Here is a 57,671-nt window from a genome sequence, read left to right as displayed (position 1 = left end):
GCACCACGGGAGCTGGCGATTCTCCGGGGGAAGCTCGCTGAGCTTCTGGAGTCGGAGGAGCATTCCTGGGCTGAGACTGCGTATTGCCAAGTCACCCTCACAGACTCCTCGCGGCCTGCGCAGGCGATGGAACAGCTGCGTGCCCGGTTCCCGGAGACGCTCGTGCTGGGCTTTGACCCTGAAGACGCCGCGGGAAAGGTCAAAGCCAGCTACAGCAGCCGGCTTGCGGAGGCCGAGGACGATCTTGGTGTTTGCTGTGGCTTCCTCGACCATGTGCGCGGAAGGCCGGCTGATGAGACTGAACTTTCCGCCCTTCGTGAAGCCTTGGAAGCGGTCCGGTTGGAAGGGGCAGAGCTGTGAGAATCCACCGCCTTGAAATTGAGGCTTTCGGGCCGTTTGCCGGGGTTCAATCGATCGATTTCGATCAGTTGGGCGCCCAGGGCCTGTTCCTCTTGAACGGTGCCACCGGCGCGGGAAAGACGAGCGTGCTCGACGCCATCTGCTTTGCGTTGTACGGCTCGGTACCGGGCGCCCGCCAGGACGGAAAACGCTTGCGCAGCGACCACGCGGAACCGGCTGCGGAGCCGCGGGTCGCTTGCGAATTTTCGGCGCGCGGAAGACGCTTTGAGGTCACCCGCTCACCGGCGTGGGACAGGCCAAGTGCCCGTGGACGCAAGGGCTTCACCACCCAGCAGGCCAAGACCCTCCTGCGTGAACGGGTTGATGGCTCGTGGGAAGAAAAGACCTCCCGCAACGACGAAGCCGGCATGGAAATCGGAGATGTCCTGGGGATGGATCGGGAACAATTCACCAGGGTGGTCATGCTCCCGCAGGGAGACTTCGCGGCTTTCCTGCGTTCCAAGGCGTCCGACCGGCTGGATCTTCTGCAGAAGCTCTTCGGAACCCAGCGTTTTGAAGCGATCGAGCAGCAGTTGGCACTCCAAGCAAACGCCGCGCGCGCAGAAGTGCAGGACAACCAGAACGGACTTAAGCTGCTCGCGCAGCGGGCAGAGTCCGAGTTCGCGCAACTGGGCATTGACGAGGCCGTTGACCCGGACCTTGATGACGCAGGCTCCAACGATTCCACGCCCGAACTCCGGCTCGGGACCCTCGAGTCCCGGACCCGGGCCGAATCTCTCGAGCGGCAACAAACCGCCGGTTCTGCCGAAGCCGTCCGGCTTCAGCTTGCCGACAAGCTCAACGCCGCGCGGGAACGGGTCCGACGGCACGCGAAGCTCGACGCCGCCACTCGCCGGCGCGAAGTCCTCGCCACACGTGCGGCTGAAGTGCAGGAATTCCGCGAGCGGCTTGGACGCCACCGTAAAGCCGCCGTCCTCGGCGGACAACTCGACGCCGTCGACCGCTCTGCCAAGGCCTTAGACATCGCGGGCGCGAAGGCGGAGTCGGCGACGGCGAAGCTGCTTGCCGCCTCTCTTGACGCAAGCGAGCCGGGCACGTCGCTGGCGAGGATTCAAGAGACCATGGCTGTCGTTGAGGCCCGGATCGGGGACGAACAAAAGCTCAAGGACGTCACTGCCAGGCTTGATGCCCTCGACGTCGCTTCACGGCAGCGCGAGTCGGCCAATGCGGCGCGGTCCCTTGCGTTGGCCGGGCTTCGCTCGGATGCGGCTGTTTTGGAAGGCGAGCTGGGCCCGCTGGAAGCGGCCGCTTCTCAGCTACCCCTGCGGGAAAGCGAAGCGGCAGCAGCGCAGAACACCGTCAAGACAGTTGCCCGTTACACAAGCGCCCTGGATTCCCAGTCCGCGGCAGTGAAGCGCCACGCTTTTGCCCGCGCGCTTTCCCAGGACCTCCGGCAACTCTGGCTGGATCTCCGCGAATCCCGGCTGGCCAATGCCGCCGCCGAACTCGCCGCAAAGCTGAACGACGGCGATCCATGCCCGGTCTGCGGAAGCGCCGAACACCCGTCCCCGGCAGCCGCAGGGCTAACCGCACTGGCCCTTGCGGAGGAAGAGCAATCCGCCCACGAACGCTATGACGAAAGCGAGCATGAACTTCTCCAAGCGGCAGGCGAGCTGGCGGCCGCCGAGCAGGAAGTTGCCGTGCTCGCCGCCCAGGGCGGAGGCATCGATCCCAAGGAAGCCGCTTCGGCGGAGGCCTTGGCCAAAGACGCCCTGGCCCTGGCGCGTTCCGCCGTCGACAGGCTCAAACGTGGCAAGGCAGAGCTCGCCCGCATGACGGAGCGGATTGCCCGCTTGGAGGAAGAACAAGTCCAAGAGGACACCGCTGCGGCGCAGGCTGGGTCCACCATGGCCCTGCTGGGTGAGCAACGTGAGTCCCTGGAGACCTTGCTTTGCGGGCTGCGTGATGGCTTCGACACGCTGCACGAGCGGATCGATGCCCTGACCGCGCATCGCGAACTCCTGCAGTCCGCTGTCGCCGCGGGAGTGCAACTTGAACGTGCCCGGGAGGCTTTGGACGATGCGTCTGCGGCCTTGGAGACCGCCCTTGCAGCGAACGGATTCGACTCCGCGGATGCTGCGCGCCTCGAAATCCTCGACGAGCAGCACGCTGCAAGGCTCGACGAAGCCATCAGGTCCGCGGAGACCGAGAGCGCCCGGCTCGCGGAACTCTTCGAGTCCGAGGATCTCGTTCTCGCGGCCAAGGAAGCCCAGATCGGAGAGGTGCCACTGACCGCCGTCGAGCTCGCAGCCCTCGAACAAGACGCCGGACGGGCGGAAGAAACAGCCCGACGGCTGGATCTTGCTGCGGGACTCGCTGCCCGCACGGTGACCAGCCTGGCTGCGATCCGCTCGCAGTACGAGGAAGCTGCGGCCTCCGGGCGCGGCCCCCGGGATCGCGCCCGGGTACTCAACGAGCTCGCAGAAACCGCAAGAGGGGCGGGCGACAACGGCTACAAAATGAGCCTCAACAGCTATGTGCTGGCCGCCCGCCTCGAACAGGTCGCGGCGGCGGCGTCGGAGCGGCTGATCGCCATGAGCGATGGCCGTTACACCCTGCAGCACACAGACGCCAAGGCAGCCCGGGGCGCGAAATCAGGCCTGGGACTGGAAGTGGTGGATGAGTGGACAGGCCAGCGGCGGGACACCGCCACACTGTCCGGCGGGGAGTCGTTCATGGCTTCGCTCGCTTTGGCCCTGGGGCTCGCGGATGTAGTCCAGCAGGAGGCCGGCGGTGTGGACATCGAGACCTTGTTCGTCGATGAGGGATTCGGGAGCCTCGACGAGCAATCGCTCGAGCAGGTCATGGATGCACTGGAGGGGCTGCGCGACGGCGGCAGGGTAGTGGGGCTGGTCAGCCACGTTGCGGAGATGAAGCAGAGAATCAGCAGCCAGCTGCAGGTAATCAAGAACCGGAACGGTTCCACCGTTCGAATCGTCGACGCCGCGGCCGCCTAGGCACCTGTTTTGGGGCGCTTCGTCGTGTATGGGCCCGCTTGAGCAGGCGTAGCCGTCCGGTAGACTTGGAGGGTTACACCGGGTCGCGCGCATCGGGAGGAGGGACGATGCGCACCATTCAGCGAACCCGGAATCATGAACTCCTCCCCACAGAAGTCCGCGGCGAACACCGCACTTAAGCCTCACCCTGAATTTCCTTCTGCGCCGCAGTCGGCACTGCCCCCGTCGGCCGCGCCGCGCCGTTCGCGTCTGCCTGGCCGCTTCGCCCGCTTGCCCGAACTCGCAGGCCGGAACTTCCTGCCGCTGGGACTGTTCGCGAGGTTGCCACTCGCGATGCTGACCGTTGGCACCCTCACCCTTGTCACAGCTGTCAGCCATTCTTACGCCATCGGTGGCCTGGCCGCCGGAGCGGTCGGCATTGGCTCGGCCTTGGGCGCGCCGGTGCTTGGCTCCCTTGCCGACCGCTCAGGCCAGCGCCCTGTGCTCCTCCTGGCCGCGGTTGTCAACGCCGTGACCGTCATCGCCTTGCTCGTGGCCGCCTACCTGACGCCCGATTTCAACGCCCCCACGGACGCGATTGCCATTTTGGTGACGGCTTTCCTGGCTGGAGCGAGTTGCCCGCAGGTGGGGCCCATGGCCCGTGTCCGTTGGATGGCCCTGACCACGAGGAACCTGAACACCAACGGTCCTGGAAGTGTGGCGTCCAGCCGCGCAGACCTGGACACCGCGTTGTCCTATGAAGGAACCGCGGACGAGGTCACGTTCGTCCTGGGGCCGGCGCTGGTCGGTATTCTGGCGAGCCTCGTAGCCCCCTGGCTTCCGCTCGCATTGGCGGCCGTCCTGACGGCCACGCTCGTGCCGGCCTTCGCCGTCCATCCCTCTCAGTTGGCCGTGGTGCCTGCAAAGCGCAAGGCGCGCGCCGCCGTCGGGAGCGTCCCTGCACAGCGGCAGTCAAGTGTCCGATCCGTGGCCTGGCTGAAGGTCGCCGTTCCGGTGCTGGCCATGGTCTGCATGGGTACTTTCTTTGGTGCAACCCAGAATGCGTTGAGCGCCTTCTCCGCCCAGTTCGCCACGGCTGAAATTGCGGGGCTGATGTATTCCGTCATGGGCCTGAGCTCCGCCGTCGCGGCGTTGTCCGTTGCCTATTGGCCGCAGCGCTTCGGGCTGGCCATCCGCTGGGTGCTCGCCGCGGCCGCGATGACGGCGTTCTCCCTACTGTTGTTCCTTCCCGCCGGGATCTGGCCGATGGTCATCGTTCTGTTGGTGCTCGGAATTCCCGTGGGACCGGTCATGGTGACGGTCTTCAGCATCGGGGGAGTCGTGGCACCGGCCGCCCGCATGGCGACCGTCATGACCGCCTTGGCTAGCGGCATCGTGGCGGGTACGGCGCTGGGCGCCTACCTTGCCGGCCAGTTGGCCCAGACGCAGGGTCCGGGCACGGCATTTGTGGTGTCCACGTCCGCTTCCGGCGCGCTTTTGCTGCTCGGCATCGTTGCAGGACTGGTTCTCCGGCGCCGGCCAAGCACGCAACCATAACGACGCCCGCTCACTTATGGGCCACTTTTGGGAAACCCTCGCTCAGATCATCTGAGCGCGCGTTTCAGGTTTTGGCCCTATAAGTGAGCGAGCGTCGGAAACAGGACGAACGCGCGCACCAAAGGTGAAAAGCCCCACGAGTCCATCGGCGGGTCCTTACGCCAGCTGGGACTCTATCCGGGACGCGCTCGCTGCCAGTGCTTCGCCGACGGCGGCCTGGTCCTGTTCGCGGCGGATGTAGACGACGGCGATCGCGGCGGGCCGCCCGCCTGGCACCCGGATCGGGGCGGCCAAGGATGACAAGCCGGCGATGACTTCGTCGTGGCTCGCCGCATAGCCGAGCCGGCGCGCTTCTGCCGCTTCCGGACGATACGGCAGGCCCGGCGCGCGGGCGGCCCATTCTTCTTCGCTCATGGTGGACTGGATCGCGATTCCAGGCGCCCCGGTGTTCACGGGGTGGCGGGTGCCGGGATGCTGTGCCAGGGTCGCGGCTGAGTGTCGGGGCTCGACCGTGACCAGCGTGACGCAGTCCTGATGATCCCAGACCGCGACGAATGCCGTCATGTTCAGGGCGTTGGCAAGCTGGGTCAGTTCCGGTAGGGCGGCCGTCTGGAGGTCGCGGGAGACACCCCGGGCCAGCACCGCAAGGCCGGGACCTGGCTGAACTCGGCCGGCGTCGTCGCGCACCAGCAGGGAATGATCCTCCAGCGTGCGAAGGATCCGGTAGGCCACCGAGCGATGAACGCCCAGGGCGCCGGCGAGTTCTGCAATGGTCAATGGGCGCTCCGCTGCCGCCAGGATTTCCAGGGCCTGGATTCCGCGGGAGAGGGTCTGCGAAGGCGAGACCGTCGCCGTCGTGTCCTGCAGACTTTTTGCGGCGCTGGGAGACATCATGCGCTCCATCCTATGTTGGGGCCTAATGCGACCGGCCCGCCGTCTTGTGCTGTCACTCACAAGAGACTATGGTTCTGTATGAGAATTTGTTGTTCAAATATAGAACAAATTCACATATAGAACAATCGCTAGCCAGGAATCAACGATGATTGCCAAGTCCAGCCATAATGCGGAGCCCGGTCCCTTGAGCCGCACTTCGCGGCCGCGGGCACATCATTTCCGCGGCAGCCTGGGCCGCTTCGCCACAGGTGTCGCTATCGTGACGTTCGACGGCGCCACCAAGCGGCACGGTATCACCGTCAACTCTTTCACCGCCGTATCTATGGAACCGCCGCTGGTCCTGGTCAGCATCGCCCGCAACGCCAAAGCCCACGATGAGCTGGCCGGGCGCCCCTTCAGCGTCAATATTCTGGGTGCCGAACAGAAGCAACTCGCCCTGCATTTCGCGGGCCGACCCGGGCCCGAGCCCCTTTGGGTAGAAGGCGACACGGCGCCCCGGCTATCCAACGTCCTCGCTTATTTCGAATGCACGCCCTGGGCGGCTTACGACGGCGGAGACCACACCCTCTACGTGGGTGAAGTGGTGGACTTCAACTACCGCAGCGGCGACGCGCTCGCGTTCGCCAACAGCTCTTTCACCACTATCCCGGAAAGCCAATTGGGAATGGAGGATCTTCTGTAGTTGCCGGCGCCCGTCGACGCCGCATCCGTATGCCGTTTCAGCACAACCATCATTGGAGACAACCATGGGAATCCGGACCGGACAGCAGTACCTGGACAAGCTCAACTCGATGAACCCCCACGTCCTGATCGACGGCGAAATGGTCACCGGGAAGATCGCCGACCACCCGTCCTTCAGGAATGTGGCCCGCACGTACGCGAAGCTCTTCGACATGCAGCATGACCCGAAGTATGCGGACGCCCTCACCTACGAGTCCCCGACGACGGGTGACCGGGTGAACGCCTCGTTCCTGGTGCCGCGCACCAAGGAAGACCTCGAACATCGGCATGCGGCCATCCGCACTTGGGCGGAGTACTCCCTTGGGTTCCTGGGCCGGACGGGTGACTACATGAACGGCGCCCTTACGGCACTCGCGGCCGCAGAAAAATGGTTTGCCCAGGCCGATCCGATGTTCGGCGAAAACATCCGCAAATACTATGAGCATTGCCGCGAGAACGATCTCCTTGCGACGCACACGCTGATCCCGCCGCAAGTCAACCGTTCGGTGTCAGGTTCCGAACAGCTCGGCGGGCAACTCTCGGCCAGGGTCGTCGAGGAGCGGGAAGACGGCATCGTGGTCCACGGCGCACGTATGCTCGCCACCATCGCGCCGATCGCCGACGAGCTCCTCGTGTTCCCTTCGACGCTCCTACGCTCGACGCCGGAAGATGCTCCCTACTCCTACGCGTTCGCCCTCCCGAACGATGCGCCGGGCATGCGTTACCTGTGCCGGACCTCGCTCTACAACGGCGGAGGCACCCACGACGAGCCGCTCGCCAGCCGCTTCGAGGAGATGGACGCCGTCGTCGTTTTCGACCACGTATTCGTTCCGAACGATCGCATCTTCATGCTCGGCCATCCCGAGCTGTGCAATGCCTTCTACTCCGAGACCGGCGCCGGGGCCCTCATGACCCACCAGGTGGTCACGAGGACCATCGCGAAGAGCGAGTTCTTCCTCGGCCTGGCCTCGGAGATTGCGGCGTCGATCGGGATTGACGGATTCCAGCACATCCAGGAAGACCTCGCGGAGCTGATCGAGACCGTCGAAATCGGCAAGGCCCTCATGGTGGCCGCGGAGGCCCAGGCAGCTCCAAGCCCGGACGGCGTGTTGTTGCCGCACTGGCCCACCCTGAATGCGGCACGCAACTGGTACCCCAAGGTTGCCCAGCGGTTCCCCGCGATCATCCGGAAGTTCTCGGCGTCGGGCCTCATGGCCCTGCCGGGCGAAGCGGACATAGCCAGCGAGGCATTGCCGGACATCGAGCTGTACCTGCAGGCGAAGACCCTGACCGGCCCGGAGCGCGTGCGCCTCTTCAAGCTCGCTTTCGATGCCAGCATTTCCGCGTTCGCCGGGCGCCAGGCCCTCTATGAGTACTTCTTCTTCGGCGACCCCGTCCGCATGGCTGCCGCCCTCGTGAACAGCTACGACCGCGAGCCGGCCCGCGCCCGGGTGCGGGAGTTCCTCGAGCGGAAGGACTGAACGCGCCACGGCGCGTCCGACGACGACGGCGAGCTATCGCCGTCGTCGTTCGCACTCCGACGCTCGCTCAGCTATGACGCGAAATTCTCCGACGCTCGCTCAGCTATGACGGGAAATTCATCGACGCTCGCTCGCGTTTGGCGCGAATCGCAACCCAGCGGCTTGCGAACTACCCCGCCTGCTCCAAAAGCCGCACCGCGTCGTCGTCGGTCAATTGTTCGAAGTGCTCGTAGAACGCGCCCACGGCATGGAATTTGCCCGGCGTGTGCAGGCACATCATGAAATCGCACACCCGGCTGATGGACGCTTGGGCTTCGAGGGATGACACGGGGACGGCGGTTACCACAGTCGCCGCGCCTCCCGCGCGGACGGCCTCGACGGCGGCGCGCATCGTTGCGCCCGTGGCGAGTCCGTCGTCGACAAGGACAACAGTCTTGCCCGAGAGATCGAAGCTGATACCCGGGTAGGTCTTCACTCGCCGCAGGAGTTCTCCGCGCTCGCGTGCCTCCACAGCGTCGAGCGAAGCCTGGGTGATTCCATGCCGAAGCATGCGCTCGGCGAGGGGCCGGTTGAGGATGCGCACGATCCTGCCGTTGGACCAGGCGAGGGCGCCGAACGCAGTTTCATCGCGGCCCGGGATGCCGAGTTTACGTACCAGCATGGCGCCGTAGGGCTGGTGGAGCTCGACGGCGGCAGCGGCCGCCACGGGGACTCCACCGCGGGCGAGGCCCAGCAAGATGGTGTCCGGGCGATGCCGGAGCTGCGGAAGCCCTGCTGCCACGCGGCGTCCGGCGTCCGCACGGTCCTTGAAGCGCATGCCCATTCGTCTCACTTCCACGTCATCCAGCGCTGAATCAAGCCTACCTTTGTTGCCGGGACCGCTCTGCGCTGCCACGATGGGCCATGTGAACAAGCCGATCGGTTACTGGACCAAACGCCTGGACGCCGCTTTGGAGGCTCACCTGGACAGCACCTTGGCGAGGTTGAAACTCAGCCGGAGGCAGTGGCAGACGCTCAACGTCCTGGCCGAGACAACCATCAGCCCCGAGGATCTTGACGGAATACTCAACCCTTTTTGGGGCGGCGACACGCGACGTCGCGAAAACGAACTCGCCGCCCTGGTCGGCCGCGGCATGATCATCATGGTGGACGATCGCCTCAGCCTCAGCGAACTCGGCCACGCAAAACATACGGAAGCCCAAAAGCTCGTTGAAGAATCCCGGCGGGACCTCTCGATGGGGATCGGTATCGACGAATACGCCATGGCCGTCAGCGTGCTGGAGCGCATGACGCTCAACGCGGAGCGGCTGGCCGGTTAACGCAGCCGCTCCGCCACTATCAGCCGCTCCGCCACCGCCTAGACGCCGAGGAACGCCACCGCAGCGTCCTTGAAAACCCGGCTGGTCACGGCGTTGCTGTGGTTCCGCCCCGGTACGAGCAGTTGCTCAACCATGCCCCCGGCATGGGAAGCGATCGAAGCGAGCTCCGGCATGGTGACGGCGCGCTCGTCCTTGTCGCCGGCCACCAGGAGCATCGGCATGTGGGGCACGGCTTCGGCAGGATCGAAGGGTTCGCCCTTGATGGCCTCGATGAGCGACAAGAGCGCAAAAAGATCGTTGCTCGGCAAGAGCTGTGCCATTTTGAGCAACCCTGCCGTGGACTCGTCTTCAATGGGTGTGCCGTCCGCGAGGTAGCGCTGGGCTGCTCCGAGATCGAACGACGCCAGGGGGTCTTCCTTGTTCGGGCCGCCCAACACCAGCCGGTGCACGAGTTCGGGCTGGGTTGCCCCGAATTCCCAAGCGAGCCGGGAGCCCAAAGAGTAGCCGATGACGTCGAGCCCGCTGGTAGGGTCACCGGCGCGCACGGGGCGCGCACCGGCGTCGGCGACTATCTGGAGCAGGTCCGCGCGGATCCGGCTCGGGGAGTAGGAGTCCAGGTCCTCGGGCGAGCTGCTCTGGCCGTGCCCCGGAAGGTCCACGGTGATGACACGCCGGCCCGCGGACTTGAGGGTGGAAATCCAGCCTGTGTCGCCCCAATTGAGTTTGGTGGACGAGGAGAAACCGTGCAGCAGCAGGACAGGGCGCAATCCGGCGTCGGTCCCTTCGGCAGGCTCATGGACTTCCACGAACAGATGCGGATCTGTCCCTTCCACAGTGTGGATGTGCTCTTCCTTGTGCCTGCCGCTCATGGTGTCAGTCCTCATCAAGTACGGCGCTCAGGCGGACCCGGCGCTTCGGTGCGTCATCCTTGGGAACGGTGCCCACGATACCGGCAGTATTGTCCGGCACCTCGAACACCACCAGCGGTTCACCGACGTTGATGGTCTCGCCCGGCGCTCCGTGGATACGGATCACTTTACCCGCCTGCGGGCTCGGCAACTCGAGGGCGGATTTACTCGTTTCCAGCTCCACGAGCGGCTGGTTCCGTTCCACCTGGTCGCCGGGGGAGACGAGCCAGTCCAGGACGGTCGCTTCGATGAGGCCTTCGCCAAGATCGGGCAGGGGGAAGCTGATTTCAGCCACGTCGATACTCCAGTACTCGTTGGATCCCCAGGAGGATGCGGTCAATGTTCGGAATGTATTCGTCCTCCAGGTCGCCGGAGGGATACGGCACATCGAAGCCGGTGACCCGTTCGACGGGCGCCTTGAGCGTGTCGAAGCAGCTTTGCGTGATCAGCTGGGCCACTTCGGCCCCCAGCCCGGAGGTCAGCGGAGCCTCATGCACGACGACGGCGCGCCGCGTCTTTCCGACGGAAGTCGCCAGTGCTTCGGCATCAATCGGCTTGAGCCAGCGCAGATCGAGGACCTCGACGTCGATTCCGTCTTCCGCGGCGAGTTCGGCAACCTGCAGGCACCGGGCAACCATGGCACCCCAGGCTACGAGGGTCAGGTGGCGGCCCGGCCGGACAACGCGGGCGCCGGTGAGGGTACCGCCGTCGGAGGCGTCCACGTCGCCCTTTTGCCAGTACCGGGACTTCGGTTCCATGAAGATCACCGGGTCAGGCCGCGAGGCGGCGTACTTGAGCAGGTGGTAGGCATCGTGCGGGTCCGACGGCGAGACCACCTTGAGCCCCGGAACGTGCGCGAAGAGTGCCTCGAGGCTTTCGCCATGGTGTTCGGGGGCGCGGATGCCGCCGAAGCTGGGTACGCGGAGCGTGATCGGCATCGGAAGCTTGCCCCGGCTGCGGTAGTTCATCCGGGCGATCTGGCACACGATCTGGTTGATGGCGGGATACGCGAAGCCATCGAACTGCACCTCCGGAATGGGGTGGAAACCGGCCATGGCCAGGCCCACCGACATCCCCAGGATGCCCGATTCCGCGAGCGGCGTGTCAAAGACCCGGGATTCACCGTGCTTGGCCTGCAGTCCGTCGGTGATGCGGAAGACCCCGCCCAATCGGCCGCAGTCCTCGCCGAAGACCACCGTCTTCGGATCGGCCGAGAGGATCTCGTCCAGGGCGCGGTTGAGTGCCTGCTGCATGGAAAGCTTGACGGACTGGTTCTCTGTGGCTGCCCTGGCTTCGAGGGTGGCTGTGGTGCTTTCAGACATGTTCTGACTCCTCGCGCCAACGGGTGGCCTGGTTTTCTAGGGCGGGGGTGGTTTCCTGGAAGACGAAATCGAACATCTCGTTGCCGGGCCGGGGCCCGAGGGCTTCGATTCCGGTGCGGATGGCTTCTTCCTCTGCCCGGGCTGCTTGGTTGGCGGCGGTGAAGAACGCCTCGTCGGCTACGCCTTCGGCCAGCAAACGCTTGCGGAGGCGTTCCAGCGGATCTTCGCCGGCGTCGATGCGCTCGTCGTCGAGGCTCCTGTAGCGGCCGGGATCGTCGGCGGTGGAATGCGGACCGCGGCGGTAGGTCATGGCTTCGACCACAACCGGACCCTTTCCTGCGCGGCAGTGGGCGAAGGCGTTGCGGGTGGCCTCATGGACGGCGACCACATCGTTGCCGTCCACCTGGATGGCCGGGATTCCGTAGCCCGCGGCTCGGGCAGCTACCGAACCGCCGGCCACCTGCCGCTCGGTGGGCACGGAAATCGCCCAGCCGTTGTTCTGGATGAAGAAGACAACAGGTGCCTTCATCACGGCGGCAAAGTTCATGGCCTCGTGGACATCGCCCTGGGAGGACGCGCCATCGCCGAAGTAGCTGAGGGCCACTCCGTGCCCGCCGCTCAGGGTCTGGCCGTGGGCCCAGCCGACGGCATGAAGCACCGAGCCTGCCACGACGGCCTGGATGGGCGCGAGGCGGCTTGCCAGGGGATCGTACATGCCGCCGTGCCACGTTGCTTTGTGGGTGGACATGTACGCCACCATGTCCACGCCCATGGTCCTGGCGACACCCATCTCGCGGTACGTCGGGAAGGCGAAGTCGCGGGCAGTGTCGAGGGCGTAGGCGCTGCCGACCTGGGCGGCTTCCTGGCCGAGTTCCGGAGCGTAGCCGGGGATGATTCCCTGGCGCTGCCAGGCAACGGCCGAGGTATCGAGGTATCGAACGGCAGCCATCAGGGAATAGAGCTCCCTGAGCTGTCCGGGGGACAGGGGTGCGGCGTCGGCTGCGGCCACGACGGGAAGAGATGAGTCCATGGACGTGACCGTAGTCACTGTTCGGAACGTAGGCAATCCGCCTATTCGGGGCTAGTCAAACTGCCATAGACTGCCAGTCTTCCCTGGGGAACACATAGCAGTTTGTGCACCTCCCGCTCACCCAAGTAGCTCGCAGTTGTTGTCGTTATGAGGGCTCAAAACGACAACAACTGCTGGGCCCACGCCGCCAGGGTTCCCTGGCCGAGCTTGCGAGGCGAGGGTGGCGGTGGGGATTAGTTGGGTCAGCTTAGGCGTTTCGTGCGGACTTCACCTTGGCGCCGATCCGGCAGGCAACGGCGATGCACGCGATCAACAGGAACGTGCCGATCAGCTGACCGGCGCTCTCGGCATTCGAGAAGCCCACCACGAAGATCAGGGCAAGCAACGCCAGTCCGAATACCGTAAGGAAGGGGAATCCCTTCATGCGAAGCGGCAGTTCGGTTCCTTCGCGGTCGGCGCGCCGGCGCAGGATGAACTGGGACACGAGCGCAGTTCCCCAGACTACGAGGCACGTGGACCCGACAAGGTTGAGCAGGGCGGGGAGTACGTGGTCGGGGAACAGCAGTTCCAGAATGGTGGCGATGAAGCCGAATGCAACGGAAACCCCGACGGCGGCCATGGGCACCTGGGCGCCGCGCAGCCGTGACAGGAAGGCAGGTGCTTCGCCGCGTTCAGACAAGGAGAAGACCATGCGTGAGGCGCCGTAGAGGTTCGCGTTGAGCGCGGAAAGCAATGCCACGACGGCGACGAGCGTGATGGCAGCGCCGGCTCCCGGGATGCCGGCAAGGTCCAGGACGCCGGCGAACGGCGACTTCAAGCCTTCGGAATCGGAGGGCAGTACTGCTGCAATGACGAAGACCGAACCAATGTAGAAGACCAGGATGCGCCACACCACCGTGCGGATGGCTTTGCCGACGCTGTGTGCCGGGTTCTGCGTCTCCGCAGCAGCCACGCTCACGATTTCGGTGCCCCCGAAGGCGAAAATCACTACGAAGAGGGCTGCGGCAATTCCGGACCAGCCGGACGGTGCAAAGTTGCCGGTCAGGTTTGCGAGGCCGGGGGAAGCTACGCCGGGCAACCAGCCGAAGAGCAAAGCTGCGCCGATGACGAGGAAAGCGACAATGGCCGCGACCTTCAGGATGGCGAACCAGAATTCGAACTCACCGAAGTTCCGGACCCCGGCAAGGTTGATCGCGGTAAAGGCCACCATGAATACCAACGCCAGCGCCCACACAGGAATGACTGGCCAGACGGAGAAGAGGAGCCCTGCTGCGCCGAGTGCCTCCGCGGCGATGACCACTACCAACTGCAGCCACCAAAGCCAGCCGACCGTGGACCCGGCCGTCCTGCCCATGGCCTTTTCCGCGTACACCGAGAAGGCACCGCTGTTCGGGTTGGCGGCTGCCATCTCGCCTAGGGCCCACATCACCACGATGATCAAGGTGCCCGCCACAAGGTAGGAGATGAGCACTGCCGGGCCGGCGGCGTGGATTCCGGCGCCCGAACCGAGGAAGAGTCCCGCGCCGATGGCGCTGCCCAAGCCCATCATGGTGAGCTGGCGCGGCTTCATCGAGTGGCCAAGGCCTCGCGAAGGAATGGAGGGTCGAACAGCGGTGGACTTCGTTGTCATTCGTGTTTGCCTTCTTGTGGATGGTTTGTTCGCTGGTCCTCGTAGGACTTATCGAATTTACCGCTTCCGGATGAAAGTGGCGAAAAACACTCGTGAGAGGATGGTTACAAGCTGGAGCGGCATCTGGGCATGAAGTGCCGATTTGTACATCCCCTTGGGCGGAAGCAGGAAAAACTGATGGTTGTGGACGAGTTGGATGCCAAGATTGTCCGATTTTTCACAGACTCGCCGAGGGCGTCCGTTCTGGAGGCATCGAGGGTCTTGAAGGTCGCCCGTGCCACGGTCCAGTCGCGGCTGGACCGGATGGCCGAGCGCGGAGTGGTGGCTCCCTGGGTTCCGCAGCCCGATCCTGCCGGCTTCGGCTATCCGGTGGTCGCCTTCTGCTCGCTGACCATCAACCAGGACCTGGGGCACGACGCCGTCGTCGAAGCTTTGGCAGCGATCCCTGAACTCATTGAGGTCCACACCGTTTCCGGTAGTTCGGACCTCATGGTGCGGGTGGTGGGCAAGTCGAACTCGGACCTGCAGCGCGTGCTGGACAAGCTCATCGCCACCAAGACCGTGCTCCGTTCGTCCTCGGTGATCGTGCTGAATACGCATTTCCAAGGCCGCACTTTGCCCCTCCTGGAAGCTGCCGCCAAGGAGAACGCGGGCTGAAACATTTGGACACTGTCCGCCGACAGTCGTACCATTAGTTCTAGTCATTTTGACTATAACTAGTTTTCTGATCCCTACGGCAAAGAAGCGGGGTGAATACCGTGTACGCCACCTCCGCGAATGTCGCAGAGCGCAGGCTCGCGCCGCCGTCGTTGGCCATATCGACGGTGATCTTCGCCCTCCGCCCCAGTGAAAGCTCCGGCCGCCCCACGCTGTGGTTGCCTCTGGTGCGCCGCATCCGCGAACCGTTCAAGGACATGTGGGCATTGCCCGGCGGACCGCTCCAGCACGACGAATCCCTCCAGGATGCCGCGTCCCGCAACCTGCGCGAAACCACGGGGCTGGCTCCCCAATACCTCGAACAGCTCTACGCTTTCGGCGGCCTGCACCGCTCGCCCGCCCAGCGGGTCGTGTCGATTGTCTACTGGGCCCTGGTACAGCCCACGGAAGCCGCCCTGGCCGACGAATCCGAGAACGTCCGGTGGTTCCGGGCCGATAGGCTCGCGGAATTGGCCTTCGACCACAACGCGATTGTGGACTACGCCTTGTGGCGGCTGCGCAACAAAATGGCCTACGGGTCCATCGCCTATCACTTGCTGGGTGAATTCTTCACCCTGGCACAGGTCCGCGAAGTCTACGAGGCTGTCCTGGACCGTCAGCTGGATCCGGCAAACTTCCGCCGGCAAATCAAGGGAACACCGGAAATCGAGGAAACCGGTGAATACCTCCAGGGCGGAAAACACCGCCCGCCCCGCCTCTACCGCTTCACCGGCACGCCCGGACTCGGGCCAGACAACAGGAGTACACCATGAGCAGCGTCAATACAGCTATCCAGCTGATCACCCGGGAAGAAGCCGAAAACGGCCGTTCCGCGGCCGGGTCGACGTGCAGCCCCGCTCTGGCCAAGGGCCCCTGGGAGTACGACCTCGCCGAAGCCCTCGCAGGCATCCCCGCTTACGGTCCCGGTGCGTCCAGCGCCGACGACGCTCCGAAGGCCACGCCCCGCCAAGGCCAGTTGCCCGAAGAGTACAAGCTGGCCAGCGACGCCGAGCTCGACGCCCGGATCCGTGCCGCCAAGGAGACGCTGGGGGACCGGGCTGTCATCCTGGGCCATTTCTACCAGCGCGACGAAGTTGTCCAGTACGCGGATTTCGTGGGCGACTCCTTCCAGCTCGCCAACGCTGCCCTGACCAAGCCCGACGCCGAGGCCATCATCTTCTGCGGTGTTCACTTCATGGCAGAAACAGCCGACATCCTGTCCAGCGCAGACCAAGCCGTGATCCTGCCGAACCTGGCCGCCGGCTGCTCCATGGCCGACATGGCGGACGAGGATTCGGTGGAGGAATGCTGGGAGCAGCTCGAGGAGCTCTTCGGGATCGCCCCCGATTCCGAAGGCCGTGCCCCGGTCATCCCGGTGACCTACATGAATTCCTCGGCCGCATTGAAGGCCTTCTGCGGACGCAACGGCGGCATCGTGTGCACGTCCTCCAACGCCAAGACGGTGCTCGAATGGGCCTTCGAACGCGGCCAGCGGGTCCTCTTCTTCCCTGACCAGCACCTGGGCCGCAACACGGCCAAGGCGCTAGGCGTCCCGCTGGAGCAGATGCCCATGTGGAACCCGCGCAAGGAACTCGGCGGAAACGACGAACAGACCCTGCTGGATTCCCGCGTCATCCTCTGGCACGGTTTCTGCTCCGTCCACAAGCGTTTCAACGTGGGCCAGATCGAGAAGGCACGCGCCGAATTCCCGGGCGTGAACGTCATTGTGCACCCTGAGTGCCCCATGGAGGTTGTTGACGCGGCAGACGGCGCAGGCTCCACGGACTTCATCAAGAAGGCCATCGCCGCCGCGACCGAGCCCACCACTTTCGCGATCGGCACCGAGATCAACATGGTGAACCGCTTGGCCGCGGAGAACCCGCAGCACACCATCTTCTGCCTCGACCCGGTGATCTGCCCTTGTTCCACGATGTACCGCATCCACCCCGGCTACCTCGCCTGGGTGCTCGAGGAACTGGTGGAGGGCCGCGTGGTCAACCGCATTACTGTGGACGATTCGGTCAAGGACAACGCCAAGATCGCCCTTGAACGCATGCTCGCAGCTCGGCCGCTCTAGGCCACATCCCGTACCAACCAGTCGAATCGAGCCTCACATGACTGCAGAACGCATTCCCGGCGCCCCGGCGCGGCGGCGGCTCGTCGTCGTCGGGAGCGGCATCGCCGGCCTCTACTCCGCGCTGCTGGCCGCCGAGGCCGGTGCGGAGGTCGTCCTGCTCAGCAAGGGCGCGCTCGCGGACAGCAATACCTTCTTCGCCCAGGGCGGGATTTCGGCAGTGCTGGACGAACCGGCCCCCGGCGATACCGTCGCCGCGCACATCACGGACACCCTCACAGCCGGCGCGGGCCACTGCGATGAGGAGGCCGTGCGGGTTCTGTGCACCGAAGCTCGCCTCGACATCAGGGGGCTGGAGCGTTTCGGCGTCCGTTTCGACGCGGACGACGACGGCGATCCCGCCTTGGGGCTCGAAGCCGCCCACTCCGCGCCAAGGATTCTCCACACCGGCGGAGACGCCACGGGTGCCGGGGTGGCGAACGCACTCATCCTGGCAGTCCTTGACGCGCAGGACGCCGGGAAGATCCAGGTGCTAGGACATTCACAGGCGACGTCACTGATCCGGTCCGAGGGTCGCGTGACGGGCGTTGAATTCCTACGCAACGGCCGCCTTGAGAGCGTAGTCGGCGATGCCGTGCTGCTGGCCACCGGCGGGGCGGGGCAGCTGTTCGCCCAGACCACCAACCCTTCGGTGGCAACGGCTGACGGACTCGCGCTCGCATGGCGGGCAGGCGCGGAGCTCGCGGACCTGGAGTTCTTCCAATTCCACCCCACGAGCATGGTCCTCTCCGCTGCAGGAAAACCGGCTCCCTTCGGCGCCGATCCGCTCCTCATTTCCGAAGCCGTCCGCGGCGAAGGCGCCATCCTGGTGGACGCGAACGGCGAACGGTTCATGCCCCGCTACCACCCCGACGCCGAACTGGCGCCGCGCGACGTCGTCTCCCGCAGCATCGCCCTCCATCTTGCGTCACTTGGTGATCCCAACGGCCACGTCTTCCTTGACGCCCGGACCGTGGAAGCGATCAAGGGGAAAGGCTTCCTGGAGAAGCGCTTCCCCACGCTCAGCGCCCGGACCCGCGAAGCCGGAGTCGACTGGACCCTTGAGCCAGTTCCGGTCGCCCCTGCCGCCCACTACTGGATGGGTGGGGTGGTCACGGATCTCCACGGCCGGACGTGTGTACCTGGCTTGCTTGCCGCCGGCGAAGTTGCTTGTACCGGGGTGCAGGGCGCCAATCGCTTGGCTAGTAACTCGCTGCTCGAAGGGCTTGTCTTTGGACGGCGGGCTGTTGAAGGGTTCCTTGGGTGGGCGCCGCCGAACGGTGGGGGGACCGACTCGCTAGTTCCCTCGGCGCCTGCGCTCCGGTCTCTCGCCGGCGAACGCCTCGCAAGCTCGGAGGCCGGCGTGGACCTCCACGCAACAACGGCGCTTTCGGGAACCACCGAGCCGACCGGGGCGCTCGTGTGGCAGCCTGAGCTCGTTCCGGAGCCCTTTAGCCGGGCCGCCCTTCGGCGGTTGATGACTGCCAAAGCCGGGGTGCTTCGGACCGGGGGGTTGCTGCGGGAGGCCGCTGAGGCACTCAACGCTTGGGCCGACGTCGTGCTTCCTGAGAATGTGCCGGACTCGGTGGATTCCGTGGTTCACGAGGATGCCAATTTGCTCCTGGCTGCGCAGTTGTTGGTGCGGGCTGCGGGGGCGCGGCGGGGGTCGTTGGGGGCGCATTATCGGAGTGATGCGGTCGAAACCCCGCGTGAAGAAATTGTTCAGAGATACACGATCCGCCGGAAAGCGAGCCTCGTCAATGACTAGCCTGACCCTCCCCGCAGCACCCGTCCGGGACATCCTGGAGCGGGCATTCGCGGAGGACGCGCCGAGCGGCGATATCACCTCGCAGCTGCTCATTCCCGCCGAAGCCCGGGCCACCGCCGTGCTCAATGCTCGGGTTCCGGGGGTGTTCAGCGGCGGAACGGTGTTCCGTGACGCCATGTTGCTCGTCGACCCGGACACCGAAGTGGAGCTGCTGCTCGCGGACGGTGAAGCGTTCGACGCCGGAACCCACCTGGCGCGGGTCAGCGGCCGGGCACGCTCGGTGCTGCTCGCCGAACGCGTCGGGCTCAACCTTGCCCAGCGCATGAGCGCCATTGCCACCAAGACCGCGGAATTCGTCAAGCTGGTCGACGGTACCAAGGCCCGCATCACCGACACCCGGAAAACTACTCCCGGGTTGCGGGTATTGGAACGCTACGCCGTGCGATGCGGCGGAGGAGCCAACCACCGCTACAGCTTGTCCGATGCCGTGCTGGCGAAGGACAACCACTTGGCAGTGATGACCGGTGGCGATTCCGCGAAACTCACTGCACTGCTCAAGGCCGCCAAGGCCCAACTGGGCCACACCACGCACTTCGAGGTGGAAGTGGACCGCGCCGAGCAGATCGAACCCGTGCTGGCGGCCGGTGTCGACACGATCATGCTGGACAACTTTTCGCTTGAGGAGCTCCGTGCCGGCGTGAAGCAGGTGGCGGGCCGCGCCGTCGTCGAGGCGAGCGGCAACGTCAACGTCAACACCGTGGCGGACATCGCGGCCGCGGGAGTCGATGTCATTTCGATCGGCGGACTCACCCACAGCGTCAGCGCGCTGGATCTCGGCCTGGACGTGACGCTCGACGTGGCGCCGGACCCATCCCTGGCTCTCGGCTGACACCATGATCTTCCTCGACGCCGCGGCGACCACACCGGTCCGCAGGGAAGTCCTCGAAGCCATGTGGCCGTATCTGACGGGGGAGTTCGGCAATCCCTCAAGCCATCACAACCTCGGCGAAGCAGCCGCGAACGCGTTGTCCGGGGCACGCGCGGCGGTAGCGAAGGCTCTGGGCTGCCGGCCGGGGGAGATCACCTTCACGTCCGGCGGCACCGAGGCGGACAACCTGGCGGTGAAAGGAATTGCCCTCGCGAGACGTGCGGCGGATCCTGCCCTGAACCGCGTTGTCATCAGCGCTATCGAGCACCCTGCCGTCGAGGAATCCGCGCTCTACCTGCAACGCGTCCACGGGTTCGAGGTGGACGTGGTCCCCGTGGACCGGAACGGTGTGGTGACGGTTGAGGCGCTCCGGGCCGCGCTGAGCCCGGAGACGGCCCTCGTCAGCATCATGTATGCGAATAACGAGATCGGGACCGTGCAGCCCGTGCGGCAACTTGCCGAGGTTGCCGCGGAACATGGTGTGCCGTTTCACACGGACGCCGTCCAGGCTGCGGGCTGGCTCCCGATTGGCGTCAAAGAACTGGGGGTCGACGCGCTGAGTATCTCAGGCCATAAGCTCGGCGCACCGAAGGGCAGCGGCGTGCTCTATGCCAAGGGCAGGCTGAGACTTGAACCGCTCGTCCATGGCGGCGGACAGGAGCGGGGCAGGCGCTCCGGGACCGAAAACGTGGCGGGAGCCGTCGCGCTGGCCACCGCAATGACTCTTGCCCATGCCGGGCAGTCCGGACTTGCCGGACGTGTCACGGAGTTGCGGGATGCCTTCATCCGCGCTGTCCTCGAGGCTGTGCCTGGTGCCGTGTTGACCGGCCACCCCTCGCAACGCTTACCGTCCGTCGCGTCTTTCTGTTTCCCCGGCACCAGCGGGGAGTCGGTATTGCTTGAGCTTGAGCGGCTTGGGGTGGTGTGCTCCAGCGGATCGGCGTGCGCCGCTGGATCCGACGCCCCCTCTCCGGTCCTGCTGGCCTTGGGAATCGAGCCCGAGGTGGCCCACACAGCTGTGCGTTTCAGCTTCGACTCCACGGTGACGTCAGCGGAACTGGACCAAGCCGCGGAAGCCGTGGCTGCCGCCGTCGGGAGCGTCCAGGGGCTCGGCCGCCGCTGACGGTCCCCACCCCAAGTAACTCGCATTTGTTGTCGTTCTGAGCCCTCAAAACGACAACAAATGCGAGTCAGTTGGGAGTCAAACGTGGCGGGCCCGGCGGAAAATCCAGTGCCGCAGCATCGTGAACCGCGCGGCCGTCGCGACGAATCCGGACAGCGTGGTGGTCCAGAGGTCCTCCTCGAGGGTTGCCTCGGGCCGGAACGCATGCAGCACGCCCAGGCTCCCGCCCGTGATGACCAGCGCCACGGCGATCACGATCAACCCGTTCAAGTGGTCCCGCGTCCTCTTCCGGTTGCCGCTGATCTTGAAGGTCAGCCGACGGTTCAGGGCCGTGTTCATGAGCGAGGTGATGATCAGCGCTGCGGCGTTGGCAGGTTGGGGTCCCAACCACGGCCTGAACAGCGCGTACAGTGCCAGCGAGGTGACGGTGCAGATGATCCCGACGCCGGTGAAACGGATGAGCTGCCTGACCACCGGATAGCGCAGCACGCCTTTGCGGCGCTTGCTTGTATTTGGCCTGGAAAGGGACGTCTGCCGCGTCTCAATTGCCGGCACGGCAGGAGGCTCCATTGCTCAAGCCTGTCATATCAAGCTGGGAATTTTCTCCCAAGTTGCTGCGATGACGGGGTTGGTGAGCTCTCCGATGCCCTCAATGCGGCAGCTCACAAGGTCTCCTGGCGCGATCCTGGCACACTCGGCGGGGAAGCCGGTGAGGACCAGGTCTCCGGGGTGCAAAGTCATGAACGACGTGAGGTAGACAAGGATCTCGTCCACTTTCCATCCGAGGTCGGCGGTGCTGGCCGTCCGCAATTCCCTGCCGTTGTGCACGATGCCGATCGAAAGATCACTGTCATCGAGGTCAGTGACGATCCACGGTCCCGCAGGGGTAAACGTGTCCTGGCTTTTCGCGCTGATCCACAAGTCGTCGGTCTTCTGCAGGTCCCGCGCCGAGACGTCGTTGCCGATCGTGAAACCGAGGATGGCGTCGCGCGCGTTGTCGAGTGTGAGTCCGCGGACTTTGCGCCCGACGACGACGGTCAGTTCCGCTTCGGGGTCCACGTATCCGACGCCGGAGGCGAGTTCGATGGCGTCGCCTGGTCCGATGACGCTTGTGGCGGCCTTGTGGAACGCCTGCGCAGGCAAGTCCCGGCCTGGCTGGCCGGTGTTGTGCGCCATGCCGAAGACGTTGGCGGGAACAGACGGCGCCAGGAACGTGAACACATCCTCGGAGACACGAGAGCCTGCAACCCAACCTGGCCGCCCTGCGCTGCTGCTATTTGCCGGCGAGCCGGGGAACGGACTGTCCACCACCGTCCAGCTCCGGCCTTCCGCGGAAGCGAAGTCGGCGGCGTCGTTCGCTACGAAGAACTGTTCGTCCGGTGAGGTGGGGGAGAGCGGGCGGACGCGGGCGATCCGGCGTGCACGTGAGGAAGTCATGAAGACATCCTACGTCCTTGAACCTCTTAAGGCGGCAGGTTTAGACGGGCAAGTAGAGCTCGCCCACGGGGATATCCGCGGCCAGGCGATTCGCGGGCCCGGCCAAGGGGCAGGCCCAGGCCTCGTTGTAGGCGCAGGATGGGTTGTAGGCGAAATTGAAGTCGAGCACGAAGTCCTGTTGCCCGGATCCTCGAAGGCCGTGGAAGGCTCCCTTGATGGTGTCCAGCAAGTAGCGGCCGGCGCCGTAGCTTCCTCCGGGTTTGCCGGCCGTGGCGTCGCGGAAAGGCACGAAGATGCCGCCGCCGTAGCTGCGCAGGCGCCACACGGCCAGCGAGCCGAGCTCGTCGAGGTCGAAGGTGCCGAGGCGGACAAACGGCACCACGCCGTCGGTCCCGGTCTGGACGTTCATCTCCTGGCCCGCGCCTTCCGGCGAAAGGGCGGCATAGCGGCGGAACCGGGGATCGTAGTCCGCGGTGCGCAAGCCCGAAAAAGCCTGCTTGCTGGCGGGAGTCAGCGCCGAGGCCGGGTGGGTACCGAACATGCGGTCCCGTTCCTGGCGCCAGTACACGTGGGCTTGGAAGGGGTCGTCCATCGCGATCTTGCGGACGTCGTCGTACAAGGCGAACGTGCGCAAACGCCAGTCTGCGATGTCCACGGCGGAAATGTCCGCCACACTGTTTTCGTCCTCATCGAGCAGATCGGGAGCCATGCGTCCAGCCTAGTCCTACCGCGCGGGCCGAAGCGGCGGCCCGTAGTAGGGCATCGGCTGGGTTTGCAGGCGCGAAACGCCGATCCGGAGGGACGGGCAGCGGCTCGGCGCCGCTAGGCTGGTGCGCATGAGAGCAAAGCGGATCCCGTTGAAGTTTTCAGTCGCCGTCCTCGGTGCGCTCATTGTGGTCGCCGCCACCGGCTGTAGTTCCGAGGGCAAGGGCGGCGCCGTCTGGACAGCCGGGTCCAGCAGTGCGGCTCCCGGGAGCGCAACGCCGTCGGGCCCAAGCACAGCCGCGCCGTCGGGCGGTTCCAGTGCCAGCCCTTCCGCAGGAAGCACCGCGACGGCGGGGGCGACTGCCGCGGCGTGGAAAACGTACTCGGATGCGGCCAAGAAGGTCAGCTTCGATCTTCCGAGTGACTGGATTGCGCAATCGGTCACGCCCGACGCCGGTTCCATGCCGGGCGCCCTGAAGATCGAGGTCAAAGACGCCAAGGGAGGGTACCTGGCGACCCTTCACACCGGGCTGCCCTCGGCGAGTCCGGCTGACTGCAATCCGGCCGCCAAGCGTCCTTACGTCGTGGTCAGCAGCGTGCCTATTGACCTGCCCCATGCCGACGGTGATTCCACGATCCCCCCGCACGTGGTGTTCCGGGTCATCCAGGGCTATAAATTCTTCGGTTCGTACGGCATCACCAACCTGGTAGCCGGAACCGATGGGCAGGCCTGCCAACTGCGGAACCTTGTGGTGGGACCTGCAGGAAAGGGCAACTACTACTTCGGGGACATGCAAGCCGTGCATGCCTTCGCCACGGATGAAGTAGTTGCTCCAGCGAAGTCCTTCGACACCTTGGACCAGGCCGCCAAGTACGTTGACCAGAGCTCGGAATTCGCCAACGTCCAGCGGATGCTATTGTCTCTGAAGGTCAATCTGTAGAACCAAGGTTGATAGACATTCGTCGGCGCCAACTCTGCCCAATTACTGGGTTGTCCAGCCGCAACACTCCGGAGATCCATGGAACGCAACGTTGCTGCCCAGCTCGTTTTCAAAACCGTCGCCAACACCAAAGTGGCCATGGCAATCGCCGTGGCCAGCAATCCGGGCTATGACTCGTTGACCGAAGAGCTGTCCGTCACGGTGGAGGGCGAAGCTGTTCCGTTCACTGAGTTGAGGGACCATCACGGCGGACGCTTCCAGTACATGGAGTTCGAGGAACCCAGCGAGGTAACGGTTGATTACCGTGCCTCGGTGGAGGGCTTGGGTGCCCCGGATGAGTCCTCCCGTATGGAACTCATCCGCTACGTGCGGCCCAGCCGTTATGCCGAGTCCGATCGGCTCCTTCCGACGTCGTACGCCGAGTTCGGCGGGCTCCACGGCGAAGAACTGTTGCAGGCAGTCCGGAATTGGGTCCACGACGAGCTCCGCTACGTCAGTGGTTCCTCGCGCGGGACGGATGGAGCGGTGGAGACGCTCCTGCATCGCAAAGGGGTTTGCCGGGACTTCGCCCACCTTGCCATTGCCCTCCTGCGTTCCAAGGACATCCCCTCCCGGCTTGCGGCGGTGTACGCGCCCGGACTGAGCCCCATGGACTTCCACGCCGTGGCTGAGGCCCACATCGACGGAACGTGGTACGTGATCGATCCCACCGGCTTGGCCCCGCGCGAGTCCATGCTGCGCATCACGGCCGGACGCGATTCCTCGGACACTGCGTTTCTGTCCACGGTGGGCGGCAGCCTGTCATTGAAGAGCCTGAAAGTCACCGCGGTGGTGGCCGACGAGCTGCCGGATGAGGATCCGGCAAAGCTCGTCGTCCTCCGCTAGCCTTCGCGGGGCTGCTTGTGTGCGACGAACGCTTGCAGCTTTTCCGTCAGGCGAAGGAGCTCACGCTGCTCCTCGGCAGTCAAAGCCGGAGCCACAAGTTCGGCGATGTCGCGGACGTGCTCCCGCCCGATCTCCTTCTGCAGCTCCTGCCCGGCCGCGGTAAGCCCCAGTAGGATGCCGCGTCCGTCGTCGGGAGCGATGCTGCGCTCCACGAGCCCGCGCTTCTCCAACCTGTCAACCAGCCGGCTCAGGCTGGACTGGCTGAGCAGGACGTGATCGTTGATCTCGTTCAGCCGCAGCTTGCCCGTGGGGCAACGGGAAAGAGTGAACAGGACGTCATACTCCTTGATGGGCAGCTTCTTGAACGCCTGCCCGGCCTGGAGGCGGCGCATCACCGCCACCTGGGAGCGGAACAAGGACTCCCAGGTTTCGGCGGCGAGGCGCACGGACGACGAGGTGGGCGCGGCGGTGGTCACGGGGTCCGCCCGGCGGAATCGGCAACCGCCTCGCTGGCCGAGGCGATCACGGACGCTGCCACCCGGGATGCATGGGTGGGTGCGTCGGGCACGTGGGCCGGCTTGCGGTCCTCGAATTCCTTGCGCAGGACGGGCAGGACTTCCTCGCCGAAGAGGTCCAGTTGTTCCAGGACGGTCTTGAGCGGGAGGCCCGCATGGTCCACGAGGAACAGCTGGCGCTGGTAGTCGCCGAAGTATTCGCGGAAAGTCAGGGTCTTTTCGATGACTTCCTGCGGACTGCCGACGGTCAGCGGTGTCTGGGACGTGAAGTCCTCGAGCGAGGGCCCGTGGCCGTACACCGGTGCATTGTCGAAGTAGGGGCGGAACTCCTTCACGGCATCCTGGGAATTCTTGCGCATGAAGAACTGCCCGCCGAGGCCGACGATGGCTTGGTCTGCGTTGCCGTGGCCGTAGTGCTCATAGCGCTCGCGGTACAGGCCGATCAGCTGCTGGTAGTGCTCCTTGGGCCAGAAGATGTTGTTGGCGAAGAAGCCGTCGCCGTAGTAGGCGGCAAGTTCCGCGATCTGCGGGCTGCGGATGGAGCCATGCCAGACGAAGGGCGCGACGCCGTCGAGCGGGCGGGGCGTGGAGGTGAAGTTCTGCAGCGGGGTACGGAACTTGCCGCTCCAGTTGACGGTGTCTTCATCCCAGAGCTTGCGCAGCAGGGAATAGTTCTCGATGGCGAGCTCGATCCCGTCCTGGATGTTCTTGCCGAACCAGGGGTAGACGGGGGCGGTGTTGCCGCGGCCCATGATGAGGTCCACGCGTCCATCCGCCAGGTGCTGGAGCATCGCGAAGTCTTCGGCGATCTTGACGGGATCGTTCGTGGTGATCAGCGTGGTGGACGTTGACAGCGTGATGCGTTCAGTCTGCGCTGCGATGTACGCCAGCGTGGTGGTGGGGGACGATGAGAAGAAGGGGCGGTTGTGGTGCTCGCCGATCGCATAGACGTCCATGCCGATCTCTTCGACCTTCTTGGCGATCGCCACGGCGGCCTTGATGCGCTCGTTCTCCGTGGGGGTGTGGCCCGTGGTGGGGTCAGTGGTGATGTCGCTGACGCTGAATACGCCGATCTCCATGATGTGCCTTTCTGCCTGCCCGATTTGGTGTCCGGACTCTGCCAACAGTCTATCCCAAAATAGATGCATTTGCATGTATCACTGCCTGCAACAGGGTGAGGCATCATTTTGTTCCCGGCGTGTCGCCCTACTCGGCGGGGCTGGAGGCGGATCGGCGGCCGGAGACTTTGGGAATCATTCCGGTGGTCCAGTCCAGGTGGTCGCCGTCGCCGTGGCCCGCGACCCCGTCCTGCGCGACGTCGGGGCGTTGCGTGAGTGCCTTGAGGAGCGCTTTCTTCTCCCGCCGGCCTTCGACCAGTTTGTAAAGGACGGGCACCAGGACGAGCGTCAACGCCGTGGACGAAACGAGGCCGCCGATGACCACAACCGCCAGCGGCCGGGAAATGAACCCGCCGCCGCCCGTGAGGCCCAAAGCCATGGGTGTCAGGGCGAAGACGGTAGCAAGCGCCGTCATGAGGATCGGGCGTAGCCGCTGCCTGGCTCCGTGGGTGATGGCGTCTGCCACGCTCATTCCGGGGCTGCCATCGTGTGGTTTGCGGTACTGGTTGATGAGGTCGATCAGGACGATCGCATTGGTCACGACGATTCCCACCAACATGAGCATGCCGATCAGGGAAGGCAGTCCCAGCGGAACGCCCGTGACCAGGAGCAGAGCGATGGCGCCCGTCGCCGCAAAAGGCACGGACACGAGCAGGATGAGGGGCTGGATGAGGGACTTGAACGCGGCCACCATGATGACATACACAATGGCGACGGCGGCCAGGAGCGCGAGCCCGAGCTGTCGGAAGGAGTCGGCCTGCTGCGTCGTGGCGCCGCCGATGGTGGCGGTAACGCCTGCCGGGAGCTGCACCGAGGCCAGCCGGTCACTGACTGCCGTGCTGACGGCTCCAAGGTTGGAGCCCGACGGCGTGACGGTCACCTTCGCGCTCCGCTGGCCGTTGCTGCTCGTGATGGAGACCGGGGTGTCAACTTGATCCACGGACGCGATGCTCGACAGCGGAACGGGCCCGGCCGGCGTCGGGAGATTGATGGCCCTGACATCGGAGATGCTGGTGAAGTGCGTGCCTTCGCCGATCTGCACCGGGAAGTCCGTGGTGTCGATACGGACGGTGCCTGCGGGGATCGGGCTGACCGTGGACGCGAGGACCCCGGCGACTTGTTCCTCGTTCAGCCCGGCGGCGACGGCCTTGGCGCGATCTACCTTCACCTGGACTACGGACTGGCTGGCATCCAGGTTGGTGGCTACCTCGGCACTCCCGGGCACGCCGTCCATGGCCTTCGCCACGGCGTCGCTTGCGGTCTTGAGATCCGCCGAGTTGGCGGCGTTGATAGTGATGTCGACGCTGGAAGAGGTGCCCAGCCCGCCTTGCTGTGCACCGACAGTGACCTTCCCGGGAGCCGAGGCACTGGCGAGCCGGGACCGGACCGTGTCCTGCAATTTCTGCTGGTCAGCCTTATCGTCAGTCACCACGGTGAACGTCGAGTTGGAAGCGCCGCTCGAGGTGAGCGCGGCGAATCCCGTTTGGGCGTTGCCTGACGTGACCTGGACGTCCTTGATGCCGTCTATCCCGCGGAGGACCGATTCCACCTGGGCGGCGGCGGCGCCGGTCTGTTCCAAGCTGGTGCCGGCAGGAAGGACCTGCCGGACGGTCATGCTGTTTTGGCCGGAGTTACCCAGCAAGTCGGTAGCGAGTAGGGGAGACATGGCAGCAGTCCCGCCCAAGACCAGCACAGCAGCGACGATCGTGATGACCGGGTGCTTCTGGGACTTGGCCAGGATGGGCAAGTAGCCGCGCTGCAGGCGGCTGCGTTGCTCCGCCTCGTGCGCCTTGGATCGGGCGGCCTCGGCGATACGGGCGTCCTCCGCAGCCGAAGCCGGCGACGGCGACTTGAGGAACCAGTAAGCCAGGACCGGAACGATGGTGAGGGAGACGAGCAACGAGGACAACAGGGCGATGGTCACCGTCAGGGCGAAGGGCCTGAACAGCTCGCCAGCCAGGTTGCCCACAAAGGCGATCGGCAGGAACACGGCAACCGTGGTGAGGGTGGACGCTGTGATGGCGCCGGCAACTTCGCGGATCGAATTGAGGATGGCCCCGAGCTTGTGCTCGCCGTAGCTGAGGTGCCGTTTGATGTTCTCGATCACCACGATCGAGTCATCCACCACGCGGCCGATCGCGATGGTCAACGCGCCGAGGGTGAGGATGTTGAGCGAGTAGTGGGTCGCCGATATTCCGATGAACGTGATCAGGAGCGACAACGGAATGGAGACCGCCGTCACGAGCGTTGAGCGTACGGACATCAGGAACACGAGGATGACCGCTACCGCGAAGCCCAGCCCAAGAAGGCCTTCCGTCGTGAGGTCCTTGATGGACTTTTCGATGTATGGGGCTTGGTCGAACACTGGCGTGAAGTGCGCATTGGAGCCGAGTTCGGCTTCCATCTGGGCAATGGAATCCTTCACGGCGTGCGAAATGGCAACGGTATCGCCGTCGGGCTTTTTCGTGATGGACAGGGCCAGCGTCGGCTTCCCGTTGGTCCGGGTAATCGAGGTTGCGGCGTCGTCCTTGATGCTCACGTCGGCAACGGAGCCGATGGTGGTTCCGCCCTTGGCGCCGGTGAGCGGCAAGCCCTTGATGACGTCGAGGGAGTCCACCGGGCTGCCGATTTGCAGGGAAAGGGTCTTGCCCTGGTCCTCGATGGTTCCTGCCGGGACCAGGGTCCCGTTGTTCTTGAGGGCGTTCGTGAGCGACTGGACGGTGGCGCCGCTCGCGGCCATGGCTTGGGCTTTGGGCTGGATCAGGATGTGTTGGGTGGCCCCGCCTGTCACGTCAGCGCTGCGGACCCCGTCCAGTTTCTGGAGCCGGGGAACGCTCAATCGCTGCAGGTCCGTGTTCAGCTCGCTGAGAGGCTTGTCCGAAGACACCGCCAGGTACACGATCGGGAAGTCGCTGATGCTGCCGGCAAAGGATCGGGGCTCGACGTCGGCCGGCAGCACACGCTTGGCGTTGGAGATGGCGCGGTCGATCTGGTTGCGCGCGCGGTCCAGGTTCGAACCGTAGGTGAACACCATGGAGATCTGCGAAACACCGTTCCGCGATGTCGACGTGGTCGATTCCAGGCCCTCGACGCTGTTCAGTGCTGCTTCGAGCGGGCGGCTGAGCTGCTTGTCGACAACTTCCGGCGACGCGCCCGGCATCGCCGTGATCACCGAGATCTGCGGGAACTCGATCGAGGGAATGAGTTCCTGCTTGAGGGACGACATGGTGATCACGCCGAACACCGCCGCGAAGACGGTGATCAGCGCGATCAGTGCCCTGTTCGCCAGTGAAAGCTTTGCCAGACGGAACATTGCACTGTCTCCTGGGATCTACGGTCTGTCTCTTGTCGTGAACCGGCCGCAGCCCGGACGGTTGCTAGTGCTGGACGGCGTCGGCGGGCTCGAGCTGGAGCGAACGGGCAGTGCTCGCTTCCAGCTCGGCCGCAAGGTCGGGATTGTCGTTTAGAATGACGCCGTAGCCCGGCATCATTTCCTTGAGCTTGGACTGCCAGCCTTTGAAGTTCTTCGGGAAGGACCGCTGGAGCATCTCGATCATGATGGGGACGGCGGTCGAGGCGCCGGGGGAGGCGCCGAGCAGTGCTCCGATGGATCCGTCACGGGCCGTGATGACCTCGGTGCCGAACTGCAGCACGCCGCCCTTCTTGGAGTCCTTCTTGATAATCTGAACCCGCTGGCCTGCTGTGATGAGCTCCCAGTTGCCGCCGTCGGCCTGGGGGTAGTACTCGCGAAGGGACTCCACCTTGGCGTCGTGGCGCTTGGCCACTTCCTTGATCAAGTACGCGGTCAAGTCCATGTTGTCCTTGGCCACGGCCAGCATCGGGATGATGTTGCTCGGGCGGATGGACAGCGGAAGGTCAAGATAGCTGCTCGTCTTGAGGAAGTTGGTGGAGAAGCCGGCGTACGGGCCGAAAAGCAGGGAACGCTTGCCGCCGACGTAGCGGGTATCAAGGTGCGGCACGGACATGGGCGGGGCGCCGACGGAGGCCTGGCCGTACACCTTGGCGCTGTGCTGGCTGGCGATGGCCTCGTCGGTGCAGCGGAAGAACTGTCCGGATACCGGGAAACCGCCGTAGCCCTTGCTTTCCGGGATGCCCGATGCCTGGAGCAGGTGGAGTGCTCCGCCGCCCGCGCCGACGAAGACGAACTTGGCGTGGATCCGGCTGTGTTCGCCGGAAGCGGGGTACTTGAGTGAAAGGTCCCAGCCGCCGTCGGAGGCTTTGCTCACATTGGTGACGTCGTGGCCATAGTTGACTTCAACGCCGTTCGCGGCGAGGTAGCCGGTCAGTTCGCGGGTCAAGGCGCCGAAGTCGACGTCGGTGCCTTCAGCGGCGCGGGTGGCGGCAACGCGCTGCTTGGCGTCGCGGCCCTTGACGATCAGCGGAGCCCACTTGGCGATCTGTGCCTGGTCTTCCGTGTATTCCATGCTGCGGAAGAGCGTGTTGGGCTTGAGTGCCTCGTAGCGGGTCTTGAGGAAGTCTGCGTGCTTGTCGCCGATGACGAAGCTCATATGCGGGACGGTGTTGATGAATCCCTTCGGGGAGCCGATCAATTTGTTGTCCACGAGGTGGGACCAGAACTGCCGGGAGAGCTGGAACTGCTCGTTGATGTGGAGGGCCTTGGACGGGTCTACCGAGCCGTCCTTGGCTGCGGGCGAGTAATTAAGCTCACAGAGCGCTGCGTGCCCGGTTCCCGCGTTGTTCCACGGTCCGGAGCTTTCCAGGCCGGCTTCGTCGAGTCGCTCAAAAAGGGAGATGGTCCAGCTGGGTTCGAGTTGCTTGATGAACGCCCCCAGGGTTGCGCTCATGATCCCGCCCCCAATAAGGACGACGTCAGCGTGGTGTGTCTTGGAAATGAAGGTCACGATCTATCTCCGATAGCGGCGGCACTGGCTGTCACAGAATATCCCCGCGTGGGCACATAACTGAAATTGCGGCGGGACGTCAAGACTTCAGGCGAACGTTTGTAAAAACTTCGTTTAAGACAGGCGATGCCGGGTACTTCTCGACGCGGTCGGAAAGGGCCAAAGCCGAGATCGGGAAGGCGATGGGTACCGCCGGGACGGTGGCAGCGATCTGCGCATTGATGGTCTGGTACTGCGAGTTGCGGTCAGCGCCGTCGGGGAGTCCCCGGGCCCGGTCGATCTTTGAGAAGACTTGGGGATCGCTGTAGCCGAACTCACCGTTGTTTTCACCGAAGAGGGTTCCAACGAAGTTGTCCGGGTCCGAGTAGGCGCCATTCCAGCCGAGCAAATGCAGCGCATGGTCACCGGGTGATTGGACCTTCTGGAGGTAGCCGTCGTCCCAGTTCACGGGCACCGGCTTGATGTTCAGTCCGATGGCGGTGAGCTCCGCGCTGATCTCCGCGTAGATCTTCTCCGGAGTGGGAAGGTAGGCGCGCGTGACATTGAGCGGGTAGTAGAACTTGAGCTCCTCGCCTTTGTAGCCCGACTTGGCGAGGAGTTGCTTGGCCTTGTCCGGGTCGTATCCCAAGGACGGTGCGTTGTTGTTGAAGCCGCTCAGCTTGGGGGGAACAAACTGGGTCGCAGGTGAGGTGTTGTCGATGAAGAACTTGTGGATAAGGGTGTCTTTGTCGATGGCCATCTCTATTGCCTGCCGCACGCCAAGGTTCTGGAGGGGCGCCACGGACTCGTTCATCCCCAGGTACATCACGGAGAACGGATCCCGTTGGACGATTTGCATGCCCTTCTTGACCAGTTGGTCGAAGGTGCCGGCGGTAACAAGGTCGTATCCGTCGATGGTTCCAGCGAGCAAGGCCTGGAGCCGGGCCTGCGGATAGTCGAACGGAATGAAGTTGACCGTGGCTATCTCTCCCCGGTCGCCCCAGTAGCCCTTGTAGCTGGTCAGCGTAATGCGGTCCTGGCTCCAGGAGGAGAAAACGTAAGGTCCCGTGCCCACGGGGTGGGAGGCATAGGCTGACGCCGGCTGGCCTGACAGCTTCTTGTCCAGGACGTCGGCCTTGCCGTCGGCCATTGCTTTCGGGGAGGACATCGCGAACGCCGGCAGGGTCAAAGCCTGAAGGAAGCCTGTGAAGGGCTTGGCCAGGTTGATTTGGACGTGATCGGGGGAGATGACCTTGCAGTTCTTGAAGAGCGAAAGCGAAGCGTCGTCCGCGAAGGATTTGAAGACGCTCTTGAATGCGATGCCCGGTGCCTGCTGACGCACGGTCGCCGGGAAATTGAACCAACGGTTGAAGTTGCTGCAGACGGCGGCGGCGTCAAAGACGGTGCCATCGTGGAAGGTGACTTTCGACCGCAACGTGAAGTCGTAGCTGAGTCCGTCGTTCCCTTGTGACCAAGAGGTGGCAAGCAGGGGAGTTGGTTGGCCGGTGGACGCGTCGACCCCCACAAGGCCTTCCATCACTTGCCGGGTCACGCGATAGGACTCGGAGTCGTTCGTCACGGCGGGATCGAGCCCAAGCGGCATCGACGGGGTGCCGAAGTTGAAGGTCTTGCTCGGCTCTGCCTTGGTGCTGCCCGCGGCCGAGGCTGACGGTGCCGGTCCAGGACTTACCGTGCACGAGGTCAAGGCCAGGGCCAGAAGGCCTGCGCCGATTTGTAGCGTGACTCGGCGAAGCTTGCTGCTTACCACTCTTGTCCCCTCAAGGCAGTTGGACGGGCTTGGGGCCCGCGGCAGCCGGACCGCGGTCCAGTCTAGTTCAGGGCCCTGAGTCCCGGCTGGAAACTGGAAGTGCCCCGGCCAAGGACCGGGGCACTTCCTGAATGTGCGCAAGGGGGGACTTGAACCCCCACGCCCGAAGGCACAGGAACCTAAATCCTGCGTGTCTGCCAATTTCACCACTCGCGCTGGTGTTGGTCTCCGGACCGGGATTCAGGGATTGCCGCCCCGGTCTTCTACCGGCCTCCATTGTACCCGCGGTTTCGCGCCACCCATTCCAGCCGCGCCTATGCGGCGATGCGGTGGCTACTTGTCGAGTTTGAGGTCCCTGCGGAGTTTGGCGACATGGCCGGTGGCCCGCACGTTGTACTGGGCCAAGGCCACCTTGCCGTCGGGGTCCACCACGATCGTTGAGCGGATCAGCCCTTGGTAGGTGCGCCCGTAGTTCTTCTTTTCGCCCCACGCCGCATAGGCCTCAGCCACGTGGTGCCCCTCGTCGGACAGCAGTGGAAAGGTCAATGATTCTTCGGCCACAAACTTCTCCAGATCCTTCACGGTGTCCGGAGAGATGCCAAGAACCTCGTAACCGGCGGCCTGGAGGGTTGCGAGGGAATCGCGGAAGTCGCAGGCCTGCTTGGCGCATGCCGGGGTGGAAGCCGCGGGGTAGAAATAGATGACTGTATTGCGGCCACGGTGCGACGCCAGGCTGACCTCGCGGCCCGCGTGGTCCTTGAGGGTGAAGTCCGGGGCAATGTCGCCTGGAATGAGTCGTTCAGCCATTTGTGCTCCTTGCTAGCGTTCGCGATCACTCAGCTTAGTGATCGGCTGGCCGCTTCACGAATTGAACCCCGGTCCTGCTCCGCGCGCAGCGGTCTATATACTGGCCCTTATGCCTGATATGGAACGGTGGCCCACTGGGCGCCTGCTCTCCACGGCCGCGCGACTCGTGGAGCATGCCTGGAACGAGAAACTGCGCGGTATGGACCTGACCCATGCCGGGGTCATTGTCATGGAAGTACTTGCCGTCAACGGACCGACCACCCAGTCGATGCTCGCACAGATCGTCCGGGTTCAGGCGCAGACAATGGGGAAGACGCTCACCAGGCTGGAGGCACACGGCCACGTCAGCCGTGCACGCAGCGTGTCCGACCGCCGTAGCCAAGTGGTCAGTTTGACCGAGGCGGGGGAGCGCACCCTCGGACTCGCCACGCAGCTGGAACGCGAAGTGCTTGCACCCGTGCCCGTGGACACCGCCAAACTGCGGCGGGAGCTCCAGTCGCTTGTACGCGAACTGGCAAACAATCATTCCTCGGCAGTCGTGAACGACATTGTGGCCGCAGCGGATTCAGCTGTGGCGCCGGGCGAGCCCTCCAACTAGGCCTCCGCAGGTCCGGGCGGAAGCGGCTCCGGGCCGAGTCCGGGGGAAAATAAAAAAGATCCCTGGACGGCCATTCAGCCATCCAGGGATCTTCCCTTTGGTGCACCCCCCGGGACTTGAACCCGGAACCCATTGATTAAGAGTCAATTGCTCTGCCAATTGAGCTAGAGGTGCAATTGTTTGTTGCTCGCAACGCAAAGAAATAACCCTTGAGCGGCAACTGCCGCTCAAGGGTCCTTCCCTTTGGTGCACCCCCCGGGACTTGAACCCGGAACCCATTGATTAAGAGTCAATTGCTCTGCCAATTGAGCTAGAGGTGCATTTGTCGATTTCGATCGGCTGAGGGCTTTTCTTCCCTCGTTGATCTCCGCAACGACATGTAACTCTACACGACACTTGCCGAAGTGTGAAATCGGCCCGGGCCTCCTGCGCGTCACTGGCGGGGAGGCTTCAGGAGCAGTGCAAAGTCGGGGTTTTGGTTGTTGCTGAGGACCCACAGTGTGCCGTCCGGCGCTAGCGAAACGTCCCTCAGCCGTCCGTACTGGGCCGTGAGGTACGCCACGGGATTCCCCGCCGTTTCTCCGCGCAGCGGTACGGTCCACAAACGCTGACCGCGCAGCGCGCACGTGAACGCCGTTCCGTTCACGATTTCCAGACCGCTCGGTGAGGCATCCGCCGTCGACGGCCAGACCACCTTGGCGTCGATGTAACCGGCGCGGCCGGGCGCACCGGTCACTTGTGGCCAACCGTAGTTGCCGCCCGCTTCGATGAGGTTGAGTTCGTCGTTGACGTCGGGTCCGAATTCACTCGCCCACAACCTGCCGTCACTGTCCCAAGCCAAACCCTGCACATTGCGGTGTCCGTAGCTGTAAACGGGATTGCCGAACGGGTTGCCCGGTGCCGGCTTTCCCTCCGGGGTAAGCCTCAGGATCTTCCCGCCAAGCGCAGTGCGGTCCTGTGCTTGCTCCGGGTGCTGCGCGTCTCCCGTGCCGACGTAGAGGAACCCGTCGGGACCGAAGCGGATGCGCCCGCCGTTGTGGGTGCCGGCTTTGGGAATGCCGGTGAAGATGACTTCGGGTGTGCCGAGGCTCAACCGCCCGTCTGCGGCCTGCTCCAGCCGGATGCGCGAAATCCGGTTGTCCGATTCAGCGGTGAAGTAGGCATAGAGCAGGCGGTCGCTGGCGAACGTCGGGGAGAGCGCCAGCCCCAGCAGCCCGCCTTCGCCCCCGGGTACGACGCCGGGAACCTCGCCTACCGTCGTGGCCCGATCGTTCCGGACCGATTTGATCAGCTTGGTGTCGCGTTCGGAGATGACGGCAGTACCGTCGTCGAGGAACACGATCGACCACGGAATTGTCAGATTCAGGTCAAGCTTCCGAATTAACTCGGGTCCGTTGCCTTGGGTAGGCCCCGGTCCGGGGGCACTCCCTGTACAGGCGCTCAGCAACAGGGCCACGAGGCAGGCCACCGCTACGGGAGCCCGGACGAGCCCAAGGCGGGACCGGAAGAGGCTCCCGGATCCCGCCTTTGCCTGGTTCATTGCTTGGGTCCTGGTTGCAGGGCTGCTTGCCGCCCTGGGTCAGCTCCTTGGGGCTCTCAGCGGCGGTTCCTGCGAGGAGGTCGGAAGCCGGCTGCCTCGGCGTGGGCGCTGGAAATAAACCAGACGTCAGCCTTGACCTCGTCGTACGACGGGCTGTCTTCATCGTGATAGGTCATGGTGTCCGCGTTGCCTTTGACGGTGTAGCCATCAGGGCCGCTCCCGTCAGCGTCGGCCGCGGCGGAGCCTTCGCCATACGGCTGCTCGGCTGCGAGATGCCCGCCCAGCGGCGATGCGGCTGCGGAATCCTGGGCCACGGTGGTTGACTCAACCGGCGAAGGTGCCGCGTCGGGATTTTCGGCCCGGTCTTCCTGCGCCCCTTCGGCTGCAGTGTCGACTGCCTCCGCCGCGGCGGATTCCGCGCCGGGAAGCGTCGGTGCATGGGCGTCCGTGTATTCGCGGTGGTGGATCGGGGCGGGAGCCACTGGTGCGCTGCCTTCGCTCCAGGTCGCTTCCCATTCGGCGCTGTCGGCCAACTGTTCGGGGGTGGCTGGTTCCGAGCCCGACGACGCCGGAACGCCGGCAGCCGCGGGAACGGACGGCCCGGCGTCGGCCGCGGTAACGTCGTCGGCCGTCACGCCCCCTTCAAGTTCCGGCTCGGCAGCCAGCGGTGCGGCGGTCTCTGAGGCCGTAGCCTCGGAAACCGCGTCCTCGGACAGTACGGGTTCCGAGAGCGTGGGCTCCTCGAACACGGGCTCCACCACCGAGGGGCCGGCCGCTGAGGATTCTTCTTCCGGGGCGGCCATGCCGGTTTCGAGGGGAGGGCCGGGGCGCTCCCAGTCGTCGACGTCGACGCCGCCTGCCTCAGTTTCGGCTTCCGGCTCCGGCTCGGGTGCGGCTGCGCGCGACTCGGCTAGCTCTTGATCGGCCGTCGCGGTTGCGGCGACCAAGGGGGCGGAGCCTGTCAATGCGGCTGCTGTGACGTCCATTTGTGGTGACGAGGCGGCCTGCGACGGCGAAGCCCCGGAGCCCGAAGAAGACTTCGCGCTATTGCGGCTCAGGAGCCACCAAACAATCGCGACGATCAACACGATGACGATGACCCAGATCAACCAATCCATGGGAGGAGCCCTTCTGTCTGTTCAATTGGCGCATGTCTGTTCGAGTGGCGCAGCTGTCGTGATTTGACGTTACGTCCGTGTCACGGGGCTGTCTAGGTTAGTCAATCGATTCGCGGCCCTTCAGCGCATCAGCGATCCTGTCGGATAGGCCAGCAGCCGACAATGAGACCCATGTCTCACATAGCGAGACGACTGTCCATTATTTGAATGAAATATTGGCTGAAATAGTGCCAAATTCGCCTTAACCCGCCGATCATGTTCGTTGGCCACAGCCCAAGAGTCATAGACTCGTGCCCATGAGTGACCACACCCCAATTGCGACAGACAACCAGCCGGACATCAAGCCACGCAGCCGGGTCGTAACGGACGGCATCCATGCCGCCCCCGCGCGAGGCATGTTCCGGGCCGTAGGCATGGGCGATGATGACTTCGCCAAGCCCCAGATCGGCGTCGCGAGCTCGTGGAACGAAATTACCCCCTGCAACCTCTCGCTGAACCGACTCGCCCAGGGCGCCAAGGAAGGCGTTCACGCCGGCGGTGGTTTCCCCATGCAGTTCGGCACCATTTCCGTTTCGGACGGCATTTCCATGGGCCACGAGGGCATGCACTTTTCCCTTGTTTCGCGCGAAGTCATTGCCGACTCCGTTGAAACGGTCATGCAGGCCGAGCGCATCGACGGCTCCGTTTTGCTGGCCGGCTGCGACAAATCCCTCCCGGGCATGCTGATGGCAGCCGCCCGCCTGGACCTCGCCAGCGTCTTCCTTTACGCCGGTTCCATCATGCCGGGCTGGGTCAAGCTTGAGGACGGATCGGAGAAGGAAGTCACCCTCATTGACGCCTTCGAAGCCGTGGGCGCCTGCGCTGCAGGCAAGATGAGCAAGGGCGACCTGGACCGCATCGAACGCGCGATCTGTCCTGGTGAAGGCGCCTGCGGCGGTATGTACACGGCCAACACCATGGCGTGCATCGGCGAAGCCCTCGGCATGTCCCTGCCGGGCTCGGCTGCCCCGCCCTCGGCAGACCGCCGTCGTGATGACTTTGCCCGCAAGTCCGGCGAGGCAGTGGTCAACCTGCTCCGCCTCGGCATCACCGCCCGGGACATCATGACCAAAAAGGCGTTCGAGAACGCCATCGCCGTCACCATGGCCTTCGGCGGCTCCACCAACGCCGTCCTGCACCTGCTCGCGATCGCCCGGGAAGCCGAGGTCGAACTGACCCTGGACGACTTCAACCGCATCGGCGACAAGATCCCGCACCTGGGCGACCTCAAGCCCTTCGGCCGCTACGTCATGACCGACGTCGACAAGATCGGCGGCGTGCCGGTCATTATGAAGGCGCTGCTCGACGCCGGCCTGCTGCACGGCGACTGCCTGACGGTCACGGGCAAGACCCTTGCCGAAAACCTGGCCTCCATCAACCCGCCGGACCTCGACGGCAAGATCCTGCGCGCCCTGGACAACCCGATCCACAAGACCGGCGGCATCACCATCCTGCACGGTTCCATGGCCCCGGAAGGTGCCGTCGTGAAGAGCGCCGGCTTCGACGCCGACGTCTTCGAAGGAACCGCCCGCGTGTTCGAGCGCGAGCAGGGTGCGCTCGACGCCTTGGACAAGGGCGAGATCAAGGCGGGGGACGTCGTCGTGATCCGTTACGAAGGTCCCAAGGGCGGCCCGGGCATGCGTGAGATGCTCGCCATCACCGGCGCCATCAAGGGCGCGGGCCTTGGCAAGGACGTGCTCCTGCTGACCGACGGCCGCTTCTCGGGCGGTACCACCGGCCTCTGCATCGGGCACGTTGCGCCTGAAGCCGTCGACGGCGGACCCATCGCCTTCGTCAAGGACGGCGACAAGATCCGCGTGGACATCGCTGCCCGTTCGTTCGACCTCCTGGTGGACGAAGCCGAGCTCGAGTCCCGCAAGATCGGCTGGGAGCCCCTCCCGGCCAAGTTCACCAAGGGCGTCCTCGCGAAGTACGCCAAGCTGGTGCACAGCGCCTCCACAGGCGCGTATTGCGGGTAGCAGTCCCACGGCGGGTCCTTCCCCACTAACTCGCAGTTGTTGTCGTTTTGACGCCTCATAACGACTACAACTGCGAGCTAGTTGGGTGAGGGTTGGGGTAGGACCAGTCCGTGGACAATGAGGTCCACATAGTGAGATGACATCTTCATCGTTTGACACCTATCTCACTAAGAGGGAACACTGAACGCATGATCGCATTCGTTACTGTCGGCGCCACCGTGGGCACTGTCGTACTTACCAAGCGCGTGGCCTCCTAGCCCGACTGGTAACGAACCGTCACGCGCAACCCCTCGAAGAGCCGCAAGGCTGAGGGGTTTTTTTATTTCCCGCAGGGGACGGCGCATTGAGCAAGAACCAGCATGAACGCAGTACCCACGCAGTAACTTTCACTAATTGAAGATCCCCAAAGGAAGAGTCCGATGAGCAAAGGATCGCCGATCAGCCCCTCGCTGATGGCTGCAAAGTCCGCTGGAGCCCCCAAGGCTCCGGAAAAGGTCGACCGTCCGGCTGACGCCGTCGTCGACAATGCTGCAACTCTCTCTCCTGTACTCGGGCCGAACAACGTTGTACCCCCAACGGTGATGACCGGCTCGGAAGCTATTGTCCGCTCGCTCGAAGAACTCGGCGTGGACGATATTTTTGGTTTGCCCGGTGGCGCGATCCTCCCCACCTATGACCCTTTGATGGCCTCCAAGATGAATCACGTCCTGGTCCGTCACGAACAGGGAGCCGGCCACGCAGCGCAAGGCTACGCCATGGTTACCGGACGGGTCGGCGTCTGCATCGCCACCTCGGGCCCCGGTGCCACCAACCTCGTTACCGCCATCATGGATGCCCACATGGACTCCGTGCCCCTCGTGGCCATTACCGGCCAGGTATCGGCTTCCGTCATCGGCACTGATGCCTTCCAGGAAGCGGACATCGTCGGCATCACCATGCCGATCACCAAGCATTCCTTCCTGGTGACGGATCCCAATGACATTCCGCACGTCATGGCCGAGGCTTTCTACCTTGCGAGCACCGGTCGTCCCGGTCCCGTATTGGTGGATATCGCCAAAAATGCCCAGCAGGGCACCATGACCTTCTCCTGGCCGCCCAAGATCGATTTGCCGGGTTATCGTCCGGTGGTCCGCGGGCACAACAAGCAGGTCCGCGAAGCCGCCCGGCTGATCGCTGCGGCAAGCAAGCCTGTCCTGTATGTCGGCGGCGGAGTGGTCAAGGCCCACGCATCGGCCGAACTGCGCGAGCTCGCGGAACTCACCGGCGCTCCCGTGGTGACAACGCTCATGGCCCGCGGCGCGTTCCCGGATTCCCACCCCCTGCACGTCGGCATGCCCGGCATGCACGGCACGGTTTCCGCGGTTACCGCACTGCAGCAGTCCGATCTGTTGATCACCCTTGGTGCGCGCTTCGATGACCGCGTGACGGGTGTGCTCAGCACGTTCGCTCCGCACGCAAAGATCATCCACGCGGACATCGACCCCGCGGAGATCTCCAAGAACCGTACGGCCGACGTTCCGATCGTGGGCTCCGTCAAGGAGATCATTCCGGAACTGAGCGAGGCTGTCCGCAACGCTTTCGAGCAATCCGGCACCCCGGACCTCGACGGTTGGTGGGCGTTCCTCAACAACCTCCGCGACACCTACCCCCTTGGCTGGACCGAGCCGGAAGACGGACTCAGCGCCCCCCAGCGGGTCATCGAACGCATTGGTGCGCTCACGGGTCCGGAAGGCATCTACGTTGCAGGCGTTGGCCAGCACCAGATGTGGGCCGCCCAGTTCATCAAGTACGAGCGTCCCCACGCCTGGCTCAACTCGGGTGGAGCCGGGACCATGGGTTATGCCGTGCCGGCAGCCATGGGCGCCAAGGTCGGCGAACCCGACCGCGTGGTCTGGGCGATCGACGGCGACGGCTGCTTCCAGATGACCAACCAGGAACTGGCCACCTGCGCCATCAACAAGATTCCCATCAAGGTTGCCATCATCAACAACTCCTCGCTGGGCATGGTGCGCCAGTGGCAGACCCTCTTCTATGAAGGCCGCTACTCCAACACCGACCTGAACACCGGCCACGACACCGTCCGTATCCCGGACTTCGTCAAGCTGGCGGACGCCTACGGCTGTGCCGCGTTCCGCTGCGAGCGGGACGAGGACATTGACGCCACCATCCAGAAGGCCTTGGAAATCAATGACCGTCCCGTGGTCATCGACTTTGTGGTCAGCCCGAACTCCATGGTGTGGCCGATGGTCCCCTCCGGAGTCTCTAACGACCAGATCCAGGTTGCCCGCAACATGACCCCGGAATGGGAAGAGGAGGACTAGCCATGAGCCGCCACACATTGTCCGTTCTGGTCGAAGACAAGCCCGGCGTGCTGACCCGCGTGGCCAGCCTCTTCGCCCGGCGGGCCTTCAACATCAACTCCCTGGCCGTCGGCCCCACCGAGGTCTCCGGGATTTCCCGGATGACCGTCGTCGTCGACGCCGATGGCGACCTCATCGAGCAGGTCACCAAACAGCTCAACAAACTGATCAACGTGATCAAGATTGTGGAGCTGACTTCAGAATCTTCCGTGCAACGTGACCACATCCTGGTCAAGGTACGTGCGGATGCCGCGACACGCCTGCAGGTCACCCAAGCTGCAGACTTGTTCCGTGCCTCAGTGGTTGACGTTTCCACAGACTCGGTGGTCATCGAGGCAACCGGTACCCCGGAAAAGCTTGCAGCGCTGCTTTCAGTGCTCGAGCCGTTCGGCATCCGCGAAATAGTGCAGTCCGGCACCTTGGCCGTTGGGCGGGGATCCCGCTCCATGAGTGACAGGGCGTTGCGCAGCGCTTAGGCACTGTCCTAGTACCGCGTAGTAGCCCGATACCGAACCACAGACAATATCTACAAAACCACTCAAGAGGAGTTACGCAAGTGACTGAAATGTTCTACGACGACGACGCAGACCTGTCGATCATCCAGGGTCGCAAGGTTGCCATTGTCGGCTACGGTTCCCAGGGCCACGCCCACGCGCTGAACCTGCGCGACTCCGGCGTCGAGGTTGTCATCGCGCTCAAGGAAGGCTCGAAGTCGATCGCAAAGGCCGAGGACGCAGGCTTCACGGTCAAGAACGTTGCCGACGCCGCCGAATGGGCCGACGTCATCATGATCCTGGCACCGGACCAGCACCAGCGCGCGATCTACAACGACTCCATCAAAGACAAGCTGACCGCCGGCAAGGCCCTTGCCTTCGCCCACGGCTTCAACATCCGCTTCGGCTACATCGAGGCGCCCGAGGGCGTTGACGTCATCCTGATCGCCCCGAAGGCTCCGGGCCACACCGTGCGCCGCGAGTTCGAAGCCGGACGAGGTATCCCGGACATCATCGCCGTCGAGCAGGATGCTTCCGGTTCCGCTTGGGACCTGGCCAAGTCCTACGCGAAGGCGATCGGCGGCACCCGCGCCGGCGTCATCAAGACCACCTTCACCGAAGAGACCGAAACCGACCTCTTCGGCGAGCAGGCTGTCCTCTGCGGCGGCGTCTCCCAGCTGATCCAGTACGGCTTCGAGACCCTGACCGAAGCCGGCTACCAGCCGCAGATCGCCTACTTCGAGGTTCTTCACGAGCTCAAGCTCATCGTTGACCTCATGTGGGAGGGCGGCATCGCCAAGCAGCGCTGGAGCGTTTCCGACACCGCAGAGTACGGCGACTACGTCTCCGGCCCGCGCGTCATCGACCCCCGCGTCAAGGAAAACATGGCCGGTGTCCTCGCGGACATCCAGTCCGGTGCCTTCGCCAAGCGTTTCATCGACGACCAGGACAACGGCGCAGTCGAGTTCAAGGAGCTGCGTGCCAAGGCAGAGCAGCACCCGATCGAGGGGGTCGGCCGCGAGCTGCGTTCCTTGTTCTCCTGGCAGCAGCAGGACGAGGACTACGTCGAAGGCTCCGCGGCCCGCTAGTCAAGGCAACCGTTGAAGCCGCGGCAGGAGCCGTAGCAATTCAACACAGAACGCCGTTCGGGATAGGCTCGAAATGAAGCCGCCCGGCATGGAGGCCGGACCCGGTATACCGGGTCCGGCCTTCGTCGTCAAAGAATCGTTTCACCAAAACCCCACCTGAAAAAGAGAGCTAAAGAGGTCACCGGTGACTAGCACCAAGCCAGTAGTACTCCTCGCTGAGGAACTTTCGCCCGCCACGATCGAGGCCCTTGGTCCGGACTTCGAGATCCGCCAAACCGACGGCGCGGACCGCTCCCAGCTGCTCTCCGCAATCGTCGACGTCGACGCCATCCTCGTGCGTTCAGCCACCCAGGTGGACGCCGAGGCAATTGCCGCAGCCAAGAACCTCAAAATCATCGCGCGTGCCGGCGTCGGCCTGGACAACGTGGACATCAAGGCCGCTACCCAGGCCGGCGTCATGGTGGTCAACGCCCCGACGTCGAACATTGTGTCCGCTGCCGAGCTGACGGTCGGTCACATCCTCAGCCTTGCCCGCCACATCCCCCAGGCCAGTTCCGCCCTTAAGGGCGGCGAGTGGAAGCGCTCCAAGTACACGGGCATCGAACTCTTCGAGAAGAAGATCGGCATCATCGGCCTCGGACGCATCGGAGCGCTCGTGGCCGCCCGCCTGCAGGGCTTCGAGACCGAGATCCTCGCCTACGACCCCTACATCACCTCCGCGCGCGCCGCTCAGCTCGGCGTCAAGCTCGTCACCCTGGACGAACTGTTGGAGAAGTCCGACTTCATCACCATCCACATGCCCAAAACCCCGGAAACGGTGGGCATGCTGGGCGCCGATGCCTTCAAGAAGATGAAGGAAACGGCCTACGTTGTCAACGTCGCCCGCGGCGGCCTGATCGACGAAGAAGCCCTCCACGAGGCTTTGGAAGACGGCCAGATCGCCGGCGCAGGCATCGACGTTTTCGTCAAGGAGCCGAGCACCGACCTTCCGTTCTTCGGCATGGACAATGTCATCGTGACGCCCCACCTGGGTGCCTCCACGGACGAAGCCCAGGAAAAAGCCGGCGTCTCCGTGGCGAAGTCCGTGCGCCTCGCCCTCGCCGGCGAACTCGTCCCGGATGCAGTCAACGTGGCCGGTGGCGTGATCGCTTCCGACGTCCGCCCCGGAATCCCGCTGATCGAGAAGCTCGGCCGGATCTTCACGGCCCTGACCCACGCATCCCTGACGCAGATCGACGTCGAGGTCGCGGGCGAAATCTCCAGCCTGGACGTGAAGGTCCTCGAACTGGCGGCGCTCAAGGGCGTGTTCGCCGACGTCGTGACCGAGCAGGTCTCCTACGTCAACGCACCCGTCATCGCCGAGCAGCGCGGCATCAACACCCGCCTGATCACGACGCCGGAAGCCGAGGACTACCGCAACGTCCTGACCATCCGCGGGGCACTCAGCGACGGATCGCAGATTTCCGTGGCCGGAACGCTCACCGGACCCAAGCAGGTCCAGAAGCTCGTGGGCGTCAACGGTTACGACGTCGAAATCCCGATCAGCGAGCACCTCGTGGTTGTTTCCTACGCGGACCGTCCCGGTGTCATCGGCACCATCGGCCACATCCTGGGCATGAACAACATCAATATCGGTGGCATGCAGGTGGCCCGCCAGAGCGAAGGCGGCCAGGTCCTGGCGCTGCTCACGATCGACACTTCGGTGCCGCAGCAGGTCCTTGAAGCCATCAAGGCCGGCATCGGCGCCGACATGGTTCGTGAAGTGGATCTGGAGGACTAGCATCCTCACCGTTTGAGCTAGAAAAGTGTGCCGCACTTCACATCGGCCACATATCATTGGCCGGTCTGCCTACAATGGCTTGGTCCGAAATTCGGAACCGGCGGCAGGCCGGCCAATAACTTTTGCACACACCCGGTGGATTCCTATTGCCTCGGCATGGTTCCAGGGACAGCAGTGTGCACACCCGCAATCCAGGACTCAGGGAGCCCTATGAACGCCGTCCAGAGGTTCATCAGAAGCCGTGTGCTTCTGTTGACCGCGGCCATTTTGATCGTCGCCATGTGTTTGTCCGTATTCATCCAGAGCCAGTCGCAGGCCGCGCTGAACCGGACAGTGGATGAGAACTCACGCGGCCTGTACGACATCCTGGTCCAGGCCAAGTCCGCGAATACCAAGGACGGCGGGGCGCTCCTCCAGCCGGACATCGCGAACGGCCAGGGCGGCATCAGCTTCCCGCAACTCGAGAAGATCCGTGGGCTGAGCGGCGCGTCGGTCGCGGCGCCCATCAGCCTCGTTTCCCGGGTAACACAGAACCTGGAAACCCCGCGTCTCGACGCGATGGATTACCTTGGCTACAACGCGGGACTGGCTGGTGGAGCCACCGCGGGAGATCCGACCGGAACGGACTCCAAGAGCTGGCCCGCACCGGAATCCGTGCTTCCCGCGAAGCCCAAGAAGTACCGCCTGACCGCCACCGCCGTGAGCTCCGACGGAGTGTCCCAGCAAACCCTCTTCCAGACCAGCGCCGAAGGCACCCTCGGCAAGGGGCAGGTTGTTGAGCAGCAGACTGCCGGAGGCAAGAGCATCCGCATCGCCGGACCCGCGGGGGAGACCGGCATCAAGTTCCCCGCTCCCGCCGGCGGCTCGGAACACAACCTCTTCAACCTTTCCGTAGCGCTGCCCATGGCTCCGCAGGTCACCGAGTCGGTCGTCGCCGTCGATCCGACCGCCGAGCGCGCGCTCTTGGGCTCCGCCGGAGACTTCCTCGCACCGCTGCAAAAGGCGCCGCCGGCCGACACCCGCAACGCAGGCGCAATCGGCCGCTACTTCGAACAGCTCTTCGCCAAGAGCCCTACGCAGCAGGAACTCGAACAAGGCCCGGATTTCATGGGCGTCAAGCTCAAATACTGGGCACCCCTCATGACCCAGTACCAGCAGGCGAAGCTCTCCGGCCAGATCACGGATGCCTCACAGGCCATTCCTTTGATCGTCCGGCAGGGAACCTCGCTGGATCTGAAGTACTCGGTCCAAATCCAGGAAATCGATGATTCGGGCAAGGTCGTCAACGACGTCGGCACTGTCTCGCGCTCTTTGGACAAGGACTACCTGCCCTTCGTGTCAAAGTCGCCGTTCGCCCTGTCATGGCCAGGATCCACGGACCACAGCCAGCTGCTCGGTAATATGGGCAACTTCAGCCAAGGCCTGTACCAGCCGGCCCAGTGGAGCACCGACTTCGCCGCGGCACCCAAGTACAAGGACGGCGAAACTTCCGCGAACGGCGCCGTCGGCAAGTCCGCCACGCCGGGAGACTGGGTGACCGTCAACAAGCTGCCCGAGAAGTCGGCCTTCGGGGCGATGGTCGACCAGAGCCAGCGCAAGCCGGTCGATGAGCGCTCGTACCGGGAGAACCTTGCCACGGGATCGAAGCCCGCTACGCCGCTGCCGATGGTCTACGGGACGTTTGATCCGGCCCAGATCCAGAAAGCAGCGGGCGACGTCAACAAGCTGCCCTTGGGTGGCTACGACCCGGCCCCGATGACGCTCCAGAAGGACGCTTCGGGAAATGACACCGCAGCCAAGGGCCTCAAGCCTTCGCTGAGCGCCACCGGCCTGGTCAGCCAGTCTGCCGGTGCCATCACCGACTACTACGGCCTTGCCGCAGCGCGTGGTTACGATTCCAACGCCAACGTGATCGACGCCGTCAGGGTCCGCGCCAGCGCGCCAGGCAACTGGAAGCAGGCCCAACCGGAGGTCGACAAGCTCGCGGCCCAGATCCGCGACATGGGTCTCCAAGCCACAGTGGTGGCCGGCTCCGCGCGTGAAGACGCCAACATCTTCGTCCCGGGATACTCCAAGGACGACGCCGGCAAGGAATCCGCGCTGGGTACCGTCCAGCAGTCGTGGGTCCGGCAGGATGCCGCCGACGCCGTTTCCGGCTCCCTGACCGGCACCAACATCACCCTCCTCTTCCTGACGCTGTGCGGGGCCACCCTCCTGACCGGCGCTTCAACCGTGAGCTATATCCGCCAGCGACGCAGCGAGGCAGGGATCCTCCGCGCCATGGGCTGGACCCAAAGGAAGATCCGAAGTTGGGTCCTCGAAGAGTTCGGTATAGGTGCGGGGATCGTTGCCGTGGCAGGCATTGCGCTAAGCCTTCTGAGCTGGAACCTGGCCACGGTCATTGTTTCGGCGTCCGTGTTGCTCATTTACTGCGCCGCCGCCTACATCGCGGCCCAGCAATTGCGGCACCGCGACATCGTTGACCAGGAACCCCAACACGACGAACGCCTGATCCCGGTGGATTCGCCGCTCACGTTCGCGTACCGCCAACTGGTTACCCACCGTTTCAGCTCAGTGGCCCTGGCCGTTGCCGTGGGCGTGTTCGGCGCTGCCGTGGGCGCGCTGATCGCGTTGCTCATTGACATCCCGCGCGCAGCTGGAGCCAGTGCCCTCAGCGGGCTCGCCTCCGCCACGATCGCCTTGCCGAGCGTCATCCTGGCGGTGAGCGGGGTGCTCGTTGGCCTCGTACTGACCTTGGTCACCGGTCGCTTCGAACTCCAGGCCAGGCGCGAACAGCTCGGCACGCTCCGGGCCATGGGCTGGAACCCGGACATGCTGGGACAGGTCCGTTTCTTCGAAAATGCCTTGGTCGGAGCAGTGGCGCTGATCCTCGGCGTCGTGGGGGCGCTGGGCCTGGGCCTGTTGCTCGCTCCTTATGCCGCACTTTGGGCCGCTTTGGCCGGAGTGGTGGCCGTAATTTGCTGGATTCCCATTGCAACGAAAGTGGTCAAATGACTGACAACCTCGAACCCGATCTGACCGCGACCACGGAATCCACCGACGAGTCGTTCCAGACCCGCGCCAACACCATCGTGCGGGCTGCGGACCACGGCATGCCCTTGCAGTTGAGCAACATCACCATCCGCTACGGCGGTGACAAGGGTGGGGCGGAGCCGGTCACGGTCGTCGAGGACTTCAACCTCACCCTGCACGCCGGTGAGATGCACTGCGTCGCCGGGCGAAGCGGCTCAGGCAAGACCAGCATCCTGACGGTGGGAGCGGGACTCACGCTTCCGACGTCGGGCCGTGTCCTCTGGGAGGGCGATTCCCTCGAGAAGATGGGCGACGACGAAATCGCCGACCGCCGCCGCGCCCTCATCGGGTACGTGGACCAGGGCGGCGCCCTGATCGACGGCATGAGCGCTTTGGAGAATGTGCTGTTGCCGGCCGTCCCCGACGGCGAAGTGGAGCAGCGCACCGAAATGGCCAAGGACTTGCTGGACCTGGTGGGGCTGGGCCGGCGCATGCGCCACCGTCCGGCGCAGCTGTCCGGCGGTGAGCGCCAGCGTGTCGCGATCGCCCGCGCCCTGATCCTGGGCACCAGGGTCCTGGTGGTGGACGAGCCAACGGCCAGCCTGGACCGTACTTCGGCAAACCGCATCATCAGCATCCTGAAGGACACCACGAGCGACGGTATCGCCGTTCTGGTGGCCTCCCACGACCACGAGCTTGTCAGGCTCAGCGATACGCTGACTGAATTGAATTAGTAGCCCGCTGCTTCCGGACCGGCCGTCACATGCGGCCGGTCCGGTCTTTCCATCTCCAAGAGAAGGTAACTTCGTAGAGTGACGTCTCCAGATAAACCCCCGTTCTACATCACCACCGCCATTACCTACCCGAACGGCGAGCCGCATATCGGGCATGCCTACGAGTACATCGCCACCGACGCGATGGCCCGGTTCAAGCGCCTCGATGGCTATGACGTGATGTTCCTGACCGGCACGGACGAGCACGGCATGAAGATTGCCCAGGCTGCGGAGAAGGAAGGCATCACGCCCAAGGAACTCGTGGACCGGAATGCCGAAATCTACAAGGCCGCCCACGCTGCCTTGGGCATCTCCTACGACCGGTTCATCCGCACTACGGATGCCGACCACTATGCCGCCTCCCAGGCCATCTGGAAGAAGATGGAAGCCAAGGGGGACATTTACCTGTCCAAATACGAGGGCTGGTACTCGGTCCGCGACGAGGCTTACTACACCGAGGACGAGACAGTACTGAAGGACGACGGCGTCCGCTACTCGCGCGGTACGGATACCGAAGTAACGTGGACCGCGGAGGAGAGCTACTTCTTCCGCTTGTCCGCCTACCAGGACAAGTTGCTGGCCTTGTACGAGGAGCAGCCGGAGTTCGGCGCCCCCCAGTACCGCTTCAACGAGGTCATCAGCTTCGTCAAGCAGGGCCTTCAGGACTTGTCCATCAGCCGGACGACTTTCGACTGGGGTGTCCCGGTGCCGGGCAACGACAAACACGTCATGTACGTGTGGGTTGATGCCCTGACCAATTACCTGACGGGAGTCGGTTACCCTGATGCCGATTCTGAGGCGTTCCGTAAGTTCTGGCCCGCCGACGTCCACATCATCGGCAAGGACATCTCCCGGTTCCACGCGATCTTCTGGCCCGCCTTCCTGATGAGCGCGGGCCTGGAACTGCCCAAGCGCGTCATGATCCATGGCTTCCTGACCAACAATGGCGTCAAGATGTCCAAGTCCCTCGGCAACGTTGTGGCCCCCAAGGACTTCGTGGAGCAGTACGGCCTGGACCAGGTGCGATTCTTCTTCCTCCGCGAAGTTCCGTTCGGCGCCGACGGCAGTTACAACCACGAGGCGATCGTGGGCCGCATGAACGCCGATCTCGCGAACAACTTCGGCAACCTGGCGCAGCGTTCGCTGTCCATGGTGGCCAAGAACTGCGAAGGCAGGGTTCCGGTTCCGGGAGACTTCTCGGCAGAGGACTCCGCGCTGCTTGCCCGGGCCGCCGGACTTTTGGACGTGGCCCGCGCGGCTTTCGAGAAGCAGGAATTCAGCCGTGCCCTCGAGGCAATCTGGGCCGTGCTGGGCGACACCAACGCGTATTTTGCCGAGCAGGCCCCGTGGGTGCTGCGCAAGACCGACGTCGAGCGCATGAACACGGTCCTGTACGTCACGCTGGAGGTTGTCCGCATCGTGGCGATCCTCGCCCAGCCGGTCATGCCGACGTCGGCCGCCAAGCTGCTTGAGGTCCTGGGACAGCCCGACGGCGAGCCCCGCCAGTTCGCGGCCGTCGCCACGCCGATCGTCCCCGGTACGGAGCTCCCGCCGCCGGCCCCGATCTTCCCGCGTTACGAGGAGCCCACCGAGTCCTAGACGCCCGCTCACTTAAGTCGCCTTTTGGGCGGACGCCCGCTCACTTAAGTCGCCTTCTGGGCGGACGCCCGCTCACTTAAGTCGCCTTTTGGGCGGACGCCCGCTCACTCTTGCTGCGCGTGACACCCCCTCATCCCACCGGGTGAGGGGGTGTTCCCTTTCCCGTCCCATGATTGGTAAGCGTCCCGAGGCGGATCCGGCGGCTCGCTGGACTTCCAAGTGATCTCTTCGCGCTGGCGAGTGGGGATCCACTCGGCGCAGGTAGCAGCCGGGACAAGGGACGCTGTTTCCTGCCGGTAAACGCGTACCCACCACTCGCGTTAATCAGGAGACCGAAACCTAGCCTGAAGAGCAAGCGAACTGATGACACTTTCTGGGGAGTAACTGTCAAGATTCATCTCGCTTGTTGAGGTCTCCCGTACTTGTCCTTCCTGGGTCTCGAAGACGGTTACTCCGCAAAGTCTGGTCAGCTCGGACCTGATGTGGAGGGATCGAAATGAAACGAACCATTGCGACCCTGGGGGTCGTGGGCCTGGGATTGCTGGGTGCCACGGTGTCGGCGAATGCTGCTCCCTCAGACAAGATCACCATTTGCCACGCCACGCATTCGGCGTCGAACCCCTACGTAGCGGTGACCATCAACTTGTCGGCGCTGTCCGGGCATATCGCCGACACCAACGACATCGTTCCTGCAAACGCAGGCGACTACATGCCCAACGGACAAAACCTCACCCCGGAAAACATCGCCATCCTCAACGCCGGTTGTAAGGTGGCCGGCCTGCCGGTGATTACCCCGACGGACCCGGTGACGAGCCCGCCGACGGACCCGGTGACGAGCCCGCCGACGGACCCGGTGACGAGCCCGTCAGTGACCACCCCGCCCGTGGAGCACGTGGAACCCGTCTCCACCCAGCCGGTCGTCACCCCCGTGGTTCCTCCGGTCGCTGCCCCTGCGGCGACCGTGCCCGCAGCCGTCACTCCGTCGGCGACTGTGCCCACAGCCGTCATTCCAGCTGCGGCCGGTGCCGCAGCCACTCCGGACGCCCCCATCACCAACGTGGGCTACAACGTCCAGACGGCCGTTGGCGGTAAGGCAAACACAGGTATCCCCGCGTGGCTTGCCGGCCTGACTGGTCTCTTCAGTGCCGTGGCTGTGTTCGTAGTCGCGAGGAGCGGGGTGCGGGCCCGCAAGGCCAGGCACTAGGCAAAACCGGCCGGGTGCCGCACTACGATGGGCGGCACCCAGCCACCTGCTTCACTATCTCCAGGAGTGGTCATGGCCCGTCACCGCTTCACGAGGCAGCCTCACGCACTTCGCGTCCGTGGCCTGCTGATCAGTTCCAGGGATCTTCTCGTGTTGACGATCTGCGCCGGAGGGCTGCTTGGTGCCTGGCTGGTCTATGGCGTATCCGGCCAGAACCCGGCCGCTTTCGACTCAGGGAATCGGGCGCTTTCGACGGCGGCTCCCGCGGGCAAGGCCGAGCCGAACCGCGCGGCGGTGGGCGCTCCTGCCACTGCGGCGGGAACGCACCTGCCCGCGGCGTCGGCCCCGGTGCAGATTACCTATCCGGCGGTTGGCCTGGATGTGCTGGTTCATCCGCTGCGACCGGACCCTGCTGGCGGGCAGAGCATCGAGCCGCCGGAAACGATGGACGGATATTGGCTCAGTCCCTTCGGTACCCCCGGAGCGGGATCGACGAATACCACTTATGTCATCGGGCACAGTTGGGAAGGGCTCGACGCGCCGTTCAACCACCTCAGCTATGCAGCGGCACCGGGGGACGAGCTCAAAGTCGTCACGGCAACGGGAGCGATGACATACAAAGTCGACTCCGTCACCACCTACACAAAATCGACTTTGAAAGACAGTCCCGTCTGGACAGCGGTGCCCAACCGCCTGGTCCTGATCAGCTGCTACACGCAGGACCTCTGGGGCAAGAATGTCGCGGTGGTAGCTTCACTTGTTCCAGGCCAGTAGCTTCTCCCGAGGCGCGCTCCGCATGGACTTCGATCGCTCAAATGGTGAGACGATTTTGACCAACATGTGGATGCGTTGGCAGTCTGAAAACATGAGTGCAACGCAACCCGCCGCAACGATCAACCTGGCTGTCATTCCCGGCGACGGCATTGGCCCCGAAGTCATTGCCGAAGCCCTCAAAGTCCTGGAAAAGGTTGTCGCCGAAGAAGGCGTCACCCTCGAGCAGACCGAATACAAGCTCGGAGCCCAGCACTGGCTTGAAACCGGCGAGACCCTCCCGGACGAGGTCCTGGCCGATCTGCGTACCCGCGATGCGATCTTGTTCGGCGCCGTCGGTGCGGCACCGGGGGACACCCGCATTCCTTCAGGCATCATCGAACGCGAAATGCTGCTCAAGCTCCGCTTCAGCCTTGACCACTTCGTGAACCTGCGCCCTTCGCGGCTCTACGGGACGGTGGGCAGCCCGCTGGCCAATCCCGGCGACATCGATTTCATCGTGGTCCGCGAAGGCACCGAAGGTCCGTACGTCGGCAACGGCGGTACGCTCCGCGGGGGCACCCCCCACGAGGTTGCCACCGAGGTATCGCTCAACACGGCCCACGGCGTCGAGCGCGTTGTCCGTGACGCCTTCCGCCGCGCCAGCGAGCGTCCCCGAAAGCACGTCACCCTCGTCCACAAGCACAACGTCCTGGTCTTCGCAGGCCACTTGTGGAAGCGCACCGTGGAGGCCGTGGCCAAGGAATTCCCCGAGGTCACCCACGACTACCTGCACATCGACGCCGCCACCATCTTCATGGTGACCGACCCCTCCCGCTTCGACGTGATCGTCACTGACAACCTCTTCGGAGACATCATCACTGACCTCGCCGCCGCCATCACCGGCGGGATCGGTCTCGCGGCCTCGGGCAACATCAACATGGACCGCACCGCGCCCTCCATGTTCGAACCCGTCCACGGCTCCGCCCCGGATATCGCCGGACAGCAGAAGGCGGATCCAACCGCCGCCATCCTGTCCGCGGCCTTGTTGCTGGACCACCTCGGCTACACGGGAGCCGCCCGCAGGATCGAAGCCGCCGTCGTCGCCGACATCGAAAGCCGCAACGGCGACAGCCGCAGCACCGCTGCCGTCGGCGATGCCATCGCTGCCGCGCTCTAGGGCCCGTACTGGCACTGAGGGTCTGTACCCGGGCGTAAGCTTTACTTGAATTATTTACTGCTGCCGTGGTCCGTCGCTGAACCATATCCTCCAAGAGATGGTTCGCTCTGCCTGGTAGCCGACTGGAGGAAACATGACTCAGACTGCCCACGGCGTCGAATTCAGCCAGCAGCTCTCGGAGACCCCGAAGTCTGCTGAGGAGCGTGCAGCTATCCTGGCAAACCCGGGATTTGGCGACTACTTCACCGACAACACCGTCATTGTCGACTACAGCGTCGACACCCAGGGCAAGGGCGGCTGGCACAGTGCCCGCGTCGAGGCCTACGGACCGATTTCCCTGGACCCTTCGGCGGCAGTGCTGCACTACGGCCAAGAGATCTTCGAAGGCCTCAAGGCATACCGCCACGCTGACGGCTCCGTTTGGACGTTCCGTCCCGAGGCCAACGCCGCCCGCCTGAACAAGTCGGCACGCCGCTTGGCCCTCCCGGAACTGCCCGAGGAGTACTTCCTCGGCGCCATCCGCGAACTCGTGCAGGCGGACAAGGAATGGGTTCCGTCCGGCGACGGCGAAGCCCTGTACTTGCGTCCGTTCATGATCGCGACGGAAGCCTTCCTGGGTGTCCGCGCAGCCCGCGAGGTCTCCTTCCGGGTCATCGCTTCTCCGGCCGGCAACTACTTCGGCGGCGAACTCAAGCCGGTATCCATCTGGATCTCCCGTGAGTACGCGCGCGCCGGCCGCGGCGGCACCGGTGCAGCCAAGTGCGGTGGAAACTACGCCGCGTCCCTGATTGCCCAGATGGAAGCCGAAGAGAACGGCTGCAAGCAGGTCCTTTTCCTGGACCACTTCAACGACGATGCCGTCGAGGAACTCGGGGGCATGAACGTCTTCTTCGTCATGAAGGACGGCTCACTCGTCACTCCGGCACTCACCGGAACCATCCTCGAAGGCGTGACCCGTTCTTCCGTCATCCAGGTGGCGAAGGACATGGGCCGCGAGGTTTCCGAACGGAAGATCACCCTCGCCGAGTGGCGCGACGGCGTGGCCTCCGGCGAAATCGCCGAGGTCTTTGCTTGCGGAACCGCCGCCGTCATCACCCCCATCGGCGTCCTCAAGGACAAGACCGAGTTCATCGGTTCCGAGGACGCCAAGGCAGGTGAAACCACCATGGCCATCCGCGAGCAGTTGCTCGGCATCCAGACCGGAACGGTCGAGGACACGCACGGCTGGCTCACCCGACTGGCTTAAGTCCCCACCGGCTCCCAAGCCTCGCAAGCGTGGCTTGGGTCCCTCGCCGGAGTGGGCCCTGTCTTGGAAAATGCCCGACGGCGGCCTCCCACCCTGGTGGGAGGGTCGCCGTCGCCGTTAACCAGTGAGCTGGTTGTTACCGGTGCTGGCTTGCTGGATCCGCGGTCCGATGAGCGCTTCCATCTTGGCCTGCAGATATTGCTGGCCCGCAGCGGACGGGTGGTCGCCGTCGGGACCAATGAGCTCCGCGGCATCGTCCATGATCCAGCCGAGGTCGATCGGATCAACGAAGTGCGCGCCGGCTTTCAGGGCAGCGGCCTTGTCCTGGTCGCGGATGTCGAGCCTTTCGGCTTCGGGCGTGCTCGTGTACGACGGCGGCCCGACCACGACGATGTCGGCTTGGGGAGCGCGGGACTTGACTGAGGCGAACGCCCGCGTGGCCGCAGCCTCGGTTTCTCCTGCGGCCGTTCCCATATCGTTTTCGGAACCAAAGAACAGCACCAGGCGGGTCTCGTCGGTTACCGCTGTGTCCACTTGGGAACCGAAGGTCGATCCGTCCTCGCCGACACTGACGTAGCCGCTGCCATCCCGTGCGGCATTGACGATGGTCGCTTGGAGCTGTTGAAAGCCGGGATCGTTCTCCACCAGCTTTGGCCAGGCCTCGTCAGGCGAGGTGCCGTGACCCGTGCTGAGGGAGTCTCCGATGATCACCACGGTGGGCTGGGCCGCGGCGGACCGTGGTCCGGTGTCGGAGGAACAGGCGCTGAGGAGTGCGAGGACGGAAAGGCAGGCGGTGGCGATCGCCGTCGTCGTCCGGAGAAGTTCTCTTCGTCGGGTGTGATTCCGCCCCAATTCGGCTCCTCCTCCGCAACTGTCCACATGTATCCGTCCCAGTTCCTTGGCACCATGTTACGTCGTGTGCCGTGCCTGCCTCTTGCTTCCTGGCTCGCGGAACCGGGCTTCCCGTCCAAGGTCCCGCCACTTGGCGTGTGCCAAGATGGAGAAGTGAATCCGGTCAATGACGCCACTTTCCAGAACAGCAGCCACCTCACCCGCTCGCGGCTCGCGCCTAATCCGGGTCCGATGAGCCTTGACGGCACCAACTCGTACGTCATTGCCGCGCCGGACGCTGCTGGAGTGGTCGTCGTGGATCCCGGGCCGCTCGACGAATCGCACCTCGCGGCCCTGGCCGCCGCGGGGCCTGTGGAGCTCGTTCTCATCACCCATCGCCACAAGGACCACACCGAGGCCTCTGAGGTGTTCCACGAACTCACCGGCGCGCCCGTCCGTGCGGCGGATCCCGCCTATTGCCACGGCGGCGAGCCGTTGCGCGGTGGCGAGGTCATCGAGGCCGGAGGCGTTGAGATCCGGGTTCTTGCCACGCCGGGCCATACCTCGGACTCAGTCTGCTTCCACCTTCCGGGCGACGGACCGGACGGCTCGGTGCTGACGGGCGATACCATCCTGGGGCGGGGCACCACCGTCCTGGACTATCCTGACGGACGGCTGGGGGATTACCTCTCCAGCCTCGACAAGCTCGAAAGCCTCGGTCCGGCGACGCTGTTGCCCGCACACGGCCCCGTCCTGCCAGCCGTCGACGCCGTGTGCCGCGAGTACCGGGCCCACAGGGAGATGCGCCTGGACCAAATCCGTGAAGCACTCGCGCGCCTCGGCGCCCAAGCCGAAGTCCAAGCTGTCACCGATGCGGTGTATCCCGACGTCGATCCTTCCGTGCGCTGGGCAGCTGAAACTTCGGTGGCGGCGCAATTGGACTATCTGCGCGGCTAGCAGGCACCTCTTCAGTGCGCGCATAGCGGCCGCCGGCGGACGGTACGCTAGAACCCATGCGTATCGCCCGGTTTGTTGTTGATTCTGATCCCGTCTACGGCGTCGTTGAAGGTGAGCCAGGCAGTGAAATGATCACTGTCATCCACGGCGACCCCTTCTTCAACGGCGTCGAGCGGACCTCGGTCCGCCACAAGCTGGAGGACGTTCGCCTTCTGGCCCCGATTATTCCCCGCAGCAAGGTCATCGGCGTCGGACGGAACTTCGCCGAGCATGCCCGGGAACTCGGTAATGAAGTTCCGCAGCACCCCTTGCTGTTCCTGAAACCGAATACCGCCGTCGTTGGCCCCAACGATCCGATCGTGTTGCCTGAGTTCTCGGAGGAAGTCTCCTTCGAAGCGGAACTCTGCGTCGTCATCGGCCGCATTTGCAAGGACGTGCCCGAGGACCGCGTGGACGACGTCATTTTCGGTTACACCTGCGGCAACGACCTCACGGCCCGCGACGTCCAGAAGACGGACCTGCAGTGGGCGCGTGCCAAGGGCTTTGACACCTCCGCGCCGCTCGGCCCGTGGATCGAGACGGAACTCGATCCCGAAGACCTGGCCATCAAGGGCTGGCTCAATGGCGAACTCCGCCAGGACGGCAGCACGAACCAGATGATCCGCAGCGTGCGCGAGCTGGTGTCGATCGTTTCGCAGGCTTTCACCCTGCTTCCGGGTGATGTCATCATGACCGGGACTCCTGCCGGCGTCGGGCTGGTCCAGGAGGGCGACCGCTACGAGATCGAGATCGAAGGCATCGGCCGCTTGTCCAACCCGGTAGTCCGCCGCTAAGAGGCTCGGCGTTCCGCCCAGCCGGTCGCTCTGGACCCGCTGGCACTGGGCATTCCGCCCACCGCCACGGGGTAAAGTTGGAACCACTATGACTACTGTTGCTGCGCCGAACTCTGCCGCCATTCCCGCCGTGAACGCCGAAACCCCGGTCCGCGTCCGGTTCTGTCCCTCACCTACGGGAACTCCGCACGTTGGGTTGATCCGCACGGCCCTCTTCAACTGGGCCTACGCGCGGCACACGGGTGGCAAGCTGATTTTCCGGATCGAGGACACCGATTCGGCCCGCGACAGCGAGGAGAGCTACCACCAACTGCTTGATGCGTTGAAGTGGCTCGGCATCGACTGGGACGAGGGCGTCGAGGTTGGCGGGCCGCACGAACCGTACC

General features: G+C 64.3%; 49 protein-coding genes and 3 tRNA genes (2 of these 52 cut by a window edge). 30 read left to right on the top strand and 22 right to left on the bottom strand.

The genetic code is table 11. From position 1 onward, the window contains the following. From QRN51_RS01775 to QRN51_RS01765, 3 genes are all read left to right on the top strand, one after another. Window positions 1-360: the end of an exonuclease SbcCD subunit D gene (locus QRN51_RS01775; RefSeq protein ID WP_284988387.1), read on the top strand. Its footprint begins 828 nt before the window's first position; the window shows 360 of its 1,188 coding nt (coding positions 829-1,188); its start codon lies beyond the left edge, outside the window; it ends in the stop codon at window positions 358-360. After that, window positions 357-3,377 carry an AAA family ATPase gene (locus QRN51_RS01770; RefSeq protein WP_284988386.1) on the top strand — a complete coding sequence of 1,007 codons (3,021 nt, stop codon included), beginning with the start codon at window positions 357-359 and terminating at the stop codon, window positions 3,375-3,377. The genes QRN51_RS01775 and QRN51_RS01770 overlap by 4 nt, the downstream gene beginning before the upstream one ends. Window positions 3,378-3,512: 135 nt before the next feature. Further along, complete coding sequence (locus QRN51_RS01765) at window positions 3,513-4,913, top strand: MFS transporter (protein ID WP_284988385.1); 1,401 nt, start codon at window positions 3,513-3,515, stop codon at window positions 4,911-4,913. A 156-nt stretch (window positions 4,914-5,069) separates the two neighbouring features. Here QRN51_RS01765 and QRN51_RS01760 read toward each other — a convergent pair whose 3' ends face one another. After that, complete coding sequence (locus QRN51_RS01760; protein WP_284988484.1) at window positions 5,070-5,804, bottom strand: IclR family transcriptional regulator; 735 nt, start codon at window positions 5,802-5,804, stop codon at window positions 5,070-5,072. A 148-nt stretch (window positions 5,805-5,952) separates the two neighbouring features. On the opposite strand from QRN51_RS01760, the gene QRN51_RS01755 reads away from it, so the two are divergent. Next, window positions 5,953-6,489, top strand: a complete 537-nt coding sequence (locus QRN51_RS01755) for a flavin reductase family protein (RefSeq protein WP_059387630.1) — start codon at window positions 5,953-5,955, stop codon at window positions 6,487-6,489. Between the two features lie 64 nt (window positions 6,490-6,553). Further along, window positions 6,554-8,008 (top strand): 4-hydroxyphenylacetate 3-monooxygenase, oxygenase component, encoded by a 1,455-nt coding sequence (gene hpaB / locus QRN51_RS01750; RefSeq protein ID WP_284988384.1) that lies wholly within the window; start codon window positions 6,554-6,556, stop codon window positions 8,006-8,008. A 169-nt stretch (window positions 8,009-8,177) separates the two neighbouring features. Here hpaB and QRN51_RS01745 read toward each other — a convergent pair whose 3' ends face one another. Continuing rightward, complete coding sequence (locus tag QRN51_RS01745; RefSeq protein WP_284988483.1) at window positions 8,178-8,831, bottom strand: phosphoribosyltransferase; 654 nt, start codon at window positions 8,829-8,831, stop codon at window positions 8,178-8,180. A gap of 82 nt (window positions 8,832-8,913) precedes the next feature. Here QRN51_RS01745 and QRN51_RS01740 point away from each other — a divergent pair, with 82 nt between their 5' ends. After that, on the top strand, window positions 8,914-9,327 hold the full coding sequence (locus QRN51_RS01740) for a MarR family transcriptional regulator (protein WP_284988383.1): 414 nt from the start codon (window positions 8,914-8,916) through the stop codon (window positions 9,325-9,327). Between the two features lie 38 nt (window positions 9,328-9,365). Here QRN51_RS01740 and QRN51_RS01735 read toward each other — a convergent pair whose 3' ends face one another. From QRN51_RS01735 to QRN51_RS01715, 5 genes are all read right to left on the bottom strand, one after another. Next, on the bottom strand, window positions 9,366-10,196 hold the full coding sequence (locus QRN51_RS01735; RefSeq protein WP_284988382.1) for an alpha/beta fold hydrolase: 831 nt from the start codon (window positions 10,194-10,196) through the stop codon (window positions 9,366-9,368). 4 nt (window positions 10,197-10,200) lie between these two features. Next, window positions 10,201-10,530, bottom strand: a complete 330-nt coding sequence (locus QRN51_RS01730; RefSeq protein ID WP_234747729.1) for a biotin/lipoyl-containing protein — start codon at window positions 10,528-10,530, stop codon at window positions 10,201-10,203. Then, the gene (locus QRN51_RS01725; protein WP_284988381.1) at window positions 10,523-11,557 is read right to left on the bottom strand and encodes an alpha-ketoacid dehydrogenase subunit beta; all 1,035 of its coding nucleotides are present in this window, start codon (window positions 11,555-11,557) and stop codon (window positions 10,523-10,525) included. Before QRN51_RS01725 ends, QRN51_RS01730 begins: the two co-directional genes overlap by 8 nt. After that, the gene (locus QRN51_RS01720; protein WP_284988380.1) at window positions 11,550-12,587 is read right to left on the bottom strand and encodes a thiamine pyrophosphate-dependent enzyme; all 1,038 of its coding nucleotides are present in this window, start codon (window positions 12,585-12,587) and stop codon (window positions 11,550-11,552) included. Before QRN51_RS01720 ends, QRN51_RS01725 begins: the two co-directional genes overlap by 8 nt. Window positions 12,588-12,834: 247 nt before the next feature. Beyond that, window positions 12,835-14,217: an amino acid permease gene (locus QRN51_RS01715; protein WP_284988379.1), complete on the bottom strand. Its 1,383-nt coding sequence runs from the start codon at window positions 14,215-14,217 to the stop codon at window positions 12,835-12,837. Between the two features lie 177 nt (window positions 14,218-14,394). On the opposite strand from QRN51_RS01715, the gene QRN51_RS01710 reads away from it, so the two are divergent. The 6 genes from QRN51_RS01710 (at window position 14,395) to QRN51_RS01685 (ending at window position 20,845) form a co-directional block, all read left to right on the top strand. Beyond that, the gene (locus tag QRN51_RS01710; protein WP_059387632.1) at window positions 14,395-14,874 is read left to right on the top strand and encodes an Lrp/AsnC family transcriptional regulator; all 480 of its coding nucleotides are present in this window, start codon (window positions 14,395-14,397) and stop codon (window positions 14,872-14,874) included. 101 nt (window positions 14,875-14,975) lie between these two features. Then, window positions 14,976-15,686, top strand: a complete 711-nt coding sequence (locus tag QRN51_RS01705) for an NUDIX hydrolase (RefSeq protein ID WP_113990543.1) — start codon at window positions 14,976-14,978, stop codon at window positions 15,684-15,686. Continuing rightward, window positions 15,683-16,990 (top strand): quinolinate synthase NadA, encoded by a 1,308-nt coding sequence (gene nadA, locus QRN51_RS01700; protein ID WP_284988378.1) that lies wholly within the window; start codon window positions 15,683-15,685, stop codon window positions 16,988-16,990. The genes QRN51_RS01705 and nadA overlap by 4 nt, the downstream gene beginning before the upstream one ends. Window positions 16,991-17,027: 37 nt before the next feature. Further along, window positions 17,028-18,794: an L-aspartate oxidase gene (gene nadB / locus QRN51_RS01695; protein ID WP_284988377.1), complete on the top strand. Its 1,767-nt coding sequence runs from the start codon at window positions 17,028-17,030 to the stop codon at window positions 18,792-18,794. Next, window positions 18,787-19,683, top strand: coding sequence for a carboxylating nicotinate-nucleotide diphosphorylase (gene nadC, locus QRN51_RS01690; protein ID WP_284988376.1), 897 nt, complete (start codon window positions 18,787-18,789; stop codon window positions 19,681-19,683). Before nadB ends, nadC begins: the two co-directional genes overlap by 8 nt. Before the next feature lie 4 nt (window positions 19,684-19,687). Continuing rightward, window positions 19,688-20,845 (top strand): cysteine desulfurase family protein, encoded by a 1,158-nt coding sequence (locus QRN51_RS01685; protein ID WP_284988375.1) that lies wholly within the window; start codon window positions 19,688-19,690, stop codon window positions 20,843-20,845. Between the two features lie 78 nt (window positions 20,846-20,923). On the opposite strand, the gene QRN51_RS01680 is transcribed toward QRN51_RS01685, so the two are convergent. The 3 genes from QRN51_RS01680 to QRN51_RS01670 are packed head-to-tail and all read right to left on the bottom strand — an operon-like array spanning window position 20,924 to window position 22,991. Next, window positions 20,924-21,415, bottom strand: a complete 492-nt coding sequence (locus QRN51_RS01680) for a GtrA family protein (RefSeq protein WP_502870838.1) — start codon at window positions 21,413-21,415, stop codon at window positions 20,924-20,926. Window positions 21,416-21,427: 12 nt separating this feature from the next. Then, window positions 21,428-22,282, bottom strand: coding sequence for a fumarylacetoacetate hydrolase family protein (locus tag QRN51_RS01675; RefSeq protein WP_284988373.1), 855 nt, complete (start codon window positions 22,280-22,282; stop codon window positions 21,428-21,430). Window positions 22,283-22,322: 40 nt separating this feature from the next. After that, the gene (locus QRN51_RS01670; protein WP_284988372.1) at window positions 22,323-22,991 is read right to left on the bottom strand and encodes a DUF1684 domain-containing protein; all 669 of its coding nucleotides are present in this window, start codon (window positions 22,989-22,991) and stop codon (window positions 22,323-22,325) included. 127 nt (window positions 22,992-23,118) lie between these two features. Between QRN51_RS01670 and QRN51_RS01665 the strand changes: the two genes are divergently transcribed. Then, entirely contained in the window at window positions 23,119-23,928 is an 810-nt protein-coding gene (locus QRN51_RS01665) for a hypothetical protein (protein WP_284988371.1), read from the top strand. Between the two features lie 78 nt (window positions 23,929-24,006). After that, window positions 24,007-24,813 (top strand): transglutaminase-like domain-containing protein, encoded by an 807-nt coding sequence (locus QRN51_RS01660; RefSeq protein WP_284988370.1) that lies wholly within the window; start codon window positions 24,007-24,009, stop codon window positions 24,811-24,813. Here QRN51_RS01660 and QRN51_RS01655 read toward each other — a convergent pair. The 7 genes from QRN51_RS01655 to bcp form a co-directional block, all read right to left on the bottom strand. Continuing rightward, on the bottom strand, window positions 24,810-25,289 hold the full coding sequence (locus tag QRN51_RS01655; RefSeq protein ID WP_059387637.1) for a MarR family winged helix-turn-helix transcriptional regulator: 480 nt from the start codon (window positions 25,287-25,289) through the stop codon (window positions 24,810-24,812). The two genes, QRN51_RS01660 and QRN51_RS01655, sit on opposite strands and share 4 nt — an antisense overlap. Next, window positions 25,286-26,407, bottom strand: a complete 1,122-nt coding sequence (locus QRN51_RS01650) for an LLM class flavin-dependent oxidoreductase (protein ID WP_059387638.1) — start codon at window positions 26,405-26,407, stop codon at window positions 25,286-25,288. Before QRN51_RS01650 ends, QRN51_RS01655 begins: the two co-directional genes overlap by 4 nt. Before the next feature lie 127 nt (window positions 26,408-26,534). Next, window positions 26,535-29,759 carry an efflux RND transporter permease subunit gene (locus QRN51_RS01645; RefSeq protein WP_284988369.1) on the bottom strand — a complete coding sequence of 1,075 codons (3,225 nt, stop codon included), beginning with the start codon at window positions 29,757-29,759 and terminating at the stop codon, window positions 26,535-26,537. A gap of 64 nt (window positions 29,760-29,823) precedes the next feature. Next, a complete protein-coding gene (locus QRN51_RS01640) occupies window positions 29,824-31,329 on the bottom strand; it encodes a malate:quinone oxidoreductase (protein ID WP_284988368.1) in 1,506 nt (501 codons plus the stop codon). A 79-nt stretch (window positions 31,330-31,408) separates the two neighbouring features. Continuing rightward, window positions 31,409-33,076 carry an ABC transporter substrate-binding protein gene (locus tag QRN51_RS01635; RefSeq protein ID WP_284988367.1) on the bottom strand — a complete coding sequence of 556 codons (1,668 nt, stop codon included), beginning with the start codon at window positions 33,074-33,076 and terminating at the stop codon, window positions 31,409-31,411. Window positions 33,077-33,210: 134 nt separating this feature from the next. Then, window positions 33,211-33,292: transfer RNA gene (locus tag QRN51_RS01630), tRNA-Leu, on the bottom strand. Window positions 33,293-33,409: 117 nt separating this feature from the next. Further along, entirely contained in the window at window positions 33,410-33,883 is a 474-nt protein-coding gene (gene bcp / locus QRN51_RS01625) for a thioredoxin-dependent thiol peroxidase (RefSeq protein WP_284988366.1), read from the bottom strand. 109 nt (window positions 33,884-33,992) lie between these two features. Here bcp and QRN51_RS01620 point away from each other — a divergent pair, with 109 nt between their 5' ends. Beyond that, a complete protein-coding gene (locus QRN51_RS01620) occupies window positions 33,993-34,481 on the top strand; it encodes a MarR family winged helix-turn-helix transcriptional regulator (protein ID WP_084784340.1) in 489 nt (162 codons plus the stop codon). A gap of 98 nt (window positions 34,482-34,579) precedes the next feature. Here the strand turns inward: QRN51_RS01620 and QRN51_RS01615 are convergent. The 4 genes from QRN51_RS01615 to QRN51_RS01600 all read right to left on the bottom strand — a co-directional run bounded on the left by QRN51_RS01615 (window position 34,580) and on the right by QRN51_RS01600 (window position 37,139). Then, window positions 34,580-34,655 (bottom strand) — tRNA-Lys (locus QRN51_RS01615). A 70-nt stretch (window positions 34,656-34,725) separates the two neighbouring features. Continuing rightward, window positions 34,726-34,801, bottom strand: a tRNA-Lys gene (locus tag QRN51_RS01610). Between the two features lie 113 nt (window positions 34,802-34,914). After that, a complete protein-coding gene (locus QRN51_RS01605) occupies window positions 34,915-36,021 on the bottom strand; it encodes a PQQ-dependent sugar dehydrogenase (RefSeq protein ID WP_284988365.1) in 1,107 nt (368 codons plus the stop codon). Window positions 36,022-36,077: 56 nt separating this feature from the next. Then, window positions 36,078-37,139, bottom strand: coding sequence for a sunset domain-containing protein (locus QRN51_RS01600; RefSeq protein ID WP_284988364.1), 1,062 nt, complete (start codon window positions 37,137-37,139; stop codon window positions 36,078-36,080). A 296-nt stretch (window positions 37,140-37,435) separates the two neighbouring features. Here QRN51_RS01600 and ilvD point away from each other — a divergent pair, with 296 nt between their 5' ends. The 12 genes from ilvD (at window position 37,436) to QRN51_RS01540 (ending at window position 54,664) form a co-directional block, all read left to right on the top strand. Continuing rightward, window positions 37,436-39,157: a dihydroxy-acid dehydratase gene (gene ilvD, locus QRN51_RS01595; protein ID WP_284751164.1), complete on the top strand. Its 1,722-nt coding sequence runs from the start codon at window positions 37,436-37,438 to the stop codon at window positions 39,155-39,157. A 419-nt stretch (window positions 39,158-39,576) separates the two neighbouring features. Beyond that, window positions 39,577-41,478 (top strand): acetolactate synthase large subunit, encoded by a 1,902-nt coding sequence (locus tag QRN51_RS01590; RefSeq protein WP_284988363.1) that lies wholly within the window; start codon window positions 39,577-39,579, stop codon window positions 41,476-41,478. A 2-nt stretch (window positions 41,479-41,480) separates the two neighbouring features. Then, a complete protein-coding gene (gene ilvN, locus QRN51_RS01585) occupies window positions 41,481-41,993 on the top strand; it encodes an acetolactate synthase small subunit (RefSeq protein ID WP_028264679.1) in 513 nt (170 codons plus the stop codon). An 80-nt stretch (window positions 41,994-42,073) separates the two neighbouring features. Then, on the top strand, window positions 42,074-43,099 hold the full coding sequence (ilvC, locus tag QRN51_RS01580) for a ketol-acid reductoisomerase (protein WP_059387645.1): 1,026 nt from the start codon (window positions 42,074-42,076) through the stop codon (window positions 43,097-43,099). Between the two features lie 184 nt (window positions 43,100-43,283). Then, window positions 43,284-44,879 (top strand): phosphoglycerate dehydrogenase, encoded by a 1,596-nt coding sequence (gene serA, locus QRN51_RS01575; protein WP_284751161.1) that lies wholly within the window; start codon window positions 43,284-43,286, stop codon window positions 44,877-44,879. A 210-nt stretch (window positions 44,880-45,089) separates the two neighbouring features. Continuing rightward, on the top strand, window positions 45,090-47,894 hold the full coding sequence (locus QRN51_RS01570) for an ABC transporter permease (protein WP_284988362.1): 2,805 nt from the start codon (window positions 45,090-45,092) through the stop codon (window positions 47,892-47,894). After that, entirely contained in the window at window positions 47,891-48,646 is a 756-nt protein-coding gene (locus tag QRN51_RS01565) for an ABC transporter ATP-binding protein (protein WP_078108578.1), read from the top strand. Before QRN51_RS01570 ends, QRN51_RS01565 begins: the two co-directional genes overlap by 4 nt. 78 nt (window positions 48,647-48,724) lie before the next feature. Then, on the top strand, window positions 48,725-50,284 hold the full coding sequence (gene metG / locus QRN51_RS01560; protein ID WP_284988361.1) for a methionine--tRNA ligase: 1,560 nt from the start codon (window positions 48,725-48,727) through the stop codon (window positions 50,282-50,284). A gap of 496 nt (window positions 50,285-50,780) precedes the next feature. Beyond that, the gene (locus QRN51_RS01555) at window positions 50,781-51,488 is read left to right on the top strand and encodes a hypothetical protein (protein ID WP_284988360.1); all 708 of its coding nucleotides are present in this window, start codon (window positions 50,781-50,783) and stop codon (window positions 51,486-51,488) included. Between the two features lie 72 nt (window positions 51,489-51,560). Beyond that, window positions 51,561-52,262, top strand: coding sequence for a class F sortase (locus QRN51_RS01550; RefSeq protein WP_284988359.1), 702 nt, complete (start codon window positions 51,561-51,563; stop codon window positions 52,260-52,262). Between the two features lie 91 nt (window positions 52,263-52,353). Beyond that, a complete protein-coding gene (locus tag QRN51_RS01545; RefSeq protein WP_370872219.1) occupies window positions 52,354-53,418 on the top strand; it encodes a 3-isopropylmalate dehydrogenase in 1,065 nt (354 codons plus the stop codon). Between the two features lie 133 nt (window positions 53,419-53,551). Continuing rightward, window positions 53,552-54,664, top strand: a complete 1,113-nt coding sequence (locus tag QRN51_RS01540) for a branched-chain amino acid aminotransferase (RefSeq protein ID WP_284988358.1) — start codon at window positions 53,552-53,554, stop codon at window positions 54,662-54,664. 117 nt (window positions 54,665-54,781) lie between these two features. Here QRN51_RS01540 and QRN51_RS01535 read toward each other — a convergent pair whose 3' ends face one another. Then, window positions 54,782-55,516: an SGNH/GDSL hydrolase family protein gene (locus tag QRN51_RS01535; RefSeq protein WP_284988357.1), complete on the bottom strand. Its 735-nt coding sequence runs from the start codon at window positions 55,514-55,516 to the stop codon at window positions 54,782-54,784. Window positions 55,517-55,669: 153 nt separating this feature from the next. Between QRN51_RS01535 and QRN51_RS01530 the strand changes: the two genes are divergently transcribed. The 3 genes from QRN51_RS01530 to gltX all read left to right on the top strand — a co-directional run. Continuing rightward, on the top strand, window positions 55,670-56,452 hold the full coding sequence (locus QRN51_RS01530; protein WP_059387652.1) for an MBL fold metallo-hydrolase: 783 nt from the start codon (window positions 55,670-55,672) through the stop codon (window positions 56,450-56,452). Between the two features lie 56 nt (window positions 56,453-56,508). Next, window positions 56,509-57,285 carry a fumarylacetoacetate hydrolase family protein gene (locus QRN51_RS01525; protein WP_059387649.1) on the top strand — a complete coding sequence of 259 codons (777 nt, stop codon included), beginning with the start codon at window positions 56,509-56,511 and terminating at the stop codon, window positions 57,283-57,285. 88 nt (window positions 57,286-57,373) lie between these two features. Beyond that, on the top strand, window positions 57,374-57,671 hold the start of the coding sequence (gene gltX / locus QRN51_RS01520) for a glutamate--tRNA ligase (protein ID WP_284988356.1). It continues 1,217 nt past the right edge of the window; 298 of the gene's 1,515 nt are visible here — the first part of the coding sequence; it begins with the start codon at window positions 57,374-57,376; the stop codon falls past the right edge of the window.

It is taken from the genome of Arthrobacter sp. efr-133-TYG-120, from assembly GCF_030209785.1.
Taxonomy (GTDB): Bacteria; Actinomycetota; Actinomycetes; order Actinomycetales; family Micrococcaceae; genus Arthrobacter.
The sequence above is the reverse complement of the archived record's forward strand: the minus strand, read 5'-3'. Positions and strand labels throughout refer to the sequence as shown.

Bases quoted from the DNA above. Each gene is read 5' to 3' on its own strand.
- ilvN (WP_028264679.1), top strand. From the start codon at position 41,481: ATGAGCCGCCACACATTGTCCGTTCTGGTCGAAGACAAGCCCGGCGTG.
- ilvD (WP_284751164.1), top strand. From the start codon at position 37,436: ATGAGTGACCACACCCCAATTGCGACAGACAACCAGCCGGACATCAAG.
- QRN51_RS01765 (WP_284988385.1), top strand. From the start codon at position 3,513: ATGAACTCCTCCCCACAGAAGTCCGCGGCGAACACCGCACTTAAGCCT.
- QRN51_RS01685 (WP_284988375.1), top strand. From the start codon at position 19,688: ATGATCTTCCTCGACGCCGCGGCGACCACACCGGTCCGCAGGGAAGTC.
- QRN51_RS01650 (WP_059387638.1), bottom strand. From the start codon at position 26,407: ATGGAGATCGGCGTATTCAGCGTCAGCGACATCACCACTGACCCCACC.
- nadC (WP_284988376.1), top strand. From the start codon at position 18,787: ATGACTAGCCTGACCCTCCCCGCAGCACCCGTCCGGGACATCCTGGAG.
- nadB (WP_284988377.1), top strand. From the start codon at position 17,028: ATGACTGCAGAACGCATTCCCGGCGCCCCGGCGCGGCGGCGGCTCGTC.
- QRN51_RS01710 (WP_059387632.1), top strand. From the start codon at position 14,395: ATGGTTGTGGACGAGTTGGATGCCAAGATTGTCCGATTTTTCACAGAC.
- QRN51_RS01645 (WP_284988369.1), bottom strand. From the start codon at position 29,759: ATGTTCCGTCTGGCAAAGCTTTCACTGGCGAACAGGGCACTGATCGCG.
- QRN51_RS01755 (WP_059387630.1), top strand. From the start codon at position 5,953: ATGATTGCCAAGTCCAGCCATAATGCGGAGCCCGGTCCCTTGAGCCGC.
- QRN51_RS01540 (WP_284988358.1), top strand. From the start codon at position 53,552: ATGACTCAGACTGCCCACGGCGTCGAATTCAGCCAGCAGCTCTCGGAG.
- QRN51_RS01600 (WP_284988364.1), bottom strand. From the start codon at position 37,139: ATGGATTGGTTGATCTGGGTCATCGTCATCGTGTTGATCGTCGCGATT.
- QRN51_RS01570 (WP_284988362.1), top strand. From the start codon at position 45,090: ATGAACGCCGTCCAGAGGTTCATCAGAAGCCGTGTGCTTCTGTTGACC.
- QRN51_RS01565 (WP_078108578.1), top strand. From the start codon at position 47,891: ATGACTGACAACCTCGAACCCGATCTGACCGCGACCACGGAATCCACC.
- hpaB (WP_284988384.1), top strand. From the start codon at position 6,554: ATGGGAATCCGGACCGGACAGCAGTACCTGGACAAGCTCAACTCGATG.
- QRN51_RS01665 (WP_284988371.1), top strand. From the start codon at position 23,119: ATGAGAGCAAAGCGGATCCCGTTGAAGTTTTCAGTCGCCGTCCTCGGT.
- bcp (WP_284988366.1), bottom strand. From the start codon at position 33,883: ATGGCTGAACGACTCATTCCAGGCGACATTGCCCCGGACTTCACCCTC.
- QRN51_RS01720 (WP_284988380.1), bottom strand. From the start codon at position 12,587: ATGGACTCATCTCTTCCCGTCGTGGCCGCAGCCGACGCCGCACCCCTG.
- QRN51_RS01550 (WP_284988359.1), top strand. From the start codon at position 51,561: ATGGCCCGTCACCGCTTCACGAGGCAGCCTCACGCACTTCGCGTCCGT.
- QRN51_RS01555 (WP_284988360.1), top strand. From the start codon at position 50,781: ATGAAACGAACCATTGCGACCCTGGGGGTCGTGGGCCTGGGATTGCTG.
- QRN51_RS01605 (WP_284988365.1), bottom strand. From the start codon at position 36,021: ATGAACCAGGCAAAGGCGGGATCCGGGAGCCTCTTCCGGTCCCGCCTT.
- QRN51_RS01725 (WP_284988381.1), bottom strand. From the start codon at position 11,557: ATGTCTGAAAGCACCACAGCCACCCTCGAAGCCAGGGCAGCCACAGAG.
- QRN51_RS01735 (WP_284988382.1), bottom strand. From the start codon at position 10,196: ATGAGCGGCAGGCACAAGGAAGAGCACATCCACACTGTGGAAGGGACA.
- QRN51_RS01675 (WP_284988373.1), bottom strand. From the start codon at position 22,282: ATGACTTCCTCACGTGCACGCCGGATCGCCCGCGTCCGCCCGCTCTCC.
- QRN51_RS01745 (WP_284988483.1), bottom strand. From the start codon at position 8,831: ATGGGCATGCGCTTCAAGGACCGTGCGGACGCCGGACGCCGCGTGGCA.
- nadA (WP_284988378.1), top strand. From the start codon at position 15,683: ATGAGCAGCGTCAATACAGCTATCCAGCTGATCACCCGGGAAGAAGCC.
- QRN51_RS01760 (WP_284988484.1), bottom strand. From the start codon at position 5,804: ATGTCTCCCAGCGCCGCAAAAAGTCTGCAGGACACGACGGCGACGGTC.
- QRN51_RS01545 (WP_370872219.1), top strand. From the start codon at position 52,354: ATGAGTGCAACGCAACCCGCCGCAACGATCAACCTGGCTGTCATTCCC.
- QRN51_RS01620 (WP_084784340.1), top strand. From the start codon at position 33,993: ATGCCTGATATGGAACGGTGGCCCACTGGGCGCCTGCTCTCCACGGCC.
- QRN51_RS01660 (WP_284988370.1), top strand. From the start codon at position 24,007: ATGGAACGCAACGTTGCTGCCCAGCTCGTTTTCAAAACCGTCGCCAAC.
- QRN51_RS01590 (WP_284988363.1), top strand. From the start codon at position 39,577: ATGAGCAAAGGATCGCCGATCAGCCCCTCGCTGATGGCTGCAAAGTCC.
- QRN51_RS01525 (WP_059387649.1), top strand. From the start codon at position 56,509: ATGCGTATCGCCCGGTTTGTTGTTGATTCTGATCCCGTCTACGGCGTC.
- QRN51_RS01670 (WP_284988372.1), bottom strand. From the start codon at position 22,991: ATGGCTCCCGATCTGCTCGATGAGGACGAAAACAGTGTGGCGGACATT.
- QRN51_RS01715 (WP_284988379.1), bottom strand. From the start codon at position 14,217: ATGACAACGAAGTCCACCGCTGTTCGACCCTCCATTCCTTCGCGAGGC.
- QRN51_RS01680 (WP_502870838.1), bottom strand. From the start codon at position 21,415: ATGGAGCCTCCTGCCGTGCCGGCAATTGAGACGCGGCAGACGTCCCTT.